The organism is Amycolatopsis sp. CB00013 (assembly GCF_001905755.1).
Lineage (GTDB): Bacteria > Actinomycetota > Actinomycetes > Mycobacteriales > Pseudonocardiaceae > Amycolatopsis > Amycolatopsis japonica.
Map to the genome: position 1 here is coordinate 857,704 of NZ_LIWC01000001.1, position 55,855 is coordinate 913,558.

Below are 55,855 nucleotides of genomic sequence, written 5' to 3' on the forward strand. Positions count from 1 at the left end.
CAGCTTCCGCGCGTGGTCGGACACGTCGGCCCAGGCGATGATCCCGTCCGGGCGCACGAAGAGACTCGGCTGTGCCACATCGGGATCCGCCACGCAGGCGACTCGGTCGTCCATTCCGGCGGCCGCGTCGGAGTAGCGCCCGTCGGCCGAGCGGTCCACGAGTACGAAGCGGCCGTCGTGAGCGTGGTCGGCGAGCCTGGTCCCCGACCCGAGTTCGACGTCCCCGGCGATCGAGCCGATCGGGTCGGAGGCGTCGTCGGCCACGTCGTACCGCTGCAAGATCCCCGAGGAGAGCGCGATCATGCGGTTGGTCGCGCCGGGGACCGCGAAGAGTTCGTCGCCGACGACCTCGCGCAGCCGCGCGGTCCGTTCGTCGCCGCGCATGAGCGCTACCTGTGCCCGGGTCCAGTCCAGGACCCACGCGCCGATCGGGTGCCGCTCGTCGTGGTAGGTGTCGAGCAGCCCCGCCGGGGCGTGGCCCTGGACGGTCGCGGCGAGCTTCCAGCCGAGGTTGACCGCGTCGCCGATGCCGAGGTTCAGGCCCTGCGCGCTGAACGGCGAGTGCACGTGGGCGGCGTCGCCTGCCAGGAGCACCCGGCCGCGGCGGTAGGCCCGCGCCTGTCGTGCGTTGTCCGACCATCGCGTCGCCCGCCCCCGCAGGCCCGTGATCGTGACCGGGACACCGGTGACGTCCCGTACCGCGCTCTGCAACTCGTCGACGGTCACGGGAGCGTTCTTGTCCTCGGGTTGGGGCGCGAACCTGGCGACGAGGATGCGCCCCGGCACCGGGCCGTAGGTGTAGATGCCGCGAGGCGTCCAGTTCCACCCGCGGTGCAGTTCGCTCGGGTCGTCGAAATCGGCGATGGCCTGATAGCCCACCAGTTCCGGGTCCGTGCCCACGAAGTCGACACCGAGCCGCTTGCGGACGACGCTACGGCCGCCGTCGGCAGCCACGACCCATCCGGCCCCGAATTCGCCCGCGCTGGTCTCGACGACCACATCGGCATCGTCGTCGAGACCGGCGCCGGCGCTCCGTAGATCCCGCACCTCGACGCCGCGACGGATTTCGACGCCCAGCCGGGCGCAGTGATCGCCGAGCAGCAGTTCGAGATCGTGCTGCGGCACCAGGATCCCGTTGGCCACGGCCGTATGCGCGGCCAATACCGGATCGTCCTGGTCGACGAGGTCGTGCTGGAACATGATCCCCGCGAAATGCCCGAGGACGGGGAACCGCCGGGAGGCCTGGCCCGCCGCGTCGGTCAGTTCGCGCACGGTCCGGTTCGAGCGGCCGCCGGTGAAGCCCTTGGCCTCGGCCAGCCGACGGCGCTGCACTTCCTCCGCGGCGGGCAGCAGGCCGCGCCTGTCGAGGATCTCGGCACTGGCGACGTTGATCGAACCGGATTTGATCGTCGGATCCGGTTTCGCGAGCCGCTCCAGCACGGTCGTCCGCACGCCTCGCAAGGCGAGCTCGCTCGCGAGGAACAGGCCGGTGGGCCCCGCTCCGACCACGATCACGTCGGTCCGCTCCATGATGACTCCAAGCTTTACTCGGTAAACTTACTCGGTAAGGTTACTGAGTAAAGGTACGCTTGTCACATGGCGAAGCGAGGAGATCGGGGCGGTTCGAAGACGCGGGCGCATATCGCCGAGGTCGCGACAGGACTGTTCGTGGAGCGTGGCTTCGACGACGTCACGGTCGCCGAGGTGGCCGCCGCCGCCGGCGTTTCGAAGGTGACGGTGTTTTCGCATTTCGAGCGCAAGGAGGATCTCGCGCTCGATCGGCTGCCCGACGCCGTCGGTATCGCGCGGGCGACGATCCGGGACCGGTCGGACGGCGTGGGTGTCGTCGAGGCGTTCCGGCGGATGACCCTCGCGCTCGCGGAAGAGCGGCATCCGTTGTCCGGGCTGAGCGAGGCGGGCGAGTCGCTCGCGCGCACCGTCGCCGGGTCGCGCGCGCTCGTTTCGCGGTTGCGCGAGTTCGAGCACGAGATCGAGGCCGAGGTGGCCGACGAGCTCGAAAGCGACACCCGGTTCTCGGGCGACAGTGAGCTGGCCGCCGCGCTGATCGTCGCCGCGTACCGCACCGTCGCCGTGGCCACGACGCGGCGACGCCTCGCCGGGGACGATCTCACCGAAGTCGCCGCTGTCCATTGCGAACGGTTGAACACGGCCTTCGGCGCGCTGGCCAAGGCTTTGTGATGCCCTGAGGGCGGGCTTAACCGTCCATTCTGGACGCGAGAATCGCCGCTCCGGGACCGGAAAGCTCGTCCAGCGCCACGTCCCGGCCGGCGATCGACAGCAGGACCGCCTCGCCGGGGCCGCGGACTTCCGGTCCGGATCCGGCCGACCAGTCCAGGTCCGTGGCGACGAGCCGGAGTCCGCGTGCGCGCTTGCCCGCCTTGACCGGCGGCGCGTAGCGGGCGAAAGCCAGCGCGTGACGCAACCTCTCCGGCGGCACTTCGCGAGGGAACCCCAAGGGACGCCGGATGTCCTGGTGATGGAGCAACCCGTCGAGCAGCGCCACCCGTCCGCCGAACGCCGAGGTCAGGCCGCGCGGTTCGAGGTGTTGCTCGATCCTCGCGATCAGCTCTTCCGGTGTCCTGTCCGGCTTTCGCGCGACACCGAGCGCGTTCATCCGGTTCAGCCGCAACCCGCCGCGGACGGCCTGGCCGACGAGATCGCGGAAGCGCTGGGCGTCGTAGTCGACGACGTGGGCGACCACCTCGCGGACCGTCCACTCCGAACACAACGTCGGTGCGTCCCAGTGTCGCGGGGACAGAGTCCGGAGGAACGCGGCGAAGTCCGCCCGCTCGTCCCTGGCGAGTCGCGCGACCGTGTTCATCGGGGGCCTCCTGTGGTCATTCGTAATCCAGCCACCCGCAAACGTAGTAGTTCGTGTCCTCGTTCCGCTCGACGTACCAGGAATAGACGACGTCGCCCGCGAGTTTGCCGGTGCGCGCGTTCCGCTGGGTGATCTTGGCCTGGACCGTCACGAACTCCTGTCCTGACGGGACGGAGTACGGCAGCATCTCCCAGCGCTGGACGTAATGCCCGTGGAGTTCGAAGCCGAGCAGCGTCGACCGCAGGCGCGGGCAGGTCCCGCTGCGCAAGGCGGTCATGTCGTGATTGGCCAGCCCGTTCATGTAGACCTGGAACACGCGGTCGATCGCGGCGGGTTCGAGGCCCGGCGCGGATGACGTGGACGGCGCTGTCGGCGTTGTCGGTGCCGGCGTCGTCACGGTGGCGACGCTAAGCGGCGTTCATGAAATTCGAATGAAAGGCTTCGGCGGGTCGGGCCAAGTCCGTGAAGGCCTCCTTGAGGTACCCAGAGTCTCTCAAGGAGGCCTTCACGGACCGGTGACCAAAGCGGCCAGGTACCGAGCTGTGGCTCAGCAGTTCTCCAGGAAATGGCGCAGCACCCGCGTGCCGAACCGCAGACCCTCCACCGGGACCCGCTCGTCCACGCCGTGCGCCATCGCCCGGTACGGGAAGCCTTCCGGCAGCAGCAGAGGCGCGAAGCCGTAGCAGTCGATCCCGAGAGGACTGAACGCCTTCGCGTCCGTTCCACCGCCCATGCAGTACGGGACGACGACGGCTTCGGGGTCCTCCGAACGCAAAGCGTCGGTCATCGCGTCGAACCACGGCGAATCCACCGGCGCCTGGACCGGCGGCTGGTGCGCGACGAACTCGCGGGTGACGCCTTCGCCCAGCATCGCGTCGATCTCGGCGAGCAGCTCCGGTTCGGCGCCGGGGAGGACGCGGACGTCCACCTGTGCCTCGGCCGAAGTCGGGATCACGTTCACCTTGTAGCCGGCGTCGAGCATGGTCGGCGTCGTGCTGTTGCGGACCGTCGGCACCACCAGCGCCCCGGCGGGCCCGAGCCGCGCGATCGTTCCGTCCACATCGGACAGATCGATCGGGACGCCGAGCGCTTCCCCGGTGCGTTCGAGGAAGGCCTGGACGGTCGGGGTCAGCTGCACCGGCCAGCGGTGCGCGGCGATCTTGCCGAGCGCCGTGACCAGCCGGGTGACCGCGTTCTCGTCGTTGGGCCGCGAGCCGTGCCCCGCGCGGCCCTTGGCCGTCAAACGCAGGTGCGCGGTGCCGCGCTCGGCCGTCGCCACCGGATAGAGCCGCACGATCCGGCCGTCGGCGGCGGGGACGTGGTAGGTGTACGCGCCCGACTCGCTGATCGCGGCCGCGCAGCCGTCGAACAGGTCCCGGTGCGCCGCGGCGAGCCAGTGCGCGCCGTACTCGCCCTTGTCCTCCTCGTCGGCCACGAACGCCAGGACGATGTCCCGCCGCGGCCGGACGCCGGTGGCGAGGGCGGCGAGCACCATCGCGCAGAAGTCCTTCATGTCGACGGCACCGCGGCCCCAGAGGAACCCGTCGCGGATCTCGCCGGAGAACGGGTCCACCGACCAGTCGGCGGCGTCCGCCGGGACGACGTCGAGATGCCCCTGCACGAGAAGCGCGGGCAGGCTCGGGTCGGTGCCCGGAACCCGGGCGATCACGTTCGCGCGGCGGGGCGCGGACTCGATGATCTTCGAGTCGATCCCGAGCCCCGACAGGAGCGATGCCACGTACTCGGCGGCCTCGCGCTCGCCCTCGGAGTCCCCGTTGCCGCGGTTCGTGGTGTCGAACCGGATCAACCGCGAACAGACTTCGACTACATCCAACTCAGCCATAGATACCCTGCACCGCCCCGGCCGCGATCGCCGTGACGATCTTGAACGCCTTCATCGCTTCGGTCATGTCCGGCGCGTCGAAGCCGACCCGCCGCACACCGATCTGTTCCACCGTCGGGATCACCGCCGCGGCCTGCGCGAGATGGCTCGCGTCGAACTCGACCTCGATCCGGTGCGGAGTGGTGTACCGCTCGACCCGGCCCGCCCGGTTCATCGAGTCCGCTGCCGCCGACGACAGCAGTTCGGCCGTCCTGGCGGGCGGCAGGCAGATCGCGGCGTAGCGGCTGATGCACTCCTTCACCGTGACCAGTTCGGCTTCGGGCGCGTAGTCCTGGGCGTCGTCGCAGGCCTTGTCGTCACCGGAGACGACCAGCACCGGGACGCCGTACTCGGCGGCCATCGCCGCGTTGAGCCTGCCTTCGCTGGCGGGGACGTCGTCGAGCCACACGCCGGTGATCTGATTCTCCAGGTACGTGTGGGACAGGACGCCGTCGAAACCCGCGCCGGCGTGGTAGCCGAGGAAGACGACGCCGTCCACGCCGCTGTCGATCCCCTGCATCATCGAGAGCGGCTTGTGCCTGCCGGTGAGCATGCGCGCCCGGCCGTCGAGGTCTTCGAGCAGCAGGTTCCGTTGCGAGGAATGCGCCTCGTTGACCAGCACGTCGGTGGCGCCGGAGTCGAACAGGCCCGCGATGGTGGCGTTGACGTCGCCGGTGAACAGGCGGCGGAATCGTTGCCACTGCTCGGTGCCGGGGATGACGTCGTCGGTCCAGGTGACGCCGGTGGCGCCCTCCATGTCCGCCGAGATCATGATGCGCATGCGGGGCACCCTAGCCGAGGCTCTTTGCCCTCGCCGCCGGGATCAGGGCCAGGAACCGGAACGCGGGTAGACCGCCCAAGCGCGCTCCCAGGCCGCGGCCCGCTGCCGGTCGAGCACCAGCCGGACGACCCGCTGCACCAGGACCAGCCCGGCGACCACCGCGAACCAGAGCCACAGGCCGACGAGCACGGAATCGAACACGGCCGTCGACGCGGTCCTCGGCGCGGTGGTGAGTTCACCGCGGGCGTCGATCCAGATCGGCATGGCCGATCCGGCGGGGCTGCCCGGCGCCGCGAGGACGCCGCCGGTGTGCCGGGCGCCGCGCGAGTCGGTCCAGGTCGCCTCGGTGGTGGAGGTGTCGGTTCCGACGCTCTCGCTGTCGACGATGCGGACGGGCGCCGCCTTCAGCAGGTACGCGGTGGCGGGCGTGCGTCCGGTCGAGTCTGCGGCGGCCGCGGCGACCTGCCTGCCGTGGTTGGCCGAGCCGACGGCGGCCGCGACCGGGACGGCGAGCAGCGCCGCGAGGATCACGAGCTTGAGAAGAAGGGCTTCGAACCGGTCGGAGCCACGAGCCAGCGAATTGTGACCAGGGAAGAGCCGTCGCCGGAAGCGGGCGATCGGACCACTGGACCCGTGCACGAGGAACCCCATTCCCTCAGACCGCGAAATACCTCCATCCTCGATTCTCGTTCACCGGGGCGCCGCTGTCGCGGTATGGGGACACAGAACACTCTGTGAACCCGTACACAACCTTTTATTCGTTTTGCCCGTCCGGGTTCTCCCGCTACCGTCTTCGGCATGGGGATTTTCTTCACTCTGTGATTCTCGCCTTCGACGCGGCCCTGGCGTAGAGCCTTCGCTCCGCCGGGTCGCGTCCTTCCTCGTTGCTCTTCTTCCCCGCGAGAATCAGGAGGACGCCCCTGTGCGTACCCCGCATCGAAATCCGGGAACACAACTCGTGCTCTCCGGTGTCACCAAACGCTTCGACGACCACGTCGTGCTCGACCAGATCTCGTTCACCGTCAAACCGGGGGAGAAGGCGGGCGTCATCGGCGACAACGGCTCGGGCAAGTCCACCCTGCTGAGGCTGATCGCCGGCCGCGACCGGGCGGACAACGGCACCGTGACCGTCACCGCGCCCGGCGGCGTCGGCTATCTCCCGCAGACGCTGGACCTGCCCGACACCGCCACGGTCGGCGACGCGATCGACCTCGCGCTGGCCGACATCCGGGAGCTCGAATCCCGGCTGCGGACGGCGGAAAAGTCGCTCGAAACCGCTGAAGACCTGGCCGCGTACGGCGACCTCATGACCGCGTACGAAGCCCGCGGCGGTTACGAGGCCGATGCCAGGGTGGAGGTCGCCCTGCACGGGCTCGGGCAGCCGGGCCTCGATCGCGGCCGCGCGCTGGGCAGCCTGTCCGGCGGCCAGCGGTCCCGTCTGGTGCTCGCGGCAACCTTGGCCGCGTCTCCCGAACTGCTGTTGCTGGACGAGCCGACCAACGATCTCGACGACGACGCCGTCGCCTGGCTGGAGAACCATCTCCGTGGGCATCGCGGCCGGATCGTCGCGATCACGCACGACCGGACGTTCCTCAGCCGTGTCACCACGACGATCCTCGAGGTCGACGCCGACCGCCGTTCCGTGCAGCGGCACGGCGACGGGTACTCGGGCTATCTCGCGGCGAAGGAGGCCGCGCGGGCCCGATGGGTCCGCGAATACGAGGAGTGGCGGCTGGAGAAGTCCCGTTACGAACGGATGGCGGACGTCAACATCGACCGGTTCTCGGCGATCCCGCGCAAGGCCCCGGCCGCCTTCAGCGGGGCGGGCGCGTTCCGGGCCCGCTCCCGGGCGCACGGGGCGATGAGCAGGATCCGGTCGGCGCGCGAGCGGATCCAGCGGCTGGAGACGAATCCGGTCCCGCCTCCGCCGGAGCCGCTCCGGTTCACCGCGCGGATCGCCGCGGGGGAGACGGAGGCCGGTCAGTACGTGGTGAAGGCGGACGGCGTGTCGGTCGACGGCCGCCTGCCGCGGACGTCGCTCAGCGTGCTGCCCGGCGAACGGGTCCTCGTGACCGGTCCCAACGGGGCGGGCAAGACGACCTTGATGCGGGTGCTCGCCGGTGAGCTCGCGCCGTCGACGGGATCGGCGGAGCGGGCGGGCCGGATCGGGTTCCTGCACCAGAACGGCGGGCTCGCCGCTGACGCGCGGACTGTCCTGACGGTCTTCGCCGGAGACGGCGACGAAGACGAGGCGGCCGAGAGGTTGCTGTCGCTGGGCCTGTTCCGGGCGCCGGATCTGCGTAAGCCGGTCCGGGAACTGTCCATCGGGCAGCGGCGCAGGCTGGAACTGGCCAGATTGGTGACGGCCAGGACCGATCTGCTGCTGCTCGACGAGCCGACCAACCATCTCGCCCCGGATCTCGTCGAGGAGATGGAGCAGGCGCTCGCGACGTACTCCGGCGCGCTCGTGGTCGTCACCCACGACCGGCGGATGCGGCGGACGTTCGAAGGCAGGCGGCTGGAACTGGTCACTTCAGCGGCGTGAGCGGTCCGTCCACTTTGGCCGGGTTGAGGCAACTGTTCAGCCCGTCCACGAGCGAGCAGAGGCCGGGCCCTCGGTTGAGCCGGTAGCCCTGCGGTACGCCGCCCGCGGTCACCAGATCCTGGTACGCGGGAACGGCGTCCGTGGGGCGCCGGGTCAACGCGGGATCGGCGAGAGCGTCCACTGTGTACAGTCCGAACCGGGCGCGGTAGCTGCCCCATTCGTAGTTGTCGGTGAGGCTCCAGTAGTTGTAGCCGATGAGGTTCATCCCGTCGGCCTTCGCACGCTGGAGCCAGTACACGGTGTCGCGTACGTGATCGCCGCGGGTGTAGTCCGCGTCGCGGAGCTTCCCGTTGTCGGTCGCCATGCCGTTCTCGACGATGTAGAGCGGCATGCGCGGGAAGCGGTTGTGGTAGCTGCGCAGCGCGTAGTAGATGCCTTCCGGCTGGAGCTTCACATCCCAGAACTTGTCGCTGGCGGCCGCGAACACCGTCCAGTTGTCGATGCTGAGGCCGTAGTAGTAGTCGATGCCGATGAAGTCGAGCTTGTCCTTGACCTGGTCGAGGAAGAACCAGTCGGCCATCCCGTTGACCCCGGTGATGTAAGCCTGGTTGCTGGTGACCTTCGAGGTCGGATCCAGTTCGTGGATGAGGTCGTAGGCCCGGCGGTGCGCCTGGACGACGTTGGACTGCGCCGCGAAGTACCGCGTGGCGTCCAGGGCGCCGACCTTCTGCTCGTTCCGGAGGAAGATGAGCGGCTCGTTGAACGTCACCCAGAGGACGTCCTGCCCGGCGTAGCGCTGGACGATCTTCCGGCTGAACTCCAGCCACGCGTCGGCCGTCCGCGTTTCGGCCCAGCCGCCCTGATCGAGCGCCCAGCCCGGGTAGACCCAATGGTTGAGCGTGATCATCGGCGTCATGCCCGCGGCGCGGACCTGCCGGAACACGTCGTCGTAGAAGGCCAGTTCGGTCTCGTCCCACCGGCCGGGGGAAGGTTCGACACGTGCCCACTCGACACCGAAGCGGTAGGTGTTGACGCCGAGACCGGCCGCGAGGCGGATGTCGTCGGCGTAGCGGTGCCGGAAGTCCACGGAGTCGCGGTACTCGTCGACGCCGTCCTTGCCGGCGGAGCGGTCCACGAACCGCTTCCAGTTGCTGTCCGGGGCGTTGCCCTCGGACTGGTAGCCCGACGACGCGACACCCCAGTAGAAGTCCCGGGACCAGTCGTCATCCTGCGATGCGGACGCGTTCACGGCCGAAAGTGTCGCGCATAGTGAGACGGCGACCGCCGAGGACAACACCCGGCGTAACCTTCTCCGATGCTCCGGCCACTTCGTCGATCGTTCACCGTCGTCCGCCATCTTCCGGACGCTAACGTGGGTGAACGGCGTAAACAAGCGGCCGTCCGGGGACTTCGACGATGACGTTGGGGAGATGATCGACTTGACCGGCAGCACGGTCCGCCATGCCGTCTATCTGCCGCCTTTCGGCCCGTTCGGTGAGCCGGGAGTGCTCGTCGACCTCGCCGTGCGCGCCGAGGCGGCGGGCTGGGACGGGTTCTTCCTGTGGGACCACGTGGTCGCGGACACCATGCCCATCGCGGATCCCTGGACGACGCTCGGCGCCATCGCGCACGCGACCAGCAGGCTGTTGTTCGGCCCGATGATCACGCCGCCCGCCCGGCGCCGCCCGTGGGTGGTCGCGCGGCACGCGTCGACCGTCAGCCGCCTCTCCGGTGGCCGGCTGATCCTCGGCACCGGGCTGGGTTCGGACGAATCCGGTGACTTCAGCCGATTCGGTGAACAGACCGACCTGCTGACCCGGTCGGCGATGTTCGACGAAGGACTCGACGTCATCCGCGCGATCTGGTCCGGCAAGCGGTTCGACCACGACGGCGCGCACTACCAGGTCGCGCTCGCCGAGGCGCCGCCCGAGCCGTTCCCGATCCCGATCTGGGTGGCGAGCTCCACGGACAACCCGCGTGTCGTCCGGCGGGCGGCGCTGTGCGACGGGATCTTCCCTAACCCGGAGGACCACACGCCGACCGCCGAGGAGATCGCCGAGACCCACCGCGCGCTCGGGCTCGCCGGGCTGGAACCGGGCCGTCCCTTCGACGTCGCCGTGGCAGGCAACGCGAGCCCGGCGTGGGAAGAGCCGATCAAGGTCGATCTGCCCGCGCTCGGGCGGGCCGGGATGACCTGGTGGATGGAGTCGCTGATGCATCTCGACCCGCTGGAGTTGTCGCAGAAGATCGTGGACGCCGGTCCGCCTCGGTGGTGAGCGGCCGCTCGGTTGCCTAGGTACATGAAGGCCCCCTTCCTGTACCTAGGCGCAAGGATGGGGGCCTTCATGTACTGGGCGGCTCGCGTCTGTCCATAGTGGACCGGCGCTGCGCCGTCCGTAGGATTCCGTTGCTCCGAACGACTTCATCGCCCTTGCGGTCCCGCTCGCCTTTGATAGCGTCACCGCGGGCGTCCTGCGAACCAGTGACGCGCGGGGGAGGGGTCGAATGGTGGACGAGCCCGACGGGCATCACGCGATGCGGCTGGAAACCGGGGTCGCGCTGATCAACGCGTTGACCGGGGACCACGTCCACGGCAGGCCGAAACCCGCGCTCGGTGGCCACGATCTCGTCCGCGTCGCCGCCGAAACGCTCGGCAACGGGCAGATCGACCTGCTGACCGCGGAGCGGTTGCGGAATCTGGCGTCGCGGCTGCGGGAGATCATCGAGTCGTTGTCCCGGCGGGAACACGACGAGGCGGCGGGGCTGCTCAACCGGATGCTCGAAGACAGCAAGGCGCGTCCGTCCCTGCAACGCCACGGCGAACAGTCCTGGCACCTGCATTTCCACGGTCCCGAAGCCGACCTCGTCCAGCAGTGGGCGGCCGGGCTCGCGGTGTCGGTGGCCGCCGCGTTCGGCGAGCACATCCCGCATCGCGTCGGGTTGTGCGCGGCGCCGCGCTGCGATCAGGTGTACATCGACGCGAGCCAGGCGCAGATCAAGCGGTTCTGCGGGCTCGCCTGTCAGAACCGGGTGAAGGCCGCCGCGTATCGCGCCCGCCGGTCAGAATCGTGAGCCGCGCGGTGTCGCGTCGACGTACCACTCGCGGTTGAACACGAGGCCGAAGAGCGGCGCCGGGAGCCGGGTCACGACACGCATCAGCGGCGCCAGCCTGCCGCTTCCCTTCACCTGTGAGGAATGCGCGGCGATCGCGGCCTGTTTCTGACGCGCGAAACGCCGGACGTCGAAGGTGTGCGTGATCTCCGAGCGGGCGCTGTACGCGCGGAGAAGCACGTCGACGTCGTAGCGGAACGGGATCCGCGCCAGGCGCACGATCCTCACCAGGCGTGTGACGACGTCGCGGGGGATCGTCGCCTCCAGCAGCCGGACGTCGCCGGCGAGTTCCGCCGCGCGCTTGCCGACCTCGTGCACCTTGACGTGGTCGCGGTGGCCGTAGCCGCCGTTGCGGTCGTAGCTCAGCAGGACGGACGCCTTCTCCTCGCGCAGGATCGCCACGAGCCGCGCCGCTGCCTCGTCCGTGCTCGCGCGCACGAACCGGACCCAGTCCGGCGGATCCGGGTAAAGGATCGCGCCATGACCACTGCCCGCGTAGCCGAGATGGACCACTCGCTCGACGCCCAGCACCTTCGCGCTCGCTTCGAGTTCGGCCCGGCGTGCCGCGTCGGCGCCCAGCATGTCGATGGTGGCGACCACGAGGACCACCCGGTGGCCGTCCGCGGCGGCGCGGGCGAGGGTGCCGCCGGTCAGCAGGGCTTCGTCGTCGGGGTGGGCGTGGAAGGCCACGATCGTCGTCACGCTCCGAGCATGCCCGAGGTCGTCGGAACCGTCGGTGGTCGACTCTTGACCGTCCGTCGACCCTGTGGGTAATCTTCCCTTTATTTTCCAATAGTAAGGAAAGTTTCCTATTTAACTCCGCCGCCCTGACCGTCGGCGCGCCAACGTCGGTGCCGTCGACGCGAGAGGAGAAGCCGAATGCGTTGGGACAAGATCCGTCTCCGGGTGACGGCCGCACTGGCCGCCGGGCTGCTGGCCCCGGTCGCCGCCGCGAGCACCTCGATGGCGACCGAGACCGCGGCAGAACCCGCAACGCAGGCCGCCGCCGCGCTGCCGCCGGGCAGTCCGGCGGCGATCAACGGACAGCTGAAGGTCTGCGGCCTCCAGCTCTGCAACTCCGCCGGCAAGCCGATCCAGCTCCGGGGCATGAGCACCCATGGGATCCAGTGGTTCAGCCAGTGCGTGAAGACCGCTTCGCTCGACGCGCTGGCCAACGACTGGAAGGCCGACGTCCTCCGGATCTCCATGTACATCCAGGAAGGCGGCTACGAGACCAACCCGCGCAAGTTCACCGACATGGTGCACGGGTACATCGAAGAGGCCACCAAACGCGGGATGTACGCCCTGGTCGACTGGCACCAGCTCACGCCGGGCGACCCGAACGCGAACCTCAGCCGCGCCAAGACGTTCTTCACCGAGATCGCCCAGCGGCACAAGGACAAGACCAACATCATCTACGACATCGCCAACGAGCCCAACAACGTCAGCTGGGACCGCGTCCGCAGCTACGCGGAGCAGATGATCCCGGTCATCCGCGCCCAGGACTCCGACGGCGTCGTGCTGGTGGGCACCCACGGCTGGGGCTCGCTCGGCATCTCCGACGGCCGCAACGAGACCGACATCATCAACAACCCGGTGCGCGCCAGCAACTTCATGTACACGTTCCACTTCTATGCGGCGTCGCACAAAACGGAGTACTTCAACGCGCTGAGCCGCGCCGCGAGCAAGATCCCGCTGTTCGTGACCGAGTTCGGCACCCAGACCGCTAGCGGTGACGGTGGCAACGACTTCACGAACTCCCAGAAGTACCTGGACTTCCTGGCGTCGAAGAAGATCAGCTGGACCAACTGGAACTTCTCCGACGACAGCCGTTCGGGTGCGGTGTTCAAGCCGGGGACCTGCTCGGGCAGCTCGTTCACCGGCACGGCTCCGCTGAAGCCCGCCGGTGTCTGGATCCGGGACCGCATCCGCACCGCGGACAACTTCCCGACCTCCTGATCCCGGCAGCGCGCACGTCAGGAAAGGGTCGTTCAGGACGAAAAACGTCTTGAACGACCCTTTCCTGACATTTCAGCCGAGCGGTTCGAAGTCCAGCGTGGCGAGGCGGTCCGGGTCGGCGAGGATGTCGATCGCCGCGATCTTCCCGCCCACGACGGTGAACGCGAAGACCGTCGTCGGGACACCGTCCTTGGTGACGACCATCCCGGCCGCGCCGTTGACCAGCGCGGGCCGCAGTTCCGCGCCCTCGCCCGCGGCGCGGAACATGAGCGCCTGGCTCGCGATCGTGGCCGCCCCGCGCACGAAACGCGACGTCCCCGCCGTCGCCGCGCCGCCCTCGGCGCGCAGGATGACGTCCGGGTCGAGCACCGAAACGAGGGCGTCGAAATCGCCGCCCCGCGCGGCGGCGAAGAACGCGTCGACGACTTCCCGCTGACGGCCGAGATCCGCGTCCGGGACCGTCGGCGAACCCTGCAGACGACGGCGTGCGCGGCTGGCGAGCTGCCGCGTCGCCGCGGACGACCGGCCCACGATCGGTGCGATCTCGTCGAACGGCAGGGCGAACATGTCGTGCAGGACGAACGCCAGCCGCTCGGCGGGGTCCAGCGTGTCGAGCACGACCAGCAGCGCCAGTCCGACCGAATCCGCCAGCAGCGCCTGGTGTTCCGGGTCGATCCCGCCCGCACGGCCGATGATCGGGTCGGGGAGCTGGGCGCCCACCGGCTGCTCCGGCCGGGACTTGCGCGAGCGCAGCATGTCGAGACAGATCCGGCCGACGACGGTGGTCAGCCAGCCGCCGAGGTTGTCCACCTCGCCGGAATCCGACCGGCTCAGGCGCAGCCAAGCCTCCTGCACCGCGTCGTCCGCCTCGCTCAGCGAACCGAGCATCCGGTACGCCACCGCCCTCAAATGCGTCCGGTGCCCTTCGAAACGCCGCGCCAGCCAGTCGTGTTCGTCCACGGTCCCCATCCTTCATCGCTCGGTCGTAACCCTGACGCGTGGGGGAACGGAGATGTGACAGGCCCTCGGGCGCGGGGCATGGGCGGCCCTACCGCCGCGGGTAGCCGCCGTCGACCTCCTTCACCGGTTTGTGGGGAAAGCGGCGCTCGGCGTAGGCCTTGGCCGGGGAACCTTCTCGCACGTACAGCGTCTCCACTTTGTCCTGCAAGGGTTTCACCACGGTGCCGAGGAAGCCGCGCCGGTCTTCGAGGTAAGGCCCGAGCACGTCCTCGCCCGCCGGGCAGACCGCCATGCAGTACGCGGCCTTGTAGTTCGGTTTGAACGCGAGGCTCTGCCACATCGACACGTTCTCCGAATCGCTCACCCTGGACCGGAAGTCGGCGGCGTCCTCGCTGTCGGCCACGGTCTGCGCCCAGTCGGTGAAGCCGCTCATGAACTCGCGGTAGTTGTGCGTCGAACAGGCGAGGAAGTCGAATTCACCGGTCTTCGAGATCGCGCCGATCGGGCACGCGGCGACACACAGCTTGCACTCCAGGCAAGGGTTGTAGTCGATCGCCTCGCCGTAGGTGGACACCTCGGCGTCGACCAGCAGGGTCGCCAGCAGCACGAAGTTGCCGAATTTCGGGTGGATGACGTTGCGATGCAGCCCCATGGCGCCGAGTCCGGCCGCGACGGCGACCGTCTTGTGCGCGACGACCCAGATCCGGCCGGGGTAGTGCTCCATCTCCATCGGGAACGTCGCCGACGGGTTGATCGCGCGGTACCCGGCGTCCTGCAGCGTCCGGACGATCGAGTGCCCGGCCTCGTTGATGATCTCGCCGGTGCGATGGAACTCCTGGTTGGCGACGCTGCGGGCGGGGGAGCGGACGTCGTCGCGGTTCATCCGCACCACGAGCGAGACGAGGGTCTTGGTGCCGGGCAGCGCGCGCTGGACTTGCTCGCGTTCGCCCGCGAGATCCGGGTGGTCGAGCGAGACCGCGGCCGCGTCGTCGGCGCCGGCGGCGAGGCAGATCTCCTTGAGCCAGGCGGCATCGATGACCGGCGACGGTTTGTCCCGCGGTTTGGCGAGCACCGCCTGTACCGACGGGTGATCCTTCAGTTTCCTGGGGAGCCGGTCGGTCACAACGCCTCCAGGATGGTCGCGTTGGCCTGGCCGCCGCCTTCGCACATGGCCTGCAGGCCGTACCGGGCGCCGTGGTGGTGCAGCGCGTTGACCAGCGTGCCCATCAGCCGGGTCCCGCTCGCGCCGAGCGGATGCCCGAGCGCGATCGCACCGCCGTGGACGTTCACCTTGGCCGGGTCGGCCCCGGTTTCCTGCTGCCATGCCAGTACGACACTGGCGAAGGCCTCGTTGATCTCGAACAGATCGATGTCCGCCAGGCTCAGTCCGGCGCGCCGCAGCACCTTCTCCGTCGCCGGGATGACGCCGGTGAGCATGAGCAGGGGATCGGATCCGGTGACGGCGAAACTGTGCAGGCGGGCGCGCGGCCGGAGCCCCAGCCTCGCCGCGGTCTCGCTGGAGGTGACGAGCACGGCCGAGGCGCCGTCGTTGATCGGGCTGCTGTTGCCCGCGGTCACCGACCAGTCGATCTGCGGGAAGCGCGCGGCCACGTCCGCGTCCTGGAACGCCGGGCGCAGTCTGGCGAGGGTTTCGAGGTCGGTGCCCGGCCGGACCGACTCGTCGGTGGACACCCGGCCTGACGGCGTCTCGATCGGCACGATCTGGCTCGCGAATCGCCCGAGTTCGTGTGCCCGCGCCGCCTTCCGGTGCGAGGACATTGCGAACTCGTCCATCGCTTCCCGGCTGAGCGACCATTTCGCGGCGATGAGTTCGGCGCTGATCCCTTGGGGGACCAGGCCTTCCGGATAGCGCTCCGCGACGCCGGGGCCGAGCGGATCGGTGCCCGGCAGCACGTTGGACCACATCGGGACCCGGCTCATGGACTCGACGCCGCAGGCGATGACGACGTCGTACGCGCCGGCCATCACCCCTTGCGCGGCGAAGTGCACCGCCTGCTGGCTGCTCCCGCATTGGCGGTCGACGGTGGTGGCGGGCACGGATTCCGGCAGCCCGGCGGCGAGCGCCGCCCACCGCGTGACGTTCTGGGCCTGTTCGCCGACCTGGTCGACCGCGCCGCCGATGACGTCGTCGATCAGCTCGGGGTCGAGCCCGTTGCGCTCCACGAGCGCCCGCAACGTGTGGGCGAGCAACTGGACCGGGTGGATCTCGTGCAGGGCGCCACCGGGCTTGCCCTTGCCGATCGGGGTACGGACGGCGTCGACGATGACCGCGTCGTGCACGGCTGCCTCCAGTGGTGAGTTGGGAGCTCCAACTCACTGTGGCACCGAGTGGGTTGGAAATCAAGACTCACCGGGTTTACGCTGGTCGCATGACCGAAGGACCGAGGGACTGCTCGATCGCCAACGCGATGGAGGTGATCGGGGAGCGCTGGAGCCTGCTCGCGCTGCGTGAGGTGTTCTTCGGGGCGCGGCGGTTCGACCAGATCGTCCGCAACACCGGGGCGAGCCGGGACATCCTGACCGCGCGGCTGCGGAAGCTCGTCGAGACGGGAATCCTCGAGAAACGGCTCTACGAGGAGCATCCGCCGCGCTACGAGTACGTGCTCACCGAGGCGGGGCACGCGCTCAACCACGTGCTGCTGAACCTGATGGCGTGGGGTGACGCGTACGTCACCGAGGGACCGCCGCCGACGGTGTGGCGGCATTCGTGCGGCGAGGTGCTCGCGCCGGAGACCGTGTGCGCGCACTGCCATGAACCGGTGCGGGAGAAGGATATGACGCTGGTGCGGAGCACGCGCCGCTCCTGAGCGCCTCGTGAGCGGTAAGGGCAGATCGGTATTTGTTCACCCACACTGAGCGGGGCGCATGTCGAGGGCCGTGCGGACCTCGGGGTCGATGGCGCCGGAAGCTCGGCGTTCCAGGTGTCGACGATGGAGGAATCGGGACGTTGAGTGTCCCGAATCCTCCGTTGATCAAGGTCATGCCGAGCGGGGAAGATTCCGGACGCTGAACGTCCCCGATCCTCCCCGCTCGCCGACATGAGCTGGGCTAAGGGTTGCCCTTCCACTCCCGCGCGATCATCCGCATGAGCGCCGGGTAGATGATCAGGTACCGGAACGGCTTGATGAATCCCATGTACACCCGGCCGAACAGGCCGTTGGGTTTGACCAGTACCGCCATCTGACCGCGGTATCCGCCTTGCCCGTCCTCGACCCACGCGATGTGCATGACGCCGTGCATGGTCCGGTTCGCCATTTCGGCGGCGAACTCGTCTTCGAGCCGGTAGAGCGGGGTGAACGGCAACCAGTCCTCATCCGGGCCGGTGGGTGTGTCGCGGAGTTCTGGCGGCAGCTTGCCGCGGAGCGATCCCACCCGGGTGTCGAGGCCGGAACTCCGCTTGTCCAGCCCGAGTAGTCCGCCGAGCTTCCATCGCAGCGCCCACAACGCCCGGACGGGGAGTGGCGACCCGTCCGGGAAGTTTCCCGACGAGAACTGCTTCACCAGCTTGCCGAAATCGTCCGGTCCGCCGGGTGTTCCGAGCGCCCAGACGTCTTCGAGGTCGAAGTCCCCGGCGATCTCGTGGATCCGCCACGAGCGGGTCGTGTGGGCCGTTTCCGCGAGTTTCATGCCGCCACCACGAATCCGACAGTCATCGTCGTAGTTCCTCCCAGTGCTTCCGCCATCTGTACGGTAGCGTATATATCGTCCTCGTGGTGCTGAAGTGACGGGAGATACGGTGATCCCATGGCCGCCGAAACCCGGACCCCGCCGAGCGCCTGGATCGACGCGGGGCTGACCGCCCTCGCCGCCGGAGGTCCCGACGCGGTCCGCGTCGAGGTGCTCGCGAAAGCCTTGGGCGTCACCAAAGGCGGCTTCTACGGCCATTTCGCCGATCGAGGCACGCTGCTGGAGGAAATGCTCGCCACCTGGGAACGGATGAGTACCGAGCTGCTGTTCGAAAGCGTCGAGAGCGAAGGCGGCGACGCCAGGGCGAAGATCCGGCGTGCGGGATTGCTCGCCGGCGAGCGTCTGCTGCCGATCGACCTCGCCATCCGGGACTGGGCGCGGCGCGACGAGGCGGTGGCCGACCGGCTCCGGCGGGTCGACAACCAGCGGATGGACTACCTGCGTTCCCTCATGCGCGAGATCTTCACCGACGAGGACGAGGTCGAAGCCCGCTGCCTGCTCGCGTTCTCGCTCCTGATCGGCAAGCACTTCATGGCCGCGGACCACGACGGCCGGTCGCGGGACGAGGTCACCGAGCTGGCTGGAGCGCTGCTGCTGGGCGGCAGACCCGGTCATGGAATTTGAGGCGGGTCAACGGCTCCTCGCTTTCCTGCGCGAGCTTCACGCGGTGAAGGTCGCGGAATCGAGGTGCGCCACCTACGACATCGACACCGACCTCTACGGCCTGACGCGGGACGATCAGCGCGAGTTCGCGCAGGAGATCGAGCGCGACATCATCGAGTTCCTCGACAACCTGAGAAAGGGAGCGGTGCTGCGGGGAAACGCCGGGTCGAAGTTCGTGGTCGTCTTTCCCCTGGATGGTGCCTACATCCGCGTCGTCCAAGGTCGCTTCATGGGAAGCGCGTCCACCTACCCTGATCTCACCGCGGCGCTGGCCGGCGGTGACTACGTCCCCCTCAGTCGTCTTCATCCTCAGGAGTGGTCGGGACCTGCTTCCGCGCCACGTAGATGAGCAGCCCGATGATCACCACGGGGCCGACGAAGATCAGGATCTCGTCCCAGCCGCCCTGGTGCATCATCACCACCCGCGCCGCGATGCTCATGAGCCGGAGACCAGCGCGATCCCGAGCGCGGTGTAGCCGATCATCAGCGCCAGCATCGGGTACTGGCCCACCTTGACGTAGTTCGCGCGCAGCACGCCGACGGAACGGTCATGTGCCGAGGTTACGGCCAGCACGTGCCCGGCGACGATTCCGGCGATCTGCACCAGCGCGATCACACCGGTCGACAAGACCGTGTAGTCGATCGCGCGGCCGAAGCCCTGCTGCCCCGAGAACACGGCGAACGAGAAGTAATGCGCGACCGTGTAACCGACCATGATCGGGATCAACGACGGCGCGAAGGCGGGATACGGGTCGAATCCGCGGCGCAGGTACGGCCTGGTCAGACTGATCGCGCCCGCGTAGGCGCCGTAGGTGAGCGCGATACAGATCGCGAGACCGGCGGTGCCGCCGAGGACACCGGCATCGAGCGACGTCCAGAACGGGAGCCGGGTCAGGCCGTCGAACGCCGTCGAGCCGAGCACCACCAGCACCAGCGCGGTCAGCCACGGCGCGGGGGAGATGGTGAGCAGGCCGTCCAGCGGATTCCGGACCACCAGACGTCCGTCGGCACGCCTGCCGAACGGGGAGAGGGCCGCGATCAGGCGCGCGTAGACCTCGAAAGCGTCACCGCGGTCGAACCAGCGCGGACCGAAGACCACACCGAGCGCGATGTGTATAACGGCATACACGGTGCCGAAAAGAGCGATCGCGCGAGGCGAATCCGAGTGCGGGAACACCAGTTCCAGCCATAAGAACGCCAAGAGGCCGACGATCGCGGGCAGATAGCCGAGCCGGTCCGGGAGCTCGCGGTGCCGGGACGGGATGAGCGACGCGACCGTCCTCAGTGGATTCAATCGCCGCCAGACCGGGCCGAACAGGATCGAAAGCGGAACGAGCCCGACCCAGAACCAGACGTAGAACCAGGCGGGAGCCGGGTTGTCGGCCGAGCTGCCGGGACCGGCCCACGCCATTGCCAGAAACCCCGCGAACAACACCACGCCCAGCACGCTCGACGCGACCCGCGAGAACGCGCTGTCGACGAACCGTTGCAGGCCAAGAGGAAGAGGCCTCCCGGCGTCGGCGCCGCGCAGTTTGGGCTTCTTCCAGAGCACAGTGAGCGCGAAGAACGAGACCACGACGGCCGCGGCTCCCGCGTAGAGCGCGAGCCACAGCGGGACCGGCAGGTCGGACCGGCCGCCGAGCCCGTGCGCCAGGATCATCCGCTCACCCGGAGCTTGGTCACCGCCGCGCCGCTCTTGTGCAGTTCCACCTCGAAGATCCCGTCGATGTTCGCGGTGAAGGCGACCGTCCCCGGAACGCCGGGGGAGAGCTGGGCCGCCTTGTCGTAGCCGTGGACGTGGAGTTCGTCCGGCTGGTCGGAGGTGACTTCGAGCGCGACGTTCTCGCCGGTGCGCACCGCGACCTCCTCGGGGCCCGCCGTGCGCTTGCCCTCGGTGATCGAGAACTTGACCGTCCGGGTGCCGGTGGCCGGTTCGGGGCCGGTCGTTCCCGAGCAGCCGGCCACGGCCAACAGCGCGGCCACGGTGATCCCGCCGATCCTCCGCATCGAGGTCCCTCCAAGTCGTACGCCCCGGCTTGCCCGGCCGGGACCTTGCGCCTATCGTGTTACCCCAAGGTAACAGTTACTCAGGTTAGCAGGAAGGCGAGAACGGTGTTCATGGCTCAGGAGAGCCCGCCTGCCGGCGGAGCGCAATTCGGGCAGATCGTCATCGCGGGCCTGATGTTCACGGCGGTCTTCCTGCCCTTGGCCCTTTTCGTGCTTCGCGAGCGCGCGGGGAAGCGAACGGTCTTCGGTCGCGTCGCGGACTGGATGGCCGGGCTCACCGGCCTGCCGCGCTGGGCCGCGCTGCCGATGTTCGTCGCCTTCCTGTCCGGGATGTCGGCGCTGATCGGCGTCTACTGGGACGTGCCGATCCACATGGAGCTCGGCCGCGACGAAGGCCCGCTCGCGAACCCGTCGCACTATCCGATCTACTTCGGACTGATGGGCATCTTCGCCAGCGGTGTGCTCAGCGCGACCCTGGCCACGAAGGATCTGCCCAAGCGCACGTTCAAGATCGGCCCGCACTGGCGGGCGCCGATGGGGTCCATCCAGATGATGGCGACCGGCCTGGTCGGCATCGCGGGCTTCCCGCTCGACGACGTCTGGCACCGCCTGTTCGGCCAGGACGTCACCGAATGGGGGCCGACGCACGTCCTGATGATCGGCGGCGGCGTGTGCGTCGTGCTGGGCCTGCAACTGCTGCTCGGCGAGGCGCGCCAGGTCGGTGCGACCGGACCGGTCGTGCGCCTGCTCGGCCCCGTCCTCGCCGGTGCCTGGATGATGGGCGCTTCGGCGTTCCTCATGGAGTTCGATCTCGGCGTCCCGCAGTTCCCGATGCTGTCGCAGGTCGTGCTCGTCGGCCTGATCGGCGCCTGGACGCTGACCTACGGCCGGCTTTCCTGGGGTCCCGGCGGCGCGCTGATCGTCCTCGCGGTCTTCCTCGCCTCCCGCGCTTCGTTCGCCGTCATCCCGCTGTTCGCCGACCTGCACGTGGCGTCGCTGCTGCCGTACGTCGCCGAAGCGGTGATCATCGAGGTCGTCGCCTTCGCGATGCGCAACCGGCAGGGCTACACGTTCGCCGCGGTCGCCGGTCTGCTCGTGGGGACGGCCGGGATGCTCGCCGAGGCGGCGTTCACCCATTGGCTGATGCCGAACCCCTGGCCCACGGCGCATCTGCCGCTGTTCGTCCTGTTCGGGACCGGCGCGGCGCTCGCGGGCGCGTTCATCGGGGTCTGGCAGTACCAGCGAGTGGAGGAGACGGCGACGCGGGTGCCCGCGGCCGGCCCCCGGCACTCGGTCGGGCTCGTCGGCGCGCTGGGTGCGGTCGCGCTGATGTCGGCGGTCGCCGTCCCGGCCGATCCGGAACCCGGATTCACCGCGGACGTCCGGCTGACCGAGGCCGCGACCGGGCTGCCGATCTCGAACCCGCACGGCGGCGGCACGCCCCGCTGGGTCGACGCGACCGTCACGCTCTCGCGGCCCGACTTGGCCGAGGACGCCGTGTGGCTGAACGGTTTCGCTTGGCAGGGCGGCGATTTCTTCACCGCGCCGCTGGAGAAGATCGGCGACGGGGTGTACCGCACGGCCCAGCCGCTGCCGGTGTTCGGCCAGTGGAAGACCGGGATCCGCGTGCACGTCCCGAACCGGGTGATGGGGCTCGCTCCGATCTACGCGCCCGCCGACCCGGCCGCGAACGCGCCGTCGATCGACGCGACGTCCGGTACGCGCCCGTTCATGTCGGAGATCGAATTCCTGCAACGAGAGCGGAAGTCGGAGACGCCCGCGGTGCTGTGGACGGTCGCGTACGTGACCGTCGGGCTCATCTTCGCCGGGATGTGGGCGCTGTTCGCTTGGCTCTACGCGGCCGCGGCCACCGCGCGGCGGCGTGAGGTCTCCGTCGGCTGACGCCCCCCGCGTTTCGTCCTCTGGATGCGGTACTTGCGCGTGCAACGACCGCATCCAGAGGACGAAACGCTTTGCTCGCACTTCGTCGCACGTATCGATTGGGCATCATCGCGCGCAAGACTTCTGCAAGCCCGCTTCCCTTGAATACCCAGGACACTGCACGTGTCGCCGTTTCGCGCGCCGAAACGGTGACGCACTGCAATGTCGGCGAGACGTAAAGTAGCTGTCGACCACGCGACGACATCCGCCGTGCACGATCGGTATTGGCGAGTCATTGCGCGGTTACCGCGACATGTGGTTACTTTTCCGCCTTGGGGGTTGGGTTACAGCGAGTTTCGATGGGGTGGTCTTCGTGCGCACAGAGCGTTTTCCGAGGCGACGGCGTGGTCTTCGCGTGGTCGCCGTCCTCGCCGCTTCGGCGGTCGCGACGGTGCCTTTCGTGCCCGCCGCGGCGGCACAGCAGCAGGGCAAGGTTCTCCGGGTGGCGCTCACGACCGGCATCGACCACCTGAACCCCTTCACCGCCCAGCTGGCGGCGTCGACCCAGGTCGGCCGGTTCAACTACGAGTTCCTGACCCTGCCTTCGGCCGAGGACACCCAGCCCACGGGCGGGATCGCGGAGTCGTGGAAGACGTCGGACGACAAGCTCACGTGGACCTTCGCCATCCGTCAGGGGATGAAGTGGTCCGACGGCAAGCCGATCACCGCGCAGGACCCCGCGTACACCTTCCAGCGGATGCTCGACGACGAGAACGCCCGCACGGCGAACGGCAGCTACGTCACCAACTTCGCCTCGGTGTCGGCGCCGGACGACAAGACGCTCGTCATCAAGACCAAGGCCCCGCAATCGAGCATGACCTCGCTCGACGTCCCGATCGTGCCCAAGCACATCTGGGAGCCGATCAAGGATCTCAACGCCCCCTCGACCGACGACATGGCCGTCGTCGGCGTCGGCAGCGGCCCGTACCTGCTGACCGAGTACAAGAAGAACGAGTTCGTGAAGTTCAAGGCGAACAAGGACTACTGGCGCGGCGCGCCCAAGGTCGACGAACTGCAGCTGCTGCAGTTCAAGGACGCCGAGGCCGCGGTCAACGCGTTGAAGCAGGGCGAGGTCGACGTCATCAACCGCCTCACGCCGACGCAGTTCGACGCGCTCAAGGGCGAGAAGAACATCACCACGAACAAGGCGCCGGGCCGCCGGTACAACGAGCTCATCATCAACTTCGGCGTCAAGAACGTGCTCGACCAGCCGATCGGTGACGGGAACCCGATCCTCAAGGATCTCCGCGTCCGCAAGGCGATCGCGCAGGCCGTCGACACCGGCACCATCGTCGAAAAGGTGATGAACGGCTACGGCCAGGCCGGGACCGGTGTCGTGCCGGCGATCTACAAGGCCTACACCTGGACCCCGTCCGACGCCGAGAAGACCAAGTTCGACATCGCGGCCGCGAACGCCACGCTCGACCAGGCCGGCTACGCCAAGGGAGCGGACGGCATCCGCGTCGCCCCCGGCGGCGCGAAGCTGGAGTTCCGCCTCGCCGGGCACGCGAACCGGCCGTTCGACCAGCGTGTCGCGCAGTTCGTCACCGGCTGGCTCAAGGACGCCGGCATCGGCGTCAAGCAGGAACTCGTCTCCGACGACGAGCTGGACGACCGCACCACGGCGGGCAACTACGACCTCGCGATCTCCGGCTACGGCACCTCGCCCGACCCGGATTACGCACTGAGCCTGAACACCTGTGCCGGCCGCCCGAACGCGGAGGGCAACGGCGGCAGCTCGGCGACGTTCTTCTGCGACCCGCGCTACGAAGACCTGTACAAGAAGCAGCTGACGGAGTTCGATCCGGCCAAGCGCGCCGAGCTCGTCAAGCAGGCGCAGGCCGTGCTGGCGGGCGAGTACGTCGACGTCGTCCTGGACTACGACAACGTGCTCGAGGCCTACCGCTCGGACAAGTTCTCCTCGTTCACCAAGCAGCCGCAGCCTGACGGCGCGATCCTCGAGCAGTCCGGCTACTGGGGCGTCTACGGCGCCACCCCGGCCGACGCGGCCGCTGCCGGGTCCGAGGAGAGCGGCAACACCGGATTGTGGATCGGCATCGGCGCGGTCGTGCTCGTGGTGCTCGTCGGCGGCGGTGTGCTGCTCGGGCGGCGCGGCAAGTCGGCCGAGGACCGGGAGTAAGAGCAGCGTTGACCGAAGCACTCAGTTCCCTCGACCAGTCCTCGGCGCTCGTCGATCCCGACGAGCGCCGGGGCGGGACCGGCACCGCCCGGTTCGTGCTCTCCAAGATCGGCGGCGCGCTGGCGAGCCTCGCGCTCGTCGTCGTGCTGGGGTTCTTCCTGTTCCGGACGCTGCCCGGTGATCCCGTGCGGTTCATGGTCCGCGACCGGCCGACCGATCCGAAGATGATGGCGGAGCTGCGTGCCCAGATGGGCGTGGACAAGCCGCTGCTGCAACAGTTCTGGGATTACGTCGTCGGTCTGCTCCAAGGCGACATGGGTGTCTCGTACCTGCAGCGGCGCCCCGTCTTCGACATGATCGGCGAGCGCTTGTGGCCGACGATCCTGCTCGTCGGCAGCGCGACGGTGCTCGCGGTCGCGCTCGGCCTGTGGCTCGGCATCCGCGCGGGCTGGCGCAGGGGGAGCGGGTTCGACAAGGCGCAGACCGGGATCGCGCTGACCCTGTGGTCGGTCCCGCAGTTCTGGCTCGGGCTCATGCTGCTCGTGGCGACCGACGGGCTCTTTCCCAGCCGGGGCATGCATTCCCCGGACGTCGCGCCCGGCTTCTTCAGCGAGGGGCTCGACGTCCTCCACCATCTGGTGTTGCCGTGCGTGACCCTGCTGGTGGTCTTCTACGCGCAGTACATGCTGGTCATGCGGTCGTCGCTGATCGGCGAGATGAACTCGGACTACCTCACCACCGCCAGGGCCAAGGGCCTGCGCGACGACCTGGTGCGCAAACGGCACGCCGTGCCCAACGCCCTGCTGCCGACGGTGACGCTGGTCTTCATGCAGTTCGGCATGGTGGTCTCGGGCGCGGTCTCGGTCGAGGCCGTGTTCAGCTGGCCGGGGCTCGGGCAATTGCTCTACGAAGCGCTCCGCGGACCTGATCTGCCTGTCCTGCAAGGAGTCTTCGTCACCCTCGCCGGCGCGGTGGTGCTGATGAACCTGCTCGCGGAGTTGCTCTACCGCGTGCTCGACCCCAGGGTGCGGACGGCATGACCACAGCGGAAAAACCCGGTTCGATCGTCTGGCGCCGCCGCCGCGAGGCCGTGGCGAAGCGCTGGCACGAGTTCACGACGAACAAGGCGGGCGTCTTCGGACTGGCCTTCCTCGGCATCCTCACCGTGCTGGCCATCCTCGCGCCGGTGATCTCGGACGAGTCCGGCCTCGACGTCACCAAGGCCCACGGCGGTTCGCTGAACCCGCCCAGTGGGGAATTCTGGCTGGGCACCGACATCGACGGCCGTTCGGTGCTGCTGATGACGTTCTGGGGTGCGCGGATCTCCTTGCTCGTCGGGTTCTCGGCGGCCTTCCTCTCGGTGCTGATCGGCACGATCATCGGGATCGCGGCCGCGCATTTCGGTGGCTGGCTGTCCGGGTTGCTGCTGCGGTTCACGGACTTCTTCCTGGTGCTGCCGTCGCTCGTCCTCGCCGTGGCACTGGCGTCGGTGCTGGAGCAGGGCGCGATGACGGTGATCGTCGCCATCGGTGTCACCGCCTGGCCGAGCACCGCCCGGCTGGTCCGCGCGCAGACGCTGACGATCGAAGGCCGTCCGTACATCGAGCGCGCGAAGGCGCTCGGCGGCGGTCACCTGCACATCGTCGGCAAGCACGTCCTGCCCGGCGTCATGCCGCTCGTGCTGGCCAACACCACGCTCGTCGTGGGCAACGCGGTCATCGCGGACGCGACGCTGGCGTTCCTCGGTGTCGGCAACCCGAACACCGTCTCGTGGGGAGCCATGCTGCAGACCGCGCTGAACAACGGTGCGATCAGCAAGGGTGCCTGGTGGAACCTGCTGCCGCCGGGTGTCGCGATCGTCGTGGTCGTCCTCGCCTTCACCCTCGTCGGACGCGCGCTGGAGACCGTGCTGAACCCGCGCCTGAAGGGACAGCACTCATGAGCCCCTTGCTGGAACTGAAGAACCTCGGCGTCACGTACGCCACCGGCAGCGGCGAGGTCGCCGCCGTCCGCGGGGTCGACCTCGTGCTCGAACCCGGCGACACCCTCGGCGTCGCGGGGGAGTCGGGGTCGGGGAAGTCGACGGTCGCGATGAGCGTGCTGCGGCTGCTCCCGCGTTCGGCGAAGGTCAGCGGCGAGATCCTGCTGGACGGCGAAGACGTCACCGCCATGAAGTGGGGCAGGCTGCGCGCCGTGCGCTGGGCCGAGGCCTCGGTCGTCTTCCAGGGCGCGATGCACGCGCTCAACCCGGTGCGGAAGATCGGCGAGCAGATCGCGGAGCCGATCCGGCTGCACCCGCCCGGCGGCAAGGCGCTGTCGGACGGTGAGATCCAGGCCAAGGTCAAGGAACTGCTCGAGCAGGTCGATCTGCCGGCCGGCCGGGCCGGTGCGTACCCGCACGAACTGTCGGGTGGGCAGAAGCAGCGCGTCATGATCGCGATGGCGCTGGCCTGCTCGCCGCGGCTGATCATCGCGGACGAGCCGACGACCGCGCTCGACGTCGTCGTCCAGGCCCAGGTGCTCGACCTGCTGGGCAGGCTCGTCGCCGAACAGGGGATCGGGCTGATCATGATCAGTCATGACCTGTCGGTGCTCGCCGCGACCTGCCGCCGGATCGCGGTGATGTACGACGGCGAGATCGTCGAGGAGCGGCTGAGCGCCGAGTTGATGAGCGCGCCGCACCACGAGCACAGCAAGGCGCTGGCGGCCGCGTTCCCGACCGTCGGCGATCCGGTGTCCCGGTTCGCGCCCGCGACCAGCACACCGCTGCCGCCCGAACCGGAACGCAGCGCCGACCAGCCCGCGCTACTGGAGGCCGAAGACCTGCGCGTCAGCTTCCGCGATCGCAGTGGCAAGCGCATCGACGCCGTCGCCGGGGTGAGCCTGCAGGTGCGGAAGGACGAGATCGTCGCGCTCGTCGGCCAGTCAGGCTCCGGCAAGACGACGCTGGCCCGGACGCTGCTCGGGCTGCAGAAACCCGATTCCGGAACGGTGCGCTACGACGGCAAGCCGGTCCCGCTCGGTGGCGCCGGGCTCAAGGCGTACCGGCGGCAGGTCCAGCTCGTGCTGCAGGACCCGACGAGCGCGCTGAACCCGAACCACACGGTGTACGAGGCCGTCGCGGAAGGCCCGCGCATCCACGGAATGGGCGCGAACGAGCACGAGATCGTCGTCAAGGCGCTGGAAGCGGCCGAACTGCGGCCCGCGGAGAAGTTCCTCGACCGGCTCCCGCACGAGCTTTCCGGCGGGCAGCGGCAGCGGGTCGTCATCGCGGGCGCGCTCGCGCTGGACCCCGGCGTCATCGTGGCGGACGAACCGGTGGCGTCGCTCGACGCGTCGGTGCGAGGGGAGATTCTCGCGCTGTTGCTGCGCCTGCGGCGTGAACTCGGTCTCGCCGGGCTCGTGATCACCCACGACCTCGGGCTGGCCTGGAACATCGCCGACCGGGCCGCTGTGATGTACCGAGGGGAGCTGGTGGAGGTCGGCACGGTGGAGGAGGTCCTGCTGGACCCGAAGCACGACTACACGAAGTCGCTGCTCGCCGCGTTGCCCGGTGGAACCGCGCGGGAAACCCCCATTGCCGCGCACTCGCACAGGCGCGGTGTGTAACCTCCAATCTCGAAATGGCGACCACGACAGACCCCCAGCAGACGCCCTCGGCCGGTTCCCTCGGCGAGCGGCTACGGGTGCCTTCCCGGTTCCCGTACCGCACCATCGCGATGGGGACCATCGGCAGCACGCTGCTGATGCTGGCGGCGCTCGGCGCCGGTGGCATCCTCATCCGTGACCCGATCCTGGGGCACGGGCCGCTGTCGTGGATCCGCTACGGCCACGGCCGCATCCTCGCCAACACGATGCTGTACACCGGCTTCGCGCTGATCATCTGGGCGTGGGTCCGGCTGGGCCGCTACGCGCTCGCCGGCCGGATCGGCAGCCGCCCGATCGTCATCGCCGCCGCCTGCTGGATGGCGCCGCTACTGGTGTCGCCGCCGCTGTTCACCCGCGACGTCTTCTCGTACCTCGCGCAGGGCGCGCAGCTGCTCAATGGTCTCGACCCGTACGCCAACGGCCCGGCCGAGCTGGCCGTGCTGCCGGACGTCGTGCAGAACGTCCATCCGCTGTGGCAGACCACGCCCGCGCCGTACGGCCCGCTGTTCCTGCTGGTCGCCAAGGGGATCGTCTCGGTTACCGGCAACGACATGATCGCCGGTGTCATCGCGACCCGGCTGGTGCTGATGATCGGCCTGGCCGGGATGCTGTGGTCGCTGCCGCGCCTGGTCAAGCACCTCGGCGGCAAACTGCCGATCACCCTGTGGCTCGCCATCGCCAGCCCGATGACGGTGATCCACCTCGTCGGCGGTCCGCACAACGACCTGCTGATGCTGGGCTTCCTCACCGTGGGCGTGCTGGCCGCGCTGGAGCGCAAGCACGTCGTCGCGATCGTCCTGGTCACCATCGGCATGCTGATCAAGCCGACCGCGGCGTGGGCGCTGCCGTTCCTGGTCTGGGTGTGGGCGAACCACCTGCCCGGCGACCGGAAGGTGGTCAACTTCTTCCGCGCGGGCGCCGCGTCGGTCGGGATCTTCCTGCCGGTGTTCGTCGCGGGCACCTGGCTCTCGCTCGGCTCGGTCAACCTGGGCTGGCTGACCGGCCTCAAGGCGCCGACGCTGATCGCGAACTGGATGAACTTCCCGACCGGGATCGGCGAGATCTTCTACTCGCTGGTGAACCTGGTGATCGACGTCGAAGTCTCGCCGTTCGTCACGGTGTTCAGGGCGATCGCGATGGTCGGCCTGTTCGTCTTCGCCGGCTGGCAATGGTGGCTGGCGCGCGACGGTGGCTACCCGGCGATCCACCGGATGGCGATCGTCCTGCTGGCGGGTGCGATCGTCCCGCCGCCCTCGCTGCCGTGGTACCTGACCTGGGGTTTCGTGGTCTTGTCGGCCTTCGAATGGCGTCGCCGGAACCTCGCGGTCGTCGTCGCGGTGTCCGTGTTCGTGACGCTGGTCTACTACCCGACGGGGGAGCAGGCGCTGTACGACTGGTGGTTCATGGCCGGCGTCGTCGCGGCGAGTGTGTACGCGGCCGCTTCGCTGCTTCGGCCGGATCCGCTGGGGATCATCGCTGCTTGGCGGGGGAAGCCGGTGGAGCAGTTCCTGCCGGTCGAGGCTCCTCGGTCGTCCTGATTTTTGGTACATGAAGGCCCCCTTCCTTGCGCTAGACGCAAGGAAGGGGGCCTTCATGTACCAGAGGCAAGGGATTGGACTTCGTTCACCAAAGTGTATAACGGCCTATACGGCGTGGCGAAGGCCGTGTTGCCGTAAAACGGCAACACGGCCAAAGAAGCTCAAGAAGAGCGCCATCCGCTCCAAGAATGGACGAGCGTGGTGACCACGGCGTGCGGAGCAGGCTGCGCCTCGTACTGCGGGTACTTCTCCCGCAGCAGCCGTACCGGGAGAGTCTGCTCGTCGGGATCCGTCAGCACCCGGGCGACGCCGTCCGCCCGCGCCCACCACAGCCCGGCCCAGTCCTCGTCGTAGCGGTCGGTCAGGAAACTGACCACCGGGTTCTCCGCGATGTTCTTCAGCCGCCGCAACGCCGTCGTGCTCTTCGGCTTGTGATCGATCGCAAAGGCCACCGAGTCGCCTTCGACGACGAACGTCACCGGCACGAGATGGGGGACGCCGTCCGCGCCTGCCGTCGCCAGTCGCGCGATCCGCTCGCCTTCGAACCGTGACCGGGCTTCGGCAGGCGACATCCGCATGCCATGACGGTACCTAGCCCGAGCGGCGCACGCGGAGCACGTTGTCCGACCGCGTTCCGTGCTGCCCCTCCGGGCCGGGGAAGTCGTGCGTGATCACTTCCTGCCGCTCGACCGTCCATTCGCCGTCGGCGAGGGCGAGCGCTTCGAGGACCTCGGCGGTCGTCGGGAAGCGGACGTCCTTGTGCGGCGGTTCCTCCATCCAAGTCGGCCAGCCCGCGTGGCCGGCGACCACCAGGGTGCCGCCGGGTGCGACCGCTTCGGTGGCGCGGCGGAGCGCCTTGTCCCGCTCGCCGTCAACCGCGACAGGGGAGTGGAAGAACTGGGCGGAGACGAGGTCGAAACGGCCCTCCGGGAACGATTTCGCCAGGTCGTGGCGCTCCCAGGTGATGCCCTCGGCGCCGGCCTCGTCCGCGTGGGCGGCGGCGCGTTCGAGCGCGACGTCGGAGATGTCGACGGCGGTGACGCTCCAGCCCTGCTGGGTGAGCCAGATGGCGTCACCGCCCTCGCCGCAACCGAGGTCGAGCGCGGTGCCCGGCGTGAGGGCGGCGACCTCGTTCACCAGGATCGGGTTCGCCTTCCCGCTCCAGACCTGGTCCTTGTCCCGGTAGAAGTCTTCCCAGAACTGCTGTGTCGAATCCATGACCGCAAGATGCCCTCGGTCCGGCCGTCTTCGCAAGTTCCGTTGCCGTTATGGCAAAAGTTGGAGCGTTCCCGCGTCGGCGTCGAGGGTGGCCCGCGCTCCGAGGGGGATGGTCGGCGACGCCGGGACGTGTCCGACGCCGAAGTCCCACGCGATGGGCACACCGAGCGGCCCGAGCCGGTCGAGCATCAGGGCGCGGATCTCCTCGGGATCACCGCAGGACTTCCACGAACCGAGCACGAAGCCCTGGACACCGTCGAGCCAGCCGGAACGCAGCAGCTGGGTGAGCATCCGGTCGATCCGGTAGAGGCTCTCGGTGACGTCCTCCAGCAGCACGATCGACTCGCGCGCCGAGCCCTGTTCCGGTGCGCCGAGACCGGCCGTCAGCAGGGCGAGGTTGCCGCCGATGAGCGTCCCGGTCGCGGTGCCCGGCACCAGCGGCGACGACGTCGGCGAGGTGATCAGCCGGACGCCTTCCGGCTCGAACAGCGAAAGCCGCAGGTGTTCGGCGGCCACCGCGTCGAACAGGGTGGTCGCGGGCATCGGGGAGAACAGCGTTTCCAGTCCCAAGTGGACGTTCACCGCCCGGTGCAGCGCGGTGACGTCGCTCGACCCGGCGAACATCTTGGGCCCGGCCGCTTTCAGTGCCGCCCAGTCGATCAGGTCGAGCATGCGTTGCGAGCCGTAGCCGCCGCGGGCGGCGAGGACGCAGGTCACTCCCGGGTCCAGCCAGGCCCGGGTGAACTCGGCGGCCCGGGCCTCGTCGGAAGCCGACAGGTAACCGGCGGAGGTCGCGCGGACGCATTCGCCGACGTGGACCTCGGCGCCCCAGCCGCGGAGCACCGGCAGCGCCTTCTCGACGAGGTCCGGCGGGACCGGGCCCGCCGGGGCGACCAAGGCGATCGTGTCGCCCGGTCGCGTCTTCGGCGGCCTCACCGGCTCAGCCGGAGCTTCGGCACGCCGGGTGTCTCGAAGCCGAATACCTGACCGTAGAACGACAACTCCGCTTCGAGCGCGGCCACGATCGTCTCCGCCTTCCGGAACCCGTGCTGTTCGCCCTCGAACCGCAGGTACGCGTGCTCGATGCCGCGTCCGGCCAGTCCGGCGACGAAGCGGTCCGCTTGCTCGGGTGGGCAGATCTCGTCTTCCAGCCCCTGCAGGAACAGCAGGGGACCGGCGAGAGTGCCCGCGTTGTTGATCGGTGACCGGTCGCGGTAGCGCTGCTCGGTCTCCGGCAGCGGTCCGATCAACCCGTCGAGGTAGCGGGACTCGAAGTCGTGTGTCTCGCCGCCGTCACCGGTCCACTGGGTGAGGTCGAGGATCGGATACATGACAGTGCCCGCGCGATAGGTCGTCGTGGTGGTCAGGGACGCGGCGGAGGTGTAGCCGCCCGCGCTGCCGCCGCGGATCGCGAGCCTGTCGCCGTCGACGGTGCCTTCGGCGGCAAGGGCTTCGGCGACGGTGACACAGTCGGCGACGTCGACGACGCCCCACTGTTCCCGCAGCCGTTCGCGGTAGGCGCGTCCGTAGCCGGTCGAGCCGCCGTAGTTCACCGTGACGACGGCGATCCCGCGGCTGGTGAAATAGGAGATCTCGTGATCGAGCACCGCGCTGTCCCTGCCGGTGGGCCCGCCGTGCGGGTACACGAACAGCGGTGGCAGTTCCCCTTCCGGCGCGGCGAAGTCGGGGTTCGCGGGGAGGTAGAGGAAGGCAGGGATCCGGTCGCCGCCGTCGGTCTTGAAGATCCGCTCGACGGGCGTCGACAGGTAGGCGGGCGAAGGCGGTTCGGGTGCCGAAGCGAGTTCGGTCACCGTCCCACCGGCGAGATCGACCTTCACGACGGCGGCTTCGCGCTTCGGGCCCGCCGCGACGCCGACGACGCAGCCTTCGTGGACGGCCAAACCGTTGGTGGACCACGCGGTCAGGCCGGTGGCGGTCGCCACCGGGGCGAGTTCCCGCGTCGCCTCGTCGAGGACGGCGAGCCTGCCCGAGGCGATGACGGCGAAGCGGCCGTCTCCGAGCGACGTGAACCAGCGGGCGCCGAGTTTCCACTGCGCACCGCCGATCTCCTGTTCGGCCGGGGCCAGGTTCGTGATGCCGCCATCGAGCCCGATCCGATGCAGGTTCCACCAGCCGTGCGGGTCGAGCAGGGCCAGCAGGCTGTCCGCCGACTCCCAGTCGACCTGGCAGACGGAGACGTCGGCCGCGCCGGCGAGCACGCTGTGCGGCCCGAAGGTTCCGTCTTCGCGGAGTTCGGCGACGCACAGTTCGGTGCCGTCCCAAGGCATCGCGGGGTGGTTCCAGCCGAGCCACGCCGCACGCTTCCCGTCGGGCGAGAGCTGCGGCGCGGTGAGGAAGTGATGGCTGGCGGTCAGCACGCGTTCCGGGCCGCCGTCGAGGGGCACCGCGATGAGGTCGCGGGCGATGTCGACGCGCCGGGGTCCGGTGCTGCGTTCGCGGACGAGCCACACCTCGCCGGGCCGGCCGGGCCGGAGGTCGCTGTAGCGGATCTGGTGCCGCGTCGCCGGTTCCGGGGTCAGAGGCGTCGTCTCGCCGGTGGTCAGGTCGCGACGGTAGACGCGCTGATCCGTCCAGTGGGTGAAGACGAGGACGTCGTCGAGGACGAGCCAGGGACGGCCGCCGTATTCGTGGACCCGGTTCCGGACGTTCCAGGGAGCGGGAAGGACGTCTTCGACCGTGCCGTCTGCGCGGGACCGCACGAGGGTCACGCGGCCGCCTTCACCTGTTCTCGCTTCGGCCCACCAGACCTCGTTTCCCGCCGTTCCGAGCCATTGCGCGCTGACTCCCGAGGCCGCGACGTCGGCGGCCGACAGGGGAGACGTCCAGGTGCCGTAAGGGGCGATCTCAACCACAGGGGAAGCCTAGGTTCGGCCCTTTGCCTATGACGGCTCGGGGCGCAGCGGTTTCGCCCTTGGCTGAACCGTGGGGCGGCGGATGCCGATCATGGGGCCGTGGCCTAGGGTCAAAGGTGCCATGTCTCGCGTAATCCACGTCTTCCGCCAGCCCGACCGGTTCGTCGCAGGAACCGTCGGTGAGCCCGGCGACCGCACGTTCTACCTCCAGGCGTCCGAGGACGTCCGCACGATCAGTGTGACGATCGAAAAACAGCAGGTCGTGGTCTTGGCCGAGAGGCTCAGCTCGCTGCTGGAAGAGGTCGCCAGCCGGTTCGGCGCGGACGTACCGGACGACGCGCCCGACGAGCTCCTCGACGTCGACCCCCTGACCGTCCCGGTCGAGGAGGAGTTCCGCGTCGGCACGATGGGGCTCGGCTGGGACGCCGATAGCAGCGCAGTCGTCATCGAACTGCTCGCCATGACGGAAGGCGAGGTGGACGAAACGGTCGTTCTGGACGACACCGAAGAGGGGCCGGACGCCGTCCGCGTCTTCCTGACCCCCGGCGCGGCGCGCGCCTTCGCGGAACGGGCGGACCGGGTGGTCAACGCCGGCCGCAAACCGTGCCCGCTGTGCGCGGAACCGCTCGACCCGGCGGGCCACATCTGCCCGCGCCAGAACGGGTACCGGCGCGACGTCGACGTCCTCGAGGACTGACGAGGTGACGGAGACTTCGCGGGACCTGGTGACGCGCGGCAAGATCGACGTCGAAGGCAGGCTCGTCGACGCCTCCAACGTCACGCTGTTCTGCACGATCGAGCTCGACGGCGTCACCGGCAACGTCGTGTACAAGCCGGTTTCCGGTGAGCGGCCGCTGTGGGACTTCCCGGACGGGACGCTCGCCGGCCGTGAGGTCGCGACGGCGATGATCGCCGACGCCTCCGGGCTCGGCGCCATCCCGCCCACGGTGCTGCGCGACGGTCCGTTCGGGCCCGGCATGGTGCAGCTGTGGATCGAGACCACCGACGAGGAACTGGTCGACGTCCGGTCCCCGGACAGCGTGCCGGACGATTGGCGCGTCGTGCTGCACGCGCACGATCGCGACGGCGAACCCGCGGTGCTCGCGCACGCGAACCGGCAGGGGATGCGGGAACTGGCCGTACTCGACATCGTGGTCAACAACACCGACCGCAAGGGCGGCCACGTACTTGCCGGCGCCGACGGCCGCGTCTACGGCGTGGACCACGGGATCTGCCTGCACACCGACCCGAAGCTGCGGACGGTGCTCTGGGGCTGGATCGGCGAGCGGCTGACCGAAGACGAGATCGGCAAGCTGCGTGGCCTGCGCGAGAAGCTGGACGGCGAACTCGGTGACGCGCTCGGCGAGCATCTCACCGGGTTCGAGATCCGCGCGCTGACCGAGCGCACCGAACTGCTCCTGGCCGAGGCCGTGTTCCCGGAGCCGGGCGACGACTGGCGTGCCATCCCGTGGCCGTTGTTCTGATCGACGACGAGGCGCGTGCGCGTCTGGTCACGCGGTTCGGGGCGGAGGTCGCGGCGTGGTGCGACGACGTGCCCGCTCTCGTGGCGCGGCTGGCGGCGCGATGGGGGCTCACCGTCGTCGACGCGAAACCGGGTAACACCGGGCGGACCCTGATCTGTGCCGGGGACGACGGCGTCAAGAAGGTCCTCAAGCTGACGCCGGATCACGCGATCGCCGCGTCCGAGGCCGCCGCGCTGCGGGCGTGGGACGGCTGCTCGCGCGTCGTGCAGGTGCTGGACACCGCACTCGCCGACGGGGCGATCCTGCTGGAAGGCATCGACCCGGGCACGCAGCTGCTGGAGGCGGGGGCGAACGTCCCGTGGGCCGAGGTCGGCGACCTGCTGGTCCAGATCCACGCGGTGGCCCCGCCGCCGGAGTTCTCGACGCTGGAAGACCGTGTCGTCTTCATGTACGACCTCGCCGAGCGTGGGCTGCGGGGTTCGGTGGCCGAAGCCACGCTTTCGCTGGCGACCCTCGATCGGGCTAGGCGGCGGGCGCTCGCGTTGGCGACCGGCGGGGGAGGTCACGCGATCGTGCACGGGGATCTGCATCCGGGCAACGTCCTCGACGGCGGGCCCGGGAGGGGCGCGGTCGCGATCGATCCGCGGCCGAGCGTCGGTGATCCGTGGTTCGATCTGGCCGACTGGGTCACGTTACCGATGCGCGACGGCGGAACGCTCGAAGACGGTTTCGACGCGATCGCGCCGTATCTGCCGGGTTTCGACGCCGAACGGGTCCGCGCGTGGTGCGTCGCGCTCGCACCGCTGTTCGTGATGCGCCCGCTGGAGCGGGGCGAGCGGACCCCGTTCGTCGACGCGATGCTGCGGATGGCCGCCTGACCGGCGTGGCGGGGAGACGCCGACCCCGGGCGCCGCTAGCGTCGGGCGCCGTGCGCTCCCATTCGTACGACGACGTGCTGTCCGGTCCGCGCAAGCGGAAGATCCCCGAGGTGCCCGCGGAACCGGGGCTCGTGGTCGAAGACCCCGCCAGCGGCTACTGCGGTGCCGTGGTGAAGATCGAGTACGGCAACGTCGTCCTCGAAGACCGCCACGGCAAGCACCGCGTGTTCCCGCTCAACCCCGCGGGTTTCCTGCTCGAAGGCAAACCGGTCACCCTGGTGCCGGCGAAGGCGGCCCCGAAGACCCCCGCCCGCCGGATCTCCGCGTCCGGGTCGGTGCAGGTCCAGGGACTCAAGGCCCGGGTCGCACGCGATTCGCGGATCTGGGTGGAGGGCAAGCACGACGCCGAACTCGTCGAGCGGGTCTGGGGACACGATCTGCGCGTCGAAGGCGTGGTCGTGGAACCACTCGATGGTGTGGACGTGCTGTCCGACCGTATCGACGAGTTCGGCACCGGGCCAGGACGGCGACTCGGCGTGCTGGTCGACCACCTGGTCGCGGGCAGCAAGGAGTCCCGGATCGTCGACGCCGTCCGCGACGAGAACGTGCTGATCACCGGTCATCCGTACATCGACATCTGGGAGGCCGTGAAGCCGTCGGTGGTGGGTATCCGCGCCTGGCCGAAGATCCCGCGCGGCACGGAGTGGAAAGAGGGCGTGTGCGACGCGCTGGGCTGGGGCGAGCCGTGGGAGGGCTGGCAGCGGGTCCTGGCGGCCGTCGGCAGCTACCGGGATTTGGAAACGCCGCTGATCGGAGCGGTGGAACGGCTCATCGACTTCGTCTCCGACCCCGGCGAAGAGTCCTGAATGACCGATTTGCGCGAGGTCACTCAAGGTCACGCGTCGGTCACGTCGGTTTCGCTTCTTCGGTATGAATCGACGCGATCTGGGAGCATGAACGCATGACAGGCGCTCTCATCTGGCTGATCGCCGGCATCCTCTTGATCATCGCCGAGCTGCTCTCGGGTGATCTGTTCCTGCTCATGGTCGGCGTCGGGGCCCTGTTCGGGGCGGGCTCGGCCGCCTTGACCGGGAACCCGTTCATCGACGTCGCGGTGTTCGCCGTCGTCTCGGTCGGGATGCTCGCGCTCGTCCGGCCGACCCTCAAGCGCCGGTTCCTCTCGGGGCCGGACATCAAGACCAACACCGACGCGCTGATCGGCGCGCGAGCGGTAGTAGTGTCCACAGTGGACGTCGAAGCGGGCCAGGTGAAGCTGGCGGGCGACGTCTGGTCGGCACGATGCATGACCGAAGGGGAACCGATCGCCCCGGGGACATCGGTGACGGTCGTCGAGATCTCGGGCGCCACGGCGGTCGTCTCGGCCGAGCTGTGAGCCGGACGGCCGCACCGCAACAGGTTTCTACGTAAGGGGAAGGTAGTTGTCAGAGACAGTGGTGTTCATCGTCGTCGGACTGCTCGCGTTGTTCGTGGTCGTCGTCGTGGTCAAGGCGATCATGGTGGTGCCACAGGCGCAGTCAGCCGTGATCGAACGGCTGGGCCGGTTCCGGACGGTGGCTTCTCCCGGCCTGACGTTTCTGGTGCCCTTCCTGGACAAGGTGCGGGCGCGGATCGACCTCCGCGAGCAGGTCGTCTCCTTCCCGCCCCAGCCCGTGATCACCGAGGACAACCTGACCGTGTCCATCGACACGGTCGTGTACTTCCAGGTGACCGACTCGCGGGCCGCGGTCTACGAGATCTCGAACTACATCGTCGGTGTCGAGCAGCTGACCACCACGACACTGCGTAACGTCGTCGGTGGCATGAGCCTCGAGCAGACGCTGACCTCGCGTGACTCGATCAACAGCCAGCTGCGCGGGGTGCTCGACGAGGCCACCGGCCGCTGGGGCATCCGCGTCGCCCGTGTCGAACTGAAGGCGATCGACCCGCCGCCCTCCATCCAGGATTCGATGGAGAAGCAGATGCGCGCCGACCGTGAGAAGCGCGCGATGATCCTGACCGCCGAAGGTCAGCGGGAATCGGCGATCAAGACCGCCGAAGGTCAGAAGCAGAGCCAGATCCTCGCGGCCGAAGGTGCCAAGCAGGCCGCGATCCTGAGCGCGGAGGCCGAGCGGCAGTCGCGGATCCTGCGGGCGCAGGGTGAACGTGCCGCCCGGTACCTGCAGGCGCAGGGGCAGGCGAAGGCCATCGAGAAGGTCTTCGCGGCGATCAAGGCCGGGCGCCCGACGCCCGAGGTCCTGGCGTACCAGTACCTGCAGACCCTGCCGCAGATGGCGCAGGGCGACGCGAACAAGGTCTGGATGATCCCGAGCGACTACGGCAAGGCCCTGGAAGGCTTCGCCCGCGCGCTCGGCGCCCCCGGCGACGACGGCGTGTTCCGCTACGAGCCGCCGAAGGAAGACCCGGTCGAGAAGCCGGACCTGGAGGACGAAGAGGTCCAGGGCTGGTTCGACACCTCCAGCGACCCGAAGGTCGCCGAGGCCGTCGCGGCCGCGGAAGCCGTGGCGCGCAAGGAAGTTCCGGCGCTGGGCGTCGCGACGCCGCGGCAGGAGCCGCCCGCTCCGCGTCAGGTCCCGAAGGCCGCTCCGGCTCCCGAGCCGGAGGCTGCTCCGGAGCCTCCGCAGGCCCCGCCGCCTTCGCGGCTGCCGCAGCCGCAGCCGCCCGCGGGTCCGCAGGGTGGCCCGTACCAGGGTCCGCCGTCGCAGGGGCCGGGCAGCGGGCCGTTCCCGCAGCAGGGTCCGTTCGGTGGTCCGCAGGGTGGTCCGCCGCCGCAGCGCTGAGCCGTTTCGACGTGAGAGAGGGTCGTCCTGTTCGGGGCGGCCCTCTCTCGTGTTTCTTGCGGGAGCTCGGCGAGTACGTGAAGGGGTCCTTCATTGCGTCTGACGTCAGGGTCCCGGCAAAGTCGCATAAGTGCTGGCCAGTACCACTCTCGGCGAATGGCGGATGACAGGAGGTTCACCCTGTTTCCGTCCGCAAAGGACGCCGACAGCCGGGTAAATGTACGTTTGATTCTTATTTGTACGGTTTCTGGGTGGGGTCGTGAGTGGCGATTGTCGTTAGAACGACCAAAAACACTCACGACCACCCCCGAAAACGCCCAAACCGGGCAAGGCCGCCTTGACAGTGTCCCCTGTGAACGGTCGAGCAATGTGGGGGACCCTGGCGCTAGACGCAGTGAAGGGGGCCTTCACGTACTTGGGCAAGGTGTGAAGGACTCCTGTGACTGTCGGTGTGTACCTGGGTCCACGTGGTGACCGCAAGTCCGTGAAGGCCTCCTTCACTACCCTCAGGGTAGGTAAGGAGGCCTTCACGGACTTGGTCCACGGGCCGCTGGACCCCGGTTCCGCTGGACGAACCCCGCGGAAGCACCGTTCAGTTCCTGAGGAACTCGAGCGTCCGGTACTCGTCGACCACCGAGGTGAGTTCGGCGATGCGGGCCTGCCCGGCGTCGATGAGCCGTTGTCCCGCGCGCGACCACTGCTCGAGATCGGGGGACATCGGCGGGATCTCGGCCAGGATCTCCGCGCTTTCGGCGAGGCTGAGCCCGACTCGCTGGGCGGCGACCGCGAGGCGGATCCGGCAGATGGCGTCGACCGTGAAGCGGCGTGCGTTGCCCGCGGTGCGCTCGGCGGTGATGACGCGGTAGCGCTCGTAGTACCGGACGGCGTTGGCCGAGACCCCGGCCTTAGCGGCGACCTCGCCGATGGTCAGGTGTGCTCCGAGTGTCGTTGTCGTCATGCTGCGCTCCGTACCGTCGTGGGTTCCGCTGTCGGGGTGGTGGGCCGGGTCCGCAGCCTGACCACCAGGGCGAGCGCCATGACCGCGAGCACGCCGACGAGAGTCAGACGATACGCGTCGACGATCTCCCCGGTGAGCGCCGGCGAAACGTTCACCGCGGCGAGCCCCTGCCCTCCGGTGGCACCCGCGATCAGCCCGGTGAACACCGCGCTCACCGCCGCGGTGCCGACCGCGCTCGCGATGGTGCTGGCCAGCGGGAGGATCGCGGAACCGGACGCGAGATCCGGCCCCCGCAGGTCGCGGCCCGCGCTCACGATGGTGGGCATCATGATCGCTCCGGTGCCCGCACCTTGGAGTACGCCCAAGATCGCCAGCACCGTGTACGACGTGTCCGGCGCGAGGACGAGGACGGTCAGCGCGGTCGAGGCGACCGCCAGGCTCAGCCCGGTCCCGACGACGATCCGCGGGCCGAAGCGTTCCAGAAGGCGGGCGGCGAACTGGATGGCGATGCCCATCCCGATCGTGCCCGGAACCATCATCGTCGCGCTGATCAGGGCCGAGTCGCCGCGGATCACCTGGATGTAGGCAGGCATCAGCAGCATCGAACCGAAGTACGGCCCGGCGTACAGGACGAGAATGGCGGCATTGCGCCCGAACGTCCGGTCGCGCAGGAGCCGGACGTTCAGCAGCGGTGCGCGATGACGCCACGAACGGCGCGTGAAGACCGCCATGAGCGCCAGCCCGACGGCGACGATCGCCACCCGGAACTCGAGACCTGCCGTCTCTTCGCTGAATCCGTACGCCACCGCGACGACACCCGGGACGAGCAGGAGACCACCGGCGACGTCGATCGGAATGCGTTCGGCCGACGGGACGTCGGCGGGCACCCAGCGGAGCACCCCTGCGACGGCGAGCAGGGCGGGCGGAACGGTGATGAAGAACAGTGCCCGCCACGACAGCGCGTCGAGCAGGATCCCGCCGAGCATCGGGCCGAGGATCGGCCCGACGAGCAAGGGGAGTCCGGTGATCGTGGTCATCCGGCTCCGGCGTTCCGGGGCCACCGCGCCGAAGCCGATGGTCATCCCCAAAGGGTTGATCAAGCCGCCCGCGAGACCTTGCGCGACCCGTGCGGCGATCAGCCAGCCCAGATCACCGGCCGCTCCGGCGGCCACGGACGCCACCGCGAACACGAGCAACGCGGCCAGATAGACCCGGCGCGCTCCCCACCGTTGCGCGAAGGTCGCCGCGAGCGGCATCGCCGCGACCATGCCGAGCGCGTAGCCGGTCGCGATCCACTGGATCGTGGTGAGCGACGCGGAGAAGGTGGTCATGAACCGCGGCAGCGCCACGGCGACGATCGTGGTGTCGAGAACGGCCATCAGCCCGCCGAGCGCGATCACCGCCGCGATGCGCAGCTCCCGTCCGGTCAGGCGGTTCATGACGCACTCACCTGAGCCCCGACGCGTCCGGTGCGTAGGGTGCGGGCCCACCAGCCCAGTTCGGTCATCGTGGCGGCCAGCGCGCCGCGTTCGCCTTCGGTTCCTTCGTAGCCGTTCGGGCCGAGGCGGGTCCACGGAGCGTTCAGCAGGACCGCGTCGCGGATGGTGGTGGCGCGCAGTTCGGGGAAGATCAGCCGCAGTTGCTCGATCGCGCGGATCCCGCCCGATCCCGCGCCGTAGCCGACGAACGCGACGGGCTTGTACGCCCATTCGGTGAAGTGCCAGTCGATCGCGTTCTTCAGCGCCGCGGGGAAGCTGTGGTTGTACTCGGGAGTGACGACGAGGAAGGCGTCCGCGTCGCGCAGCCTGTCGCTGATCACCGTCTCGGTGCCACCGGGCCGCGTTCCCTGCAACGGAAGGTCGATGTCGGCGAGGTCGATCGGATCGACCTCCACACCGTCGATCGTGGCGAGTTCGGTCAGCAGCCAGCCCGTGATGGCGTCGGCGAAGCGTTCGTGCCGGACGCTGCCGATGATGACGGCGAGGCGGATGGGGGACTGCGTGGTGGTTTCTGTGCTCATGGCGACGACGCTAAAAGTTCGTCCATAGGCGAACTCAAGCCGTTGCGGCGCTGGTCACGAACCCTGGACCTCTATCTATGTCGAGGTTGTACGGGCGCCGATGTGATAGGTCTTGGCTCATGGATGACTTCGGCGATGATCCCGATGACCTGGCCGAATGGGGCCTGCACTGCTTTTGTCTCGGTGCGCGCAGTACCCCGCATCACGTTGTGAAGATGGACGACAATGGTCGCCTCCTCTTCCGTGCACGCCTGGGCGTCAGTCGTACCGAGCTGCGGCACTACGGAATCGATCCATCGGACAGCCAGATCGCACTGTTGCGGGCTTACCACCTCATAGCCGTCGAGGGCGATCGGCTGGCGACGACGTTTCCCGTACTCGGATCGGACGAGACGGCGGGATTGCGCACCCGGATGGCCGGGCTCGCCGAAGCGGTCGCGTCCGAGATCGCCGTCGATGTGTCCGGCCTGGCCGACGTTTTGGCCGGACAGGGACTGGCCGGCTGTGTTTACGGAGTGCTCTTCGGCTACGTGATCGACGGCCTGATCTGGGACCGTCTCCGGTCGGACGGCCTCCTCCCTTCTGGTGAGCTGAGTGTCGAGCGCCCCTACTGGAACGGGGCCTTTTGGGCGGTCTACCCGCCACGTGAAGGCGCGATGGGGACCAACGAGATCGAGGAATCCGGCGTCAGGTTGACGATGGTCTGGACCGACGAGACGGTGCGGTCCTTGAACCGGGTGGCCGATGCTCCGGCTCTGCGGTCGGCCTTGCGCGTGGTTTCTCGTGGAAGCCTGCCGAGGGCAGCGCTCGCGGTCGAGGGTGGGGAGATGTGGACGCTCGTCGACGACGAAGGGAGGCCGACGATTCCGATCATCAGGCGACGGGACTCCGATCCTGTCCACGGGATCGGTCTGCGGATCGCGGAGAAGGTCGTCTCCGCGTTGCTACGGGATCTGCCGGAGGCTGGTGTGGTCGCGTCGGCGCACGAGCTGATCTGGAGTCTCATGGACGCCTTGGAGGCGGCCGGAATGGTCCGGCGGCCGGGGACGTTCGACGATCCCGCCGCGGGTCTCGACTCTCTCGGCGTCCAGATGTTCCTCTCCGTCGATGGCGCCGAAGGTTGACATGTAGGAAATCTCCTACGTATGGTCGGGCCATGAACATCGACCGCATCCAATTCCTCACCGTGCCGGTCTCCGATTTGACCGAGGCGCGGGACTTCTACCTCGGCAAGCTCGGTTTCGACCTGCTCGTCGACGTCAGCGGCCCGCACGGTCCATTCGTCATGGTCGGCCCCAAGGGGGCGGACACCGGGCTCGTCCTCGTCGATCGCGCGGTCGGCGGACTGGATCACGACACGCGTGTGCATTTCCAGCTGACCACCACGGACGTCGACGCCGACATCGCGGAGCTCCGCGCCCAAGGCGTCGAGGTCGGCGACGCGGAGGAGATGCCGTGGGGGCGGGTGACGTCCTTGAAGGATCCTGACGGCAACGCGATGGGGCTGCTCGAAGCTTCGGGCTACGGGAACTGGCCGCGCTAGTGCCGGTCAACGACGACGTCTTCGCCGCGCTCGCCAATCCGGCCCGGCGGGAAGTGCTGGGCATCCTCCTCGACGGTCCGCGGGCGGCGGGGGAGATCGCCGAACGGTTCGACATGCGGCGACCGAGCCTGTCGGAACACCTTCGGGTGCTCCGTGAGGCCGGGCTCGTCCGGGAGGAGAGGCAGGGCCGCAATCGCGTCTACTCTCTGGACGCCGCGCCGCTGCGAGAAGTCTCCGACTGGCTTTCGCCCTACGAGCGGTACTGGCGCGGCAAGCTGGGGAACCTGCGCGACCTGCTGGACGAGGAGGACTTCTGAACGACGACGATCCGACGGCCGTTCACGTCGACCAGTTCCTGGCGCATCCGCCGCGCAAGGTGTGGCGCGCGTTGACCGAACCCCATCTGCTGGAACGCTGGCTTCGGATGCCGAACGACATCAAACCCGTTGTGGGACACCGATTCGAGCTGCTGGCGGATCCTGTTCCCGCCGCGGGTTTCGCGGGCGGCCCGGTCGCCTGCGAGGTATTGGCCGTGGAGCCGGAGCGGCTGCTCAGCATCAGCTGGGGTCCGGAGTGGACGGTCACCTGGCGGATCGTGCCGGAGGGCCATGGGACCAGGCTGTTCCTGAGCCACGAGGGCTTCGACCCGGACGACGACTTCCAACGTATGTCGCGCCGGATCATGGGCGGCGGCTGGCGGACCGGGGTGCCGAAGGCCCTGGCGCGCGTGTTGGACGAGATGCCCGACTAGGCGCTCGACAACGGGGCTAGGATCCCCGCTGTGACGGACGAGAAACCGCTCCGAGCCGATGCCCGCCGTAACCGCACACGGGTGTTGGAGGCCGCGGAGCGCGTCTTCGCGGCCAAAGGCACCAGTGCGCCCACCGAAGAGGTCGCCCGCGAAGCAGGCGTCGGCGTCGGTACGGTGTTCCGGCACTTTCCGACGAAAGAAGCGCTGCTGGAAGCGGTGCTCTTCGCGCGCCTGCACCGCTTCGTCGACGAAGCGGAGGCCACGGTGGCCGCCGACTCGTCCGACCCGGGCGCCGCGTTCTTCGGCTTCCTGACCGGCTGGATCGAGATGTCCGGCGCCAAGAACGCCTACTTCGAAGCCCTGTCGGCGGCCGGCGTCAGCGTGCCGTCCGCGGGGTCGGTCATCGGTGTCCGTCTGAAGGACGCGCTCGGCGTGCTGCTCCGCCGGGCACAGGACACCGGCGACGTCCGGAAGGACCTCGGCGTCGAAGAACTGATCGCGGTCATCATCGGAACAGCGAAGGCGGCGGAGCATGCCGGACCCGAATTCCGGGCCCGGACGATCTGCATCCTCTTCGACGGACTTCGGCCGCGTCAGGCGTAGGGGTCCATCGTCGGCCGTTTCGGCATGAGCGCGTCGCCCGAAGACTCGCCCCGCAGCCTGCGCTTGATCCACGGGACGGCGTGCTCCTTGCCCCACTGCAGGTTTTCGATTCGCCGTGCTTGCGGGCTCAACGACGGCCGCGGCCCGAGCGTGGCGGGCGTCAGCTTGTGCGGCTCGCCGAGCGCGTCGAGGACGGCGATGGCGATCTCGTTGTGCCCCAACGAGTTCAGGTGCAGACGATCCGGCGCCCAGAGTCGCCTGTCCCGCAACTGGCGCATCGCCCACATGTCCACCAGCAGCGCTCCATGGCGTGCGGCGATCCCGCGGACGTGCTCGTTGTAGATCGCGACGCGGCCCCGGATCCTGCGGAACAACGCGTCTTCGACCCCATCGACACCGGTGAACAGGACGACTCGCGCCCCGGTGGCGACCACCTTGCCGACCGCGACGTCGTAATCCTCGATGAGGGCGTCGATGTCGACCTTCGGCCGCATCAGGTCGTTGCCGCCGGCGTAGAGCGTCACGAGATCCGGGTTCAGTGCGAGCGCCGGGTCGAGCTGCTCCGTGAGGACCTGACCGAGGAGCTTGCCGCGGATCGCGAGGTTGGCGTAGCGGAAGTCCTGGTGGTTCGCCGCGAGCGTGCCCGCGACGCGGTCGGCCCAGCCGCGGACGCCGTGGGGGGACGACGGGTCCTCGTCGCCGACACCCTCGGTGAAGGAATCACCGAGACAAACTAAGCGGTTGGTCATGCCCTGATGTTACTGGCGCGGTATGTCGTCGCTGAATCCGGTCGCGGGACGAGCATCTCGTCGGGCATGCTGCTCCGCGTGCCTCCAGCGTTCGTCTCCGGAGCGGAACTGTCGGGCCGCCTCTATGGCGAGGCGGTGCATCCCCTGCTGTCCCGGCATTTTCCCGGCCTGGCCCACACCGCGGCGTTGATCGGTCCCGGCTCCGAGGTGCTTGGGTTCGACACCGCCCGCTCCACCGACCACGACTGGGGCCCGCGCCTGCAATTGTTCCTGGGCCCCGGCGAACTCGCCGAACACGGCGCCAGGATCGCCGACATGCTCGCCGAGCGACTGCCCGCCACAATCGCCGGATATTCCACCAACCTGGTCCCGATCGGGGACCAGGGGACGCGGCACATGCGGCCGGCGCACGGACGCATCCAGCACGGTGTCGTGGTCGCCGAACTCGGTGCCTGGCTGACGGGCTACCTCGGCTTCGATCCCCGGGACGAAATCACCACCCTCGACTGGCTGGCCACCCCCACCCAGGTTCTCGCCGGAGCCATCGCCGGCGTGGTCTTCCACGATGGTCTGGCCCGGTTGCACCCGGTCCGACGACGGCTGGCCTGGTATCCCGACGACGTGTGGCGTTACCTGCTGGCCTGCCAATGGCAACGCCTCAGCCAGGAAGAACCCTTCGTCGGCCGCTGCGGCGACGTCGGCGACGAACTCGGCTCGGCGATCATCGCGGCGCGCCTCGGCCGCGATCTGATGCGCCTGTGCCTGCTCCTCGGCCGGGTCTATCCGCCTTACGGCAAATGGCTCGGCAGCGCCTTCGCCCGCTTGCCCTGCGCGGCGCGGCTGACACCGATACTCACCGCAGGGCTGGCGGCGACCGGCTGGCATGAGCGGGAGCACCACTTGGCCATCGCCTATGAAACCATCGCAGCCCTGCACAACGAGACCGGACTCACCGAACCGGTCGACGACCGCACGCGCTCGTTCCACGACCGGCCCTACCGGGTGCTGCACGCCGAGCGCTTCGCAGCGGCCCTGATCGCGACCATCGACGACCCCGCTCTGCGCGACCTGCCGTTGACCGGGGCCATCGACCAATTCGTCGACAGCACCGATGCCCTCGGAGCACACGCCTTCACCCGACGTTTCGCCCAAGCGGTCTTTCCTCATCACCGAGAGCAATGACCGGCCTGCCGAGCGACTCTTCCAGCGGCGGAGTGGTGATGCGAAGCGACGCCTGGGCGGCGTCGAGGGTCCGCGCGCATTCGGCGATCGAATCGGCGACCGCGGTGACATAGGCGACCCGGCCCCACACCGTCCCTTTCGGCGGAGGGGACATCACGGCGCCGGGCTGGGCGATGGTGACCGCTTGGTCCAGGTTCGACGGCAGGGTCGCCGGATCGAAGCGGATCGCCGCGATGGTGGTGTCGTCCCGGTCGACGTAACAGAACCGGATCCCGGCCACTCGCCGCCGGGTGGGCCGGATGTCCAGCTCGTGACCGCAGGCCGCCGCGGCGGCGAGGAGACCGGGGTCGATGCCGGTCGCCAGCTCGCCGAGGTAGGGGATCAGGTCGCCGCCGAGCCTGCCGTTGACCTCGATGAGTTTCGGGCCCGTCCCGGTCAGCATGTACTCGGTATGCGTCCAGCCGTCGCGGAAACCCAGCGCGGTATGCGTGGCTTGCAGGATCGAGGTGAACGCGGTGTCGGTGAGCAAGGGATCGTCCGCGTCCACGTAATGACCGATCTCTTCGGCGTAGGGCGGGAAACCGACCACCTTGCGGGCGAGGAAGAGCGGCGTGACCTTGCCGTCCGCGACGACCGAATCGACGCTGACCTCCTCGCCGGTCACGCACTGCTCGACCAGGACCGGATGGTCACTGGCGTAGACCACCGGATCGGGTGCCTTGGTGTCGCGGGTGAAGGCGAACATCTCGCGGAGCCGCTCGGGGTCGTCGACCCGGACCACACCGAGGCTGGCGCCGAGGCCGCGCGGTTTGAGGATGGCCGGGTAGCCCACCTCTTCCGCCGCGGCCAATGCCTGCGCGAGGGTGCCGACCTTGACCGACCGCGGCTGGGGAACACCGGCCTCGGCCAGCGCGGCGCGGGTCTGCGCCTTGTCCCGGAGCCGCCAGATCATCGCCGGGTCGCCGCACCGCAGCCCGAGTGCTTCGGCGACGTGGGCGGTGGCGTGGATGCGGCCCTCGTCCCAGCACAGCACTCCGTCGAACGGCCCGGCGTCGTTCAGCCGGAGCGCCTCGCGGGCCATGGCGGGACCGTCGATGGTGCTGGGCAGCACGGTCCAGCCGGTGATGTACTCCCGTTCCCAGGTCGGCTCCGCGGTGTGGAACAGGTGCACCCGGAACCGGGTACCGATCGATCGCAGCAGGTACTCCCTGAACACCTGCCAGCCGGACGCGATCAGCAGTAGTCGTGGTCGCTCACTGGACATGGAACCCCTTCTCCCGTACGCGTTCCTCCTCCGTGACGGCGATCCGGCCCACCGCGCGGCGCAGGGTCGGCGGCGCCATCAGCGAGGTCACGATCGCCACCAGCACGATGATCGTGTAGGTGGCGGTGGTCAGTACGCCGAGCCGCAGGCCGACGATCGCGACGATCACCTGGATGACGCCGCGTGCGTTGAGACCGCTGCCGAGCGCCAGCCCCTCCCAGTGGCTGAGCCCGCCCACCCTGGCCCCGAGGTAGGCGCCGGCGAACTTGCCGAGGACGGCGACCACCAGCACCAGTAAGGCCGAGCCGAGCACGGCGGGGTCGCGCAGCGCCGTGAGGTCCATCCGCAGCCCGGCGGTGGCGAAGTAGATCGGGGTGAGCACGGCCAGCACGATCGTGCGCAACGGGGCCAGCCGCGCGAGGTCGACGTGTTTGGACGACCCGATCAGGATGCCGCACAGCAACGTCCCCAGCACCGGTTCCATCCCCATCGCGTGGGTGCCCGCAGCGGCCAGCAGGAGCAGGACCACAACGGTGGCGATGCCCGGCCCCTGCTCGGACGACCGGCTCGCCAGGCGCAGCGACGCGTTGACCAGCGGCCTTCCGGCGACGACGGTGAGGACCAAGACCACCAGCAGACCGGCGATCGAGAACGCCACCTGACCGGCGACCAGCCCGGTGACGGCCAGCGCCGACACCACCGAGAGCAACAGCCAGCCGACGATGTCGTCCACGGCCGCGGCGCTGACGATCAGCTGGCCGATGTCGCGATGCAGCAGCCGCATCTCCAGCAAGGTCTTCGCGATCACCGGGATCGCGCTCACGCCCATGGCCACGCCGAGGAACAGCGCGAACACGGCCCGGTCGGTCCCGGCAGGGATCAGCGACGCGGGCAGCACGAAACCGAGCCCGACGCCGAGTCCCAGCGGCACCAGCAGACCGCCCGCACTGGTCCAGGCGGCGGGCCCGCCCTTGCGGCGCACCAGCTTCAGATCCATGTGCATCCCGGTGATCCCGACCAGCAGCAGGACACCGAGCTGCCCGACGGCGTCGAGCAGATTGAGCTGGGTGGCGTCATGCGGCAGCAACCAGGCCGACAGACCTGGCGCCAGATGCGCGAGCACCGACGGTCCGATGAGGACACCGGCGGTCAGCTCGCCGACCACCGCCGGCATCTTCAGCCGGATGGCGAGCCGTCCGAGGGCGAAGGCGAGCCCGAGCAGCAGTCCCAGCTGGAGCAGGAACAGCAGCATGCCGTGCGCGCTGATGGGAGCGACGGGGTCAGCCATCGACGTAGTACCAGTTCTCCGGGCTGATCATGCCGAACGGATTGACCGGTTCGAAGCCGCGCAGGGAGCGGGCGACCTCGAACAACCGGATCGGAAAGTTGGGGTTGAAGACGACCGGAACCTGCTCGGCGATGTAGTCCTGGTACTCGTAGAGGACGTCCGGATCGTCGGTGGTGACCGTGCGCTCGATCAGCTCGTCGGCCACCGGGTCGTGATAGTGGCCGAAGTTGCCACCCGCGTCGGTCCTGAACAGGATCTCGCCGGTCGGGTGGTGGTAGACCCAGCCGCCGTTCCAGCAGCACATCTCCCAGGTGCACGGGGTTTCGTCGGTGGGGTAGCAGGGCGCGTCCTCCGCGACCAGGATCGAGCCGTAGACCTCTTCGAGCCTCAGCTCGATCCCCGCGGCGGCGGCGTCACGTTTGTATTGGGTCATCAGCCGGGTCAGCGCCGGCCGTCCTTCGACGTAACGCAGCCGGAAGCTCAGCTTCGTACCGAGCGGGATCCCTTCGCCCGCGAGCTCCGGGTCGACGCACACCGCGGGCGTGACGCTGGTGTCCCAGCCGTTTTCGCTCAGCAGTTTCTTGGCCCGCCCGGGATCGAAGGGCAGCGGCCACGCCCCGCCGCGCTGCGGCGGCGACACCAGGTCGGTCACCGGGAGCATCGGCATCGGCCCGTTCTGGCGGTAGGCGTAACCCTGGTAGATGTCCCGGACCGCGGCGTCCTGGTCGAGCGTGCACTGCAGCGCCTGGCGGAGGTAGGTCTGGGCGAACATCTTCCCGACCACGGTGGGATTGTTGAAGTTCAGGCTGGTGTACCGGATGCAGTACGCCACCTGCGGCACCATCGTGTAGTGCTCCGCCAACGGGTTGACGCCGCCCTTGGTGGGATCGTCGGTGTGCCCGGTGGCGAAGCTCAGCGGCAGGTAGCCCACCTGGACCGCGTCCTCGCCGTCCGGCCCGTTCTCCAGCCTGCGGTACTCCTCTTCGTCGGAGGAGAACGGGATCTGCCGGAATTCGTCGAGATACGGCTTGTTCGGGCCGGAGTAGTGCTCGTTGGGCACGAACGTCACGACCCCGTCCAGGGTGTAGCTCTTCAACCGCCACGGCCCGCTCACGACACTCCACACAGGACTGTCGGCCCAGCGGGTGCGGTGCTCGTTGCCCTCGTCGATGATGTCGCCCTGCTCGGCCATCAGGTAGTCGTAGACCGCCTCGACGTCGGCGAGGTCGCCGGAGGCGTTCGCCGGGCCCGCCGCAGTGCGATCCCACGCCTTCGGCAACGGGATGATCAGGCTGAGCTGGTTCATCAGGACCCAGCGCCGGGAGTAGACCTTGTCGAAGGTGAAGTAGCAGGTGTCCTCGGACAGCTTGCCGTAGTCCGTGCAGTTGTCGGGGAAATAGCCGGGGGTGTATTCGCCGTACCTTTCGCCCTTGACCTTGAGCAGGTTCACCCAGAACAACACGTTGTCGGCACACAACGTCTCGCCGTTCGACCATTTCCATGGTTTGATCTTGACCGTGACGGTCAGCCCGTCCTCGCTCCACACGGGAGGCTCGCCGATGCTGGAGGCGTAGTCGACCTCCGGTGTGCCGTCGCTGCCGAAGAAGTACAGGGTGCGGTACATGAGGGCCTGGAACTCCAGGACGTTGCGCATGCCCATGCGTTCCGCCGGGGTGAACGGGAAGATCACCGCCGGCGGGAAGCCGGGCGCGCAGGCCCAGGTGACCGTGCCGCCGCGGCGGGGCTCGCCTTCGCGGACCGACGGCATCGCGCTGGTGCGGGTCATCGCCGTCACCGGATCTCTTGCAGACGGGAGACCCCGACGGACTGATGCGGGCCGTAGCGCTGCCACACCTCGTCGAGCTGGATCCGGCCGTCGTCGAGGATCCGCGGGATGCTCGTGCAATGGCCGGAAATCACCTCGCCGCTCTCCAGGACCATGCAGTACGCGAAGTCGAGTTTCCCGTCGGGGCCGCAGGTCCCGGTCAGCGAACCGTGGCGCGCCTTGCCGCCGGAGAACTCGCCCCAGATCAGGTCGCCGTTCTGCCGGTAGACCGCCACCCGGTCCTCGCTGCCGTCGTCGGTGCCGTCGACGGCGACCGGGCTGAACCGCCGTCCTTCGTAGTTGATCATGATGGCTCGCGGCGCCTTTCTGTGGAGGGGAGGGATTCGCGGAGCTCCAACGCGCAGCATTTGGCCGCGCCACCGGCCTTCAGGAGTTCGGACAGGTCGACGGCGATCGGGGTGAAACCGGCCGCCCGCAGGCTTTCGGTGAGATGGACGGCGGACTGGGGGAGCAGCACGTGCTCGCCGTCGGAGATGGCGTTGAGGCCGAAGACGGCGGCGTCCGCCTCGTCGGCCAGGATCGCGTCCGGATACAGCTCCCGGAGCACTGCCTGGCTGTCCGGCGAGAAGGCGCCGGGGTAGTACATGATCTCCTCGTGGTCGAGCACCGCCAGTGCCGTGTCCAGGTGGTAGAAGTACGGATCGACCAGGTGCAAGGTGACCACCGGCAGCCCGAAATGATCCGCTGCCTCGGCATGCGCGCGATGGTCGGTGCGAAAGCCGGTGCCCGCGAGGATCCGGGCACCGGTGGGCAGCATGTCGCCCTCGCCCTCGTTGACGAACCCGGCCTGCCGGACCGGATAGCCGTGCTCGGCGAACCAGGCCTGATACGCGGGTTCCTCGCCGGACCGTTGCGGGTGGCGGTACCTGGCCGCCAGTACCCGCCCGTCGATCACGGTGGCCGCGTTGGCGGCGAACACCATGTCGGGCAGGCCGGGCTGGGGCGGCACGACGTCGACCAGGTGGCCGAGCGAGACCAGCCGGGTCCGCAACCGGTCCCATTGCACGAGCGCCAGCGGCGCGTCGGTCGGTTTGTCCGGCTCCATCCACGGGTTGATGGAGTAGCTGACCTCGAAATGTTCCGGCGGGCACATCAGGAACCGCCGCGGACGGGCTGTTCTCACCGGTCACCTTCCAAAGTGACGGTGATCTTCCCGGCCAGTTCGGTCATCAGCCCGTAAGCGTCCTCTTTGGACGTTCCGGTGGTGCCGAGGAAGCCGAAGATGGTGTTGCCGTCGGGAGGCCTGAGGATCACATCGCCGGGACGGGCGGTGATCTGCTGGAGGAAGACCCGGTCGGACTCGGTCACCTCGGGCGGCACTTCGATGTTCTCGACGACGCCGCCGTCGCAGATCAGGCACATCGCGGTGATATGCGTCCCGGTCGGCCAGTAGTGGCGGACGGGCGGTTTGACGCCGCGGCCGACGTCGACCACGGACCGGATCGGGTCGTAGTCCGCGGTGATCCGGGCGATGGTGTCCAGCCCGCCGCCGCCCACCCTGGCCGCGATCTCCAGCAGATGCGGTTTGCCCTCGTGGTAGCGCACTTCGGCGTGCATCACGCTGCGCCGCAGGCCCTGCGCGCGGGCGGCCGCCTTGACCGCGTGATGCACCCTGGCCAGTTCCTCGGCGGGCAGGGAGGTCGGCGCGTGGTGCACGTCGTCGTCGAAACTCCTGCCCTCCGCGGTGATCCGGTCGACGACCGAGCCGAGGTAGACCTCGTCGTCCCAGGCGAGCGCCTCCATCAGGTACTCGGGTCCGTCCAGAAAGGACTCGACGAGCAACCCGATCGGACCGAGGTCGACGTCGTCCGCCTCGGCGTTGATCCAGAACATGTTCCGCAAGCCCTCGCTCGCCGTGGCGAAGTCCCGCGCCATCTCCTGCGGACCGTCCACCCGATAGACCAGATGACTCCCGGCGCCCAGAGTGGGCTTGAGGATCACCGGATAGCCGAACTCGGCGCCCGCCGCCAGCGCGTCGTCGAGTTCGGTGACGTACCGGAAGGCGGGAATCGGCACGCCGGCCCGTTCGTAGGCCTGGCGCATCAGCAGTTTGTTGCGGCTGTGACGCGCCGCCTCGACACCGATACCCGGCAGCCCGAGCGCCTCGGCCACGGAGGCGACCGCGATCACCGCCGCTTCGGAGAAGGTGATCACCCCGTCGAAATGCTCGGTGGCGTGCCATTCCTCGGCACAGGTGATCATCTCGTCGATCTTCTTCGAGCCGACGAGCCGGTAGTGGTCGGCGGGCCAGAAATCGGCCGTCCCCTCACCGTTCATCACGTACAGATCGACGCCGAACGCCTGCACCTGCCGATAACGGGAGTGGTAGTAGGTCAGGTACTGACGGGTCTCGATGGTCAGCAGCTTCATGGCCAGCCTCCTCGGGCAGCCGCGGGAGTCGGAACACGGGAACGGAAGTGGGCGTTTCGGCCGTGAGGGACAGGTCGGCCCCGGCCGCGGCCGCCGCTCCAGCCGCGTCGATCAGGATCGGGGCGGCGCCCGCCAGCAACGTGCGCGCCTCGAGCATCAGGTCGCCCGCGGCGATCGCCGAGCGGGCGGCCAGGTCACGCAGCCGGTTCAGGTGGGTGAGCACCGTTTCGGCGGCCCGGTTCATGCTGTAGCCGGGCAACTCGTAGCAGCCGCGGAACCGTTGCACCATGGCCGCGGCGCGCCGCCGCCCGTCCGGAGTCACCGGCACCGCGCCGGAAAGCCCGCGAGCCGTCTCCGAGATCGCCTCCGCCAGCGCGTTCCACGGCGTGCTGAGCCGCCGGTACCCGTTGTCGCGCAGGCCTTCCCGGGTGAACCCGGTGCGCGACAGCTCCGGCGCGGTATACGTCAGATGGAACCGGACGAGGTCGCGCGGGACCTCGGCGAGCAGGTCGCCGGTCCAGATCAGATGGTCGCGGCTGGTGGAGAACTTCTCGCCGGCCAGGTCGTAGAACTCGTTGCAGACGTTGGCCGACGGCGTGACGTACCGGTCGCCATGGGCCAGCAGGAACACGAGATCCATCAGGCCCCAGTGGTAGACGTTGTCGTAACCGTGGAAGTAGACGACGTCGGCCTCGTGCTCGGCGCGCCAGTGCTCGTCGAGCGGCAGCGTGGTGTCGCCGACCGACCACCAGGTGCTGTACATGACCGCGGGCATCGCCTCGATCCACGGGTACAGCATCTGCCCGGGGGTCTCCGGGAACGGCGCGGGAATTCCCCACACCGCCGGGATCGTCACGGGTACGTCGGGCAGCGGCTTGGCCAGCAACTCCCCGATGAGCTGCATCGCGTGCGGCCGCCACCGTCCCGCCTGCGCGGTGTAGTAGGCGGTCAGCCGGTCCCGGTACTCCTCCATCGGCAGCACCAGGATCTCCGTGTCGCGGTAGGCGACCGGGTCGTCCGGGTCCATTGTGGAGTGCGGGTCGAGCAGCTCGTCGTAGTTGTTCGGGTGCCCGCAGGCCTCGCACACCCCACCGCTGCTGCCGGCCAGGCACACCGGGCAGGTTCCGCTGACCAGTCCGTCGAACAGGCAGGTCCCCGAACGTGTCGCGACCGGCAGCCGCACCGTCCGCTTCCGGAACCGGCCCCCGTCGTACAACGCGGTGACGAACTCGAGCACCGCGCGCCGGTACACGTCGTCGATCGGCGGGAGACCGGTCGTCGAGATGCCCATCGCGGAGAGCGAACGGGCGATCGCCTCGGTCGACCCGGCGCACAGTTCCCGCGGGGTGGTGCCCGACCGGCGCGCGGTCGTGACCACATAACTCTGACTGTCGTCCGTGCAGGTCGTGTAGATCACCGAGGCGCCGGTGGCCCGCAGATACCGGGCGTACACGTCTCCCGCCAGGTACGGCCCGGCCATATGTCCGATGTGCAGGTCGCCGTTGGACGTCGGCGTCGCGGCGACCACGATGGTCGTGGACATCTACACGCCGGCCTCGTCGCGGGTGGTGAACCGCCCGGCCATGTCCTTGTCCCACCAGACCGCGTACATCCGGAACTCCTCGGATCCGCTGTTCACCACCTGGTGGTTCGAGCGGGGCGGGAAATGCACGATGTCCCCGGCGGCGAACGGCGTCCGGCGCCCGTCGCAGACGATCTCCGCGGATCCGGTCATGGCGACCCAGATCTCGTACTCGTGGTGGCTGTGCGCCCCGGACTCGGCGCCCGGCGGCACCACGCACCAGGAGCCCTCGAAAGGCGCGTTCAGCTCCGGCCACGGCAGCAGCCGCGTGGCGGCCAGACCGTTGTCCGGCTTGAGCCGCGAACTGTCGAACTTGCGGATCTCCATCATGGTCACTGCGCTCCTTGAGTTGCGGCGAGCGGGCGTACGGCGCTTTCGGTGACGGCGGGCAACGGCGGCATCCGGCGGTCGGCGAGCAGATCGGTGACGATCTCCGCCGCCCGCGCGGCCAGCACGCTGAGCAACGAATCGGCGATGCCGTGGGTGGCCTCGTTCACCCCCTGCAGATGGCAGGTCCCGCTGAACGACGGCGGCAGGCTCATCCGGTAGCTGCGGTTGACGGTGATCTCGTCCACCCCGACCGCGGACGCGAGATCCTTGACGATCCCCGGCATCCGCTTGGTGAACCCGGTGCCGAGCAGCACCACGTCACAGCGCTGCGTGAACCGGCGGCCGGATTTGCGGTCGACGAGGGTGAGCACGATCTCGCGACCGTCCATCTCG

Annotated in this window: 58 protein-coding genes (2 of these 58 running past the window's edge); 26 read left to right on the top strand and 32 right to left on the bottom strand. The window is 68.9% G+C overall.

Annotation, left to right across the window (positions count from 1 at the left end; genetic code table 11):
• A protein-coding gene (locus AMK34_RS03805; protein ID WP_073842919.1) for an FAD-dependent oxidoreductase crosses the window boundary here: on the bottom strand, positions 1-1,530 show its 5' portion. The gene continues 33 nt to the left of window position 1, outside the view; only the first 1,530 of its 1,563 coding nucleotides appear in the window; the start codon lies at positions 1,528-1,530; the stop codon falls past the left edge of the window.
• Between the two features lie 66 nt (positions 1,531-1,596).
• On the opposite strand from AMK34_RS03805, the gene AMK34_RS03810 reads away from it, so the two are divergent.
• A complete protein-coding gene (locus tag AMK34_RS03810) occupies positions 1,597-2,199 on the top strand; it encodes a TetR family transcriptional regulator (protein ID WP_073842921.1) in 603 nt (200 codons plus the stop codon).
• Positions 2,200-2,215: 16 nt separating this feature from the next.
• Here AMK34_RS03810 and AMK34_RS03815 read toward each other — a convergent pair whose 3' ends face one another.
• The 5 genes from AMK34_RS03815 to AMK34_RS03835 all read right to left on the bottom strand — a co-directional run bounded on the left by AMK34_RS03815 (position 2,216) and on the right by AMK34_RS03835 (position 6,144).
• Positions 2,216-2,842 (bottom strand): maleylpyruvate isomerase family mycothiol-dependent enzyme, encoded by a 627-nt coding sequence (locus tag AMK34_RS03815; protein WP_038513783.1) that lies wholly within the window; start codon positions 2,840-2,842, stop codon positions 2,216-2,218.
• Between the two features lie 16 nt (positions 2,843-2,858).
• Positions 2,859-3,239: a hypothetical protein gene (locus tag AMK34_RS03820; protein WP_073842923.1), complete on the bottom strand. Its 381-nt coding sequence runs from the start codon at positions 3,237-3,239 to the stop codon at positions 2,859-2,861.
• 150 nt (positions 3,240-3,389) lie between these two features.
• Positions 3,390-4,685, bottom strand: a complete 1,296-nt coding sequence (locus tag AMK34_RS03825) for a M20/M25/M40 family metallo-hydrolase (protein ID WP_073842925.1) — start codon at positions 4,683-4,685, stop codon at positions 3,390-3,392.
• The gene (locus AMK34_RS03830) at positions 4,678-5,505 is read right to left on the bottom strand and encodes a M55 family metallopeptidase (RefSeq protein WP_073842927.1); all 828 of its coding nucleotides are present in this window, start codon (positions 5,503-5,505) and stop codon (positions 4,678-4,680) included. The genes AMK34_RS03825 and AMK34_RS03830 overlap by 8 nt, the downstream gene beginning before the upstream one ends.
• 42 nt (positions 5,506-5,547) lie before the next feature.
• Positions 5,548-6,144: an Rv1733c family protein gene (locus AMK34_RS03835; RefSeq protein ID WP_241832672.1), complete on the bottom strand. Its 597-nt coding sequence runs from the start codon at positions 6,142-6,144 to the stop codon at positions 5,548-5,550.
• Positions 6,145-6,427: 283 nt separating this feature from the next.
• Here AMK34_RS03835 and abc-f point away from each other — a divergent pair, with 283 nt between their 5' ends.
• A complete protein-coding gene (abc-f, locus tag AMK34_RS03840) occupies positions 6,428-8,050 on the top strand; it encodes a ribosomal protection-like ABC-F family protein (RefSeq protein ID WP_083649728.1) in 1,623 nt (540 codons plus the stop codon).
• On the opposite strand, the gene AMK34_RS03845 is transcribed toward abc-f, so the two are convergent.
• Positions 8,034-9,299 carry a family 1 glycosylhydrolase gene (locus AMK34_RS03845; RefSeq protein WP_084098678.1) on the bottom strand — a complete coding sequence of 422 codons (1,266 nt, stop codon included), beginning with the start codon at positions 9,297-9,299 and terminating at the stop codon, positions 8,034-8,036. The two genes, abc-f and AMK34_RS03845, sit on opposite strands and share 17 nt — an antisense overlap.
• Positions 9,300-9,480: 181 nt before the next feature.
• Between AMK34_RS03845 and AMK34_RS03850 the strand changes: the two genes are divergently transcribed.
• Together AMK34_RS03850 and AMK34_RS03855 are read left to right on the top strand one after the other, a co-directional pair.
• Positions 9,481-10,326, top strand: coding sequence for an LLM class flavin-dependent oxidoreductase (locus AMK34_RS03850; RefSeq protein ID WP_073842935.1), 846 nt, complete (start codon positions 9,481-9,483; stop codon positions 10,324-10,326).
• A 229-nt stretch (positions 10,327-10,555) separates the two neighbouring features.
• On the top strand, positions 10,556-11,122 hold the full coding sequence (locus tag AMK34_RS03855; protein WP_073842937.1) for a CGNR zinc finger domain-containing protein: 567 nt from the start codon (positions 10,556-10,558) through the stop codon (positions 11,120-11,122).
• On the opposite strand, the gene AMK34_RS03860 is transcribed toward AMK34_RS03855, so the two are convergent.
• Positions 11,111-11,863, bottom strand: a complete 753-nt coding sequence (locus AMK34_RS03860; RefSeq protein ID WP_073842939.1) for a PIG-L deacetylase family protein — start codon at positions 11,861-11,863, stop codon at positions 11,111-11,113. The genes AMK34_RS03855 and AMK34_RS03860 overlap by 12 nt on opposite strands.
• A 177-nt stretch (positions 11,864-12,040) precedes the next feature.
• On the opposite strand from AMK34_RS03860, the gene AMK34_RS03865 reads away from it, so the two are divergent.
• Positions 12,041-13,120: a glycoside hydrolase family 5 protein gene (locus AMK34_RS03865; protein ID WP_037337618.1), complete on the top strand. Its 1,080-nt coding sequence runs from the start codon at positions 12,041-12,043 to the stop codon at positions 13,118-13,120.
• A gap of 72 nt (positions 13,121-13,192) precedes the next feature.
• Here the strand turns inward: AMK34_RS03865 and sigJ are convergent, their stop codons facing one another.
• The 3 genes from sigJ to AMK34_RS03880 form a co-directional block, all read right to left on the bottom strand.
• Positions 13,193-14,080, bottom strand: coding sequence for an RNA polymerase sigma factor SigJ (gene sigJ, locus AMK34_RS03870; RefSeq protein ID WP_073844541.1), 888 nt, complete (start codon positions 14,078-14,080; stop codon positions 13,193-13,195).
• A gap of 88 nt (positions 14,081-14,168) precedes the next feature.
• Positions 14,169-15,203 carry a 4Fe-4S binding protein gene (locus AMK34_RS03875; protein WP_073842941.1) on the bottom strand — a complete coding sequence of 345 codons (1,035 nt, stop codon included), beginning with the start codon at positions 15,201-15,203 and terminating at the stop codon, positions 14,169-14,171.
• A complete protein-coding gene (locus AMK34_RS03880; RefSeq protein ID WP_073842943.1) occupies positions 15,200-16,381 on the bottom strand; it encodes a thiolase family protein in 1,182 nt (393 codons plus the stop codon). Before AMK34_RS03880 ends, AMK34_RS03875 begins: the two co-directional genes overlap by 4 nt.
• Before the next feature lie 89 nt (positions 16,382-16,470).
• Between AMK34_RS03880 and AMK34_RS03885 the strand changes: the two genes are divergently transcribed.
• Positions 16,471-16,908, top strand: coding sequence for a winged helix-turn-helix transcriptional regulator (locus AMK34_RS03885; protein ID WP_038513765.1), 438 nt, complete (start codon positions 16,471-16,473; stop codon positions 16,906-16,908).
• A gap of 241 nt (positions 16,909-17,149) precedes the next feature.
• Here the strand turns inward: AMK34_RS03885 and AMK34_RS03890 are convergent, their stop codons facing one another.
• Entirely contained in the window at positions 17,150-17,728 is a 579-nt protein-coding gene (locus AMK34_RS03890) for a DUF2867 domain-containing protein (protein WP_073842946.1), read from the bottom strand.
• A gap of 117 nt (positions 17,729-17,845) precedes the next feature.
• Between AMK34_RS03890 and AMK34_RS03895 the strand changes: the two genes are divergently transcribed.
• Both AMK34_RS03895 and AMK34_RS43100 read left to right on the top strand, forming a co-directional pair.
• The gene (locus tag AMK34_RS03895) at positions 17,846-18,412 is read left to right on the top strand and encodes a TetR/AcrR family transcriptional regulator (RefSeq protein WP_073842947.1); all 567 of its coding nucleotides are present in this window, start codon (positions 17,846-17,848) and stop codon (positions 18,410-18,412) included.
• Between the two features lie 43 nt (positions 18,413-18,455).
• Entirely contained in the window at positions 18,456-18,800 is a 345-nt protein-coding gene (locus tag AMK34_RS43100) for a hypothetical protein (RefSeq protein ID WP_241832673.1), read from the top strand.
• Here AMK34_RS43100 and AMK34_RS43105 read toward each other — a convergent pair.
• From AMK34_RS43105 to AMK34_RS03910, 3 genes are read right to left on the bottom strand one after another with little or no spacing between them, the layout of a single operon-like run.
• Positions 18,745-18,891, bottom strand: coding sequence for a hypothetical protein (locus AMK34_RS43105; protein WP_198941625.1), 147 nt, complete (start codon positions 18,889-18,891; stop codon positions 18,745-18,747). The genes AMK34_RS43100 and AMK34_RS43105 overlap by 56 nt on opposite strands.
• Entirely contained in the window at positions 18,888-20,111 is a 1,224-nt protein-coding gene (locus tag AMK34_RS03905) for a hypothetical protein (protein ID WP_073842949.1), read from the bottom strand. The genes AMK34_RS43105 and AMK34_RS03905 overlap by 4 nt, the downstream gene beginning before the upstream one ends.
• Positions 20,108-20,458 carry a hypothetical protein gene (locus tag AMK34_RS03910; protein WP_073842950.1) on the bottom strand — a complete coding sequence of 117 codons (351 nt, stop codon included), beginning with the start codon at positions 20,456-20,458 and terminating at the stop codon, positions 20,108-20,110. Before AMK34_RS03910 ends, AMK34_RS03905 begins: the two co-directional genes overlap by 4 nt.
• Positions 20,459-20,569: 111 nt before the next feature.
• Here AMK34_RS03910 and AMK34_RS03915 point away from each other — a divergent pair, with 111 nt between their 5' ends.
• From AMK34_RS03915 to mptB, 6 genes are all read left to right on the top strand, one after another.
• Entirely contained in the window at positions 20,570-22,360 is a 1,791-nt protein-coding gene (locus AMK34_RS03915; protein WP_241832674.1) for a hypothetical protein, read from the top strand.
• Positions 22,361-22,754: 394 nt separating this feature from the next.
• Positions 22,755-24,539 carry an ABC transporter substrate-binding protein gene (locus AMK34_RS03920; protein ID WP_073842953.1) on the top strand — a complete coding sequence of 595 codons (1,785 nt, stop codon included), beginning with the start codon at positions 22,755-22,757 and terminating at the stop codon, positions 24,537-24,539.
• Between the two features lie 8 nt (positions 24,540-24,547).
• A complete protein-coding gene (locus AMK34_RS03925) occupies positions 24,548-25,579 on the top strand; it encodes an ABC transporter permease (protein ID WP_037337648.1) in 1,032 nt (343 codons plus the stop codon).
• Positions 25,576-26,481, top strand: a complete 906-nt coding sequence (locus AMK34_RS03930) for an ABC transporter permease (protein ID WP_016334228.1) — start codon at positions 25,576-25,578, stop codon at positions 26,479-26,481. The genes AMK34_RS03925 and AMK34_RS03930 overlap by 4 nt, the downstream gene beginning before the upstream one ends.
• Positions 26,478-28,148: a nickel ABC transporter ATP-binding protein NikE gene (nikE, locus tag AMK34_RS03935; RefSeq protein ID WP_073842955.1), complete on the top strand. Its 1,671-nt coding sequence runs from the start codon at positions 26,478-26,480 to the stop codon at positions 28,146-28,148. Before AMK34_RS03930 ends, nikE begins: the two co-directional genes overlap by 4 nt.
• 14 nt (positions 28,149-28,162) lie before the next feature.
• Entirely contained in the window at positions 28,163-29,725 is a 1,563-nt protein-coding gene (mptB, locus tag AMK34_RS03940; RefSeq protein WP_073842957.1) for a polyprenol phosphomannose-dependent alpha 1,6 mannosyltransferase MptB, read from the top strand.
• A gap of 161 nt (positions 29,726-29,886) precedes the next feature.
• Here mptB and AMK34_RS03945 read toward each other — a convergent pair whose 3' ends face one another.
• From AMK34_RS03945 to AMK34_RS03960, 4 genes are read right to left on the bottom strand one after another with little or no spacing between them, the layout of a single operon-like run.
• Positions 29,887-30,303 carry a TIGR03668 family PPOX class F420-dependent oxidoreductase gene (locus AMK34_RS03945; protein ID WP_073842960.1) on the bottom strand — a complete coding sequence of 139 codons (417 nt, stop codon included), beginning with the start codon at positions 30,301-30,303 and terminating at the stop codon, positions 29,887-29,889.
• 13 nt (positions 30,304-30,316) lie between these two features.
• Positions 30,317-30,943, bottom strand: coding sequence for a class I SAM-dependent methyltransferase (locus tag AMK34_RS03950; RefSeq protein ID WP_073842962.1), 627 nt, complete (start codon positions 30,941-30,943; stop codon positions 30,317-30,319).
• 48 nt (positions 30,944-30,991) lie between these two features.
• Positions 30,992-31,879, bottom strand: coding sequence for a S66 peptidase family protein (locus AMK34_RS03955; RefSeq protein WP_073842964.1), 888 nt, complete (start codon positions 31,877-31,879; stop codon positions 30,992-30,994).
• Positions 31,876-33,816, bottom strand: coding sequence for a dipeptidyl-peptidase 5 (locus tag AMK34_RS03960; RefSeq protein ID WP_073842966.1), 1,941 nt, complete (start codon positions 33,814-33,816; stop codon positions 31,876-31,878). Before AMK34_RS03960 ends, AMK34_RS03955 begins: the two co-directional genes overlap by 4 nt.
• Before the next feature lie 121 nt (positions 33,817-33,937).
• Between AMK34_RS03960 and AMK34_RS03965 the strand changes: the two genes are divergently transcribed.
• The 6 genes from AMK34_RS03965 (at position 33,938) to AMK34_RS03990 (ending at position 38,976) form a co-directional block, all read left to right on the top strand.
• Complete coding sequence (locus tag AMK34_RS03965; protein WP_016334235.1) at positions 33,938-34,513, top strand: DUF3090 domain-containing protein; 576 nt, start codon at positions 33,938-33,940, stop codon at positions 34,511-34,513.
• Between the two features lie 4 nt (positions 34,514-34,517).
• Positions 34,518-35,300: an SCO1664 family protein gene (locus AMK34_RS03970; protein ID WP_073842968.1), complete on the top strand. Its 783-nt coding sequence runs from the start codon at positions 34,518-34,520 to the stop codon at positions 35,298-35,300.
• Positions 35,285-36,178 (top strand): aminoglycoside phosphotransferase family protein, encoded by an 894-nt coding sequence (locus AMK34_RS03975; RefSeq protein ID WP_073842970.1) that lies wholly within the window; start codon positions 35,285-35,287, stop codon positions 36,176-36,178. Before AMK34_RS03970 ends, AMK34_RS03975 begins: the two co-directional genes overlap by 16 nt.
• A 50-nt stretch (positions 36,179-36,228) precedes the next feature.
• On the top strand, positions 36,229-37,044 hold the full coding sequence (locus AMK34_RS03980; protein ID WP_073842972.1) for a DUF3097 domain-containing protein: 816 nt from the start codon (positions 36,229-36,231) through the stop codon (positions 37,042-37,044).
• A gap of 95 nt (positions 37,045-37,139) precedes the next feature.
• On the top strand, positions 37,140-37,571 hold the full coding sequence (locus AMK34_RS03985; RefSeq protein WP_038513731.1) for an NfeD family protein: 432 nt from the start codon (positions 37,140-37,142) through the stop codon (positions 37,569-37,571).
• Between the two features lie 58 nt (positions 37,572-37,629).
• Positions 37,630-38,976, top strand: a complete 1,347-nt coding sequence (locus tag AMK34_RS03990) for an SPFH domain-containing protein (RefSeq protein WP_016334240.1) — start codon at positions 37,630-37,632, stop codon at positions 38,974-38,976.
• Between the two features lie 592 nt (positions 38,977-39,568).
• On the opposite strand, the gene AMK34_RS03995 is transcribed toward AMK34_RS03990, so the two are convergent.
• Genes AMK34_RS03995 through AMK34_RS04005 form a run of 3 tightly spaced genes read right to left on the bottom strand, consistent with a single transcriptional unit; the run spans position 39,569 to position 41,954 of the window.
• The gene (locus AMK34_RS03995; RefSeq protein ID WP_073842974.1) at positions 39,569-39,934 is read right to left on the bottom strand and encodes a MerR family transcriptional regulator; all 366 of its coding nucleotides are present in this window, start codon (positions 39,932-39,934) and stop codon (positions 39,569-39,571) included.
• On the bottom strand, positions 39,931-41,373 hold the full coding sequence (locus AMK34_RS04000; protein WP_073842976.1) for a DHA2 family efflux MFS transporter permease subunit: 1,443 nt from the start codon (positions 41,371-41,373) through the stop codon (positions 39,931-39,933). The genes AMK34_RS03995 and AMK34_RS04000 overlap by 4 nt, the downstream gene beginning before the upstream one ends.
• On the bottom strand, positions 41,370-41,954 hold the full coding sequence (locus AMK34_RS04005) for an NADPH-dependent FMN reductase (protein WP_073842978.1): 585 nt from the start codon (positions 41,952-41,954) through the stop codon (positions 41,370-41,372). The genes AMK34_RS04000 and AMK34_RS04005 overlap by 4 nt, the downstream gene beginning before the upstream one ends.
• A 215-nt stretch (positions 41,955-42,169) precedes the next feature.
• Here AMK34_RS04005 and AMK34_RS04010 point away from each other — a divergent pair, with 215 nt between their 5' ends.
• From AMK34_RS04010 to AMK34_RS04030, 5 genes are read left to right on the top strand one after another with little or no spacing between them, the layout of a single operon-like run.
• A complete protein-coding gene (locus tag AMK34_RS04010; RefSeq protein WP_143202327.1) occupies positions 42,170-43,078 on the top strand; it encodes a hypothetical protein in 909 nt (302 codons plus the stop codon).
• Positions 43,079-43,110: 32 nt separating this feature from the next.
• Entirely contained in the window at positions 43,111-43,497 is a 387-nt protein-coding gene (locus AMK34_RS04015; RefSeq protein ID WP_038513717.1) for a VOC family protein, read from the top strand.
• Positions 43,497-43,814, top strand: coding sequence for a metalloregulator ArsR/SmtB family transcription factor (locus AMK34_RS04020; protein ID WP_038513714.1), 318 nt, complete (start codon positions 43,497-43,499; stop codon positions 43,812-43,814). Before AMK34_RS04015 ends, AMK34_RS04020 begins: the two co-directional genes overlap by 1 nt.
• On the top strand, positions 43,811-44,248 hold the full coding sequence (locus AMK34_RS04025) for an SRPBCC family protein (protein WP_073842982.1): 438 nt from the start codon (positions 43,811-43,813) through the stop codon (positions 44,246-44,248). The genes AMK34_RS04020 and AMK34_RS04025 overlap by 4 nt, the downstream gene beginning before the upstream one ends.
• 30 nt (positions 44,249-44,278) lie before the next feature.
• Positions 44,279-44,851, top strand: coding sequence for a TetR/AcrR family transcriptional regulator (locus AMK34_RS04030; RefSeq protein ID WP_038513709.1), 573 nt, complete (start codon positions 44,279-44,281; stop codon positions 44,849-44,851).
• Here the strand turns inward: AMK34_RS04030 and AMK34_RS04035 are convergent.
• Positions 44,842-45,600 (bottom strand): SGNH/GDSL hydrolase family protein, encoded by a 759-nt coding sequence (locus AMK34_RS04035; RefSeq protein ID WP_073842984.1) that lies wholly within the window; start codon positions 45,598-45,600, stop codon positions 44,842-44,844. The genes AMK34_RS04030 and AMK34_RS04035 overlap by 10 nt on opposite strands.
• 6 nt (positions 45,601-45,606) lie before the next feature.
• Between AMK34_RS04035 and AMK34_RS04040 the strand changes: the two genes are divergently transcribed.
• Positions 45,607-46,782, top strand: coding sequence for a DUF4037 domain-containing protein (locus tag AMK34_RS04040; RefSeq protein ID WP_083649729.1), 1,176 nt, complete (start codon positions 45,607-45,609; stop codon positions 46,780-46,782).
• Here the strand turns inward: AMK34_RS04040 and AMK34_RS04045 are convergent.
• The 9 genes in view from AMK34_RS04045 to AMK34_RS04085 are tightly spaced (at most 26 nt apart) and all read right to left on the bottom strand, a layout consistent with a single transcriptional unit that may run on beyond the window.
• Entirely contained in the window at positions 46,733-48,046 is a 1,314-nt protein-coding gene (locus tag AMK34_RS04045) for an ATP-grasp domain-containing protein (RefSeq protein WP_073842988.1), read from the bottom strand. The two genes, AMK34_RS04040 and AMK34_RS04045, sit on opposite strands and share 50 nt — an antisense overlap.
• Complete coding sequence (locus tag AMK34_RS04050) at positions 48,036-49,334, bottom strand: cation:proton antiporter (protein WP_073842990.1); 1,299 nt, start codon at positions 49,332-49,334, stop codon at positions 48,036-48,038. The genes AMK34_RS04045 and AMK34_RS04050 overlap by 11 nt, the downstream gene beginning before the upstream one ends.
• Entirely contained in the window at positions 49,327-51,120 is a 1,794-nt protein-coding gene (locus tag AMK34_RS04055) for an ABC transporter substrate-binding protein (protein WP_038523450.1), read from the bottom strand. Before AMK34_RS04055 ends, AMK34_RS04050 begins: the two co-directional genes overlap by 8 nt.
• 5 nt (positions 51,121-51,125) lie before the next feature.
• Complete coding sequence (locus AMK34_RS04060) at positions 51,126-51,467, bottom strand: hypothetical protein (protein ID WP_037337764.1); 342 nt, start codon at positions 51,465-51,467, stop codon at positions 51,126-51,128.
• Positions 51,464-52,273: a dimethylargininase gene (gene ddaH, locus AMK34_RS04065; protein WP_143202379.1), complete on the bottom strand. Its 810-nt coding sequence runs from the start codon at positions 52,271-52,273 to the stop codon at positions 51,464-51,466. The genes AMK34_RS04060 and ddaH overlap by 4 nt, the downstream gene beginning before the upstream one ends.
• A 26-nt stretch (positions 52,274-52,299) precedes the next feature.
• Positions 52,300-53,550, bottom strand: a complete 1,251-nt coding sequence (locus AMK34_RS04070; protein WP_073842994.1) for an ATP-grasp domain-containing protein — start codon at positions 53,548-53,550, stop codon at positions 52,300-52,302.
• Positions 53,447-55,093, bottom strand: coding sequence for a class I tRNA ligase family protein (locus AMK34_RS04075; RefSeq protein ID WP_073842996.1), 1,647 nt, complete (start codon positions 55,091-55,093; stop codon positions 53,447-53,449). Before AMK34_RS04075 ends, AMK34_RS04070 begins: the two co-directional genes overlap by 104 nt.
• The gene (locus tag AMK34_RS04080) at positions 55,094-55,462 is read right to left on the bottom strand and encodes a cupin domain-containing protein (RefSeq protein ID WP_198941660.1); all 369 of its coding nucleotides are present in this window, start codon (positions 55,460-55,462) and stop codon (positions 55,094-55,096) included.
• Positions 55,463-55,464: 2 nt separating this feature from the next.
• Positions 55,465-55,855, bottom strand: partial view of a lysine N(6)-hydroxylase/L-ornithine N(5)-oxygenase family protein gene (locus AMK34_RS04085; RefSeq protein ID WP_073842998.1) — the 3' portion only. Its footprint extends 932 nt past the window's final position; the window shows 391 of its 1,323 coding nt (coding positions 933-1,323); the start codon falls outside the window, past its right edge; it ends in the stop codon at positions 55,465-55,467.

Excerpts from the sequence above, each read along its gene's own strand:
- AMK34_RS03810 (WP_073842921.1), top strand. The coding sequence starts at position 1,597 with ATGGCGAAGCGAGGAGATCGGGGCGGTTCGAAGACGCGGGCGCATATC.
- AMK34_RS03815 (WP_038513783.1), bottom strand. The coding sequence starts at position 2,842 with ATGAACACGGTCGCGCGACTCGCCAGGGACGAGCGGGCGGACTTCGCC.
- AMK34_RS03825 (WP_073842925.1), bottom strand. The coding sequence starts at position 4,685 with ATGGCTGAGTTGGATGTAGTCGAAGTCTGTTCGCGGTTGATCCGGTTC.
- AMK34_RS03830 (WP_073842927.1), bottom strand. The coding sequence starts at position 5,505 with ATGCGCATCATGATCTCGGCGGACATGGAGGGCGCCACCGGCGTCACC.
- AMK34_RS03850 (WP_073842935.1), top strand. The coding sequence starts at position 9,481 with ATGATCGACTTGACCGGCAGCACGGTCCGCCATGCCGTCTATCTGCCG.
- AMK34_RS03855 (WP_073842937.1), top strand. The coding sequence starts at position 10,556 with ATGGTGGACGAGCCCGACGGGCATCACGCGATGCGGCTGGAAACCGGG.
- AMK34_RS03865 (WP_037337618.1), top strand. The coding sequence starts at position 12,041 with ATGCGTTGGGACAAGATCCGTCTCCGGGTGACGGCCGCACTGGCCGCC.
- AMK34_RS03885 (WP_038513765.1), top strand. The coding sequence starts at position 16,471 with ATGACCGAAGGACCGAGGGACTGCTCGATCGCCAACGCGATGGAGGTG.
- AMK34_RS03890 (WP_073842946.1), bottom strand. The coding sequence starts at position 17,728 with ATGAAACTCGCGGAAACGGCCCACACGACCCGCTCGTGGCGGATCCAC.
- AMK34_RS03895 (WP_073842947.1), top strand. The coding sequence starts at position 17,846 with ATGGCCGCCGAAACCCGGACCCCGCCGAGCGCCTGGATCGACGCGGGG.
- AMK34_RS43105 (WP_198941625.1), bottom strand. The coding sequence starts at position 18,891 with ATGAGCATCGCGGCGCGGGTGGTGATGATGCACCAGGGCGGCTGGGAC.
- AMK34_RS03905 (WP_073842949.1), bottom strand. The coding sequence starts at position 20,111 with ATGATCCTGGCGCACGGGCTCGGCGGCCGGTCCGACCTGCCGGTCCCG.
- AMK34_RS03910 (WP_073842950.1), bottom strand. The coding sequence starts at position 20,458 with ATGCGGAGGATCGGCGGGATCACCGTGGCCGCGCTGTTGGCCGTGGCC.
- AMK34_RS03915 (WP_241832674.1), top strand. The coding sequence starts at position 20,570 with ATGGCTCAGGAGAGCCCGCCTGCCGGCGGAGCGCAATTCGGGCAGATC.
- AMK34_RS03930 (WP_016334228.1), top strand. The coding sequence starts at position 25,576 with ATGACCACAGCGGAAAAACCCGGTTCGATCGTCTGGCGCCGCCGCCGC.
- nikE (WP_073842955.1), top strand. The coding sequence starts at position 26,478 with ATGAGCCCCTTGCTGGAACTGAAGAACCTCGGCGTCACGTACGCCACC.
- mptB (WP_073842957.1), top strand. The coding sequence starts at position 28,163 with ATGGCGACCACGACAGACCCCCAGCAGACGCCCTCGGCCGGTTCCCTC.
- AMK34_RS03945 (WP_073842960.1), bottom strand. The coding sequence starts at position 30,303 with ATGCGGATGTCGCCTGCCGAAGCCCGGTCACGGTTCGAAGGCGAGCGG.
- AMK34_RS03950 (WP_073842962.1), bottom strand. The coding sequence starts at position 30,943 with ATGGATTCGACACAGCAGTTCTGGGAAGACTTCTACCGGGACAAGGAC.
- AMK34_RS03965 (WP_016334235.1), top strand. The coding sequence starts at position 33,938 with ATGTCTCGCGTAATCCACGTCTTCCGCCAGCCCGACCGGTTCGTCGCA.
- AMK34_RS03985 (WP_038513731.1), top strand. The coding sequence starts at position 37,140 with ATGACAGGCGCTCTCATCTGGCTGATCGCCGGCATCCTCTTGATCATC.
- AMK34_RS03995 (WP_073842974.1), bottom strand. The coding sequence starts at position 39,934 with ATGACGACAACGACACTCGGAGCACACCTGACCATCGGCGAGGTCGCC.
- AMK34_RS04000 (WP_073842976.1), bottom strand. The coding sequence starts at position 41,373 with ATGAACCGCCTGACCGGACGGGAGCTGCGCATCGCGGCGGTGATCGCG.
- AMK34_RS04005 (WP_073842978.1), bottom strand. The coding sequence starts at position 41,954 with ATGAGCACAGAAACCACCACGCAGTCCCCCATCCGCCTCGCCGTCATC.
- AMK34_RS04010 (WP_143202327.1), top strand. The coding sequence starts at position 42,170 with ATGGACGACAATGGTCGCCTCCTCTTCCGTGCACGCCTGGGCGTCAGT.
- AMK34_RS04015 (WP_038513717.1), top strand. The coding sequence starts at position 43,111 with ATGAACATCGACCGCATCCAATTCCTCACCGTGCCGGTCTCCGATTTG.
- AMK34_RS04035 (WP_073842984.1), bottom strand. The coding sequence starts at position 45,600 with ATGACCAACCGCTTAGTTTGTCTCGGTGATTCCTTCACCGAGGGTGTC.
- AMK34_RS04040 (WP_083649729.1), top strand. The coding sequence starts at position 45,607 with ATGTTACTGGCGCGGTATGTCGTCGCTGAATCCGGTCGCGGGACGAGC.
- AMK34_RS04045 (WP_073842988.1), bottom strand. The coding sequence starts at position 48,046 with ATGTCCAGTGAGCGACCACGACTACTGCTGATCGCGTCCGGCTGGCAG.
- AMK34_RS04050 (WP_073842990.1), bottom strand. The coding sequence starts at position 49,334 with ATGGCTGACCCCGTCGCTCCCATCAGCGCGCACGGCATGCTGCTGTTC.
- AMK34_RS04055 (WP_038523450.1), bottom strand. The coding sequence starts at position 51,120 with ATGACCCGCACCAGCGCGATGCCGTCGGTCCGCGAAGGCGAGCCCCGC.
- AMK34_RS04060 (WP_037337764.1), bottom strand. The coding sequence starts at position 51,467 with ATGATCAACTACGAAGGACGGCGGTTCAGCCCGGTCGCCGTCGACGGC.
- ddaH (WP_143202379.1), bottom strand. The coding sequence starts at position 52,273 with ATGTGCCCGCCGGAACATTTCGAGGTCAGCTACTCCATCAACCCGTGG.
- AMK34_RS04070 (WP_073842994.1), bottom strand. The coding sequence starts at position 53,550 with ATGAAGCTGCTGACCATCGAGACCCGTCAGTACCTGACCTACTACCAC.
- AMK34_RS04075 (WP_073842996.1), bottom strand. The coding sequence starts at position 55,093 with ATGTCCACGACCATCGTGGTCGCCGCGACGCCGACGTCCAACGGCGAC.
- AMK34_RS04080 (WP_198941660.1), bottom strand. The coding sequence starts at position 55,462 with ATGATGGAGATCCGCAAGTTCGACAGTTCGCGGCTCAAGCCGGACAAC.